This window comes from Pseudomonas sp. D3-27 (assembly GCF_051132165.1).
In the GTDB taxonomy this organism is placed as follows: Bacteria; Pseudomonadota; Gammaproteobacteria; order Pseudomonadales; family Pseudomonadaceae; genus Aquipseudomonas.
The window spans coordinates 1,534,235-1,589,237 of sequence record NZ_CP071667.1; the positions used below are offsets into that span (position 1 = coordinate 1,534,235).

59 protein-coding genes, 1 tRNA gene and 3 pseudogenes (1 of these 63 only partly in view) are annotated in these 55,003 nt (G+C 60.1%); 37 read left to right on the forward strand and 26 right to left on the reverse strand.

The features are described 5' to 3' along the window. The 3 genes in view from J3P92_RS07260 to J3P92_RS07270 are tightly spaced (at most 54 nt apart) and all read right to left on the reverse strand, a layout consistent with a single transcriptional unit that may run on beyond the window. Positions 1–950 carry the 5' portion of a tripartite tricarboxylate transporter permease gene (locus J3P92_RS07260; protein ID WP_420766717.1) on the reverse strand. Its footprint begins 565 nt before the window's first position, so the window shows 950 of its 1,515 coding nt (coding positions 1–950); its start codon is at positions 948–950; its stop codon lies off the left edge, out of view. Between the two features lies 1 nt (position 951). Next, a complete protein-coding gene (locus tag J3P92_RS07265; protein ID WP_434562810.1) occupies positions 952–1,413 on the reverse strand; it encodes a tripartite tricarboxylate transporter TctB family protein in 462 nt (153 codons plus the stop codon). A 54-nt stretch (positions 1,414–1,467) separates the two neighbouring features. Beyond that, positions 1,468–2,460 carry a Bug family tripartite tricarboxylate transporter substrate binding protein gene (locus J3P92_RS07270; protein ID WP_420766715.1) on the reverse strand — a complete coding sequence of 331 codons (993 nt, stop codon included), beginning with the start codon at positions 2,458–2,460 and terminating at the stop codon, positions 1,468–1,470. Positions 2,461–2,880: 420 nt separating this feature from the next. Between J3P92_RS07270 and J3P92_RS07275 the strand changes: the two genes are divergently transcribed. Next, positions 2,881–3,552, forward strand: coding sequence for a response regulator (locus J3P92_RS07275; protein ID WP_420766714.1), 672 nt, complete (start codon positions 2,881–2,883; stop codon positions 3,550–3,552). Further along, positions 3,545–4,930, forward strand: a complete 1,386-nt coding sequence (locus J3P92_RS07280) for a sensor histidine kinase (RefSeq protein ID WP_420766713.1) — start codon at positions 3,545–3,547, stop codon at positions 4,928–4,930. The genes J3P92_RS07275 and J3P92_RS07280 overlap by 8 nt, the downstream gene beginning before the upstream one ends. Positions 4,931–4,988: 58 nt before the next feature. Here J3P92_RS07280 and J3P92_RS07285 read toward each other — a convergent pair whose 3' ends face one another. Beyond that, entirely contained in the window at positions 4,989–5,810 is an 822-nt protein-coding gene (locus tag J3P92_RS07285) for an HDOD domain-containing protein (protein ID WP_434562814.1), read from the reverse strand. Positions 5,811–5,845: 35 nt separating this feature from the next. Continuing rightward, on the reverse strand, positions 5,846–6,787 hold the full coding sequence (locus tag J3P92_RS07290; RefSeq protein WP_434650204.1) for a YgfZ/GcvT domain-containing protein: 942 nt from the start codon (positions 6,785–6,787) through the stop codon (positions 5,846–5,848). Positions 6,788–6,936: 149 nt separating this feature from the next. Here J3P92_RS07290 and J3P92_RS07295 point away from each other — a divergent pair, with 149 nt between their 5' ends. Together J3P92_RS07295 and J3P92_RS07300 are read left to right on the forward strand one after the other, a co-directional pair. After that, the gene (locus tag J3P92_RS07295; protein WP_003184348.1) at positions 6,937–7,191 is read left to right on the forward strand and encodes a succinate dehydrogenase assembly factor 2; all 255 of its coding nucleotides are present in this window, start codon (positions 6,937–6,939) and stop codon (positions 7,189–7,191) included. Then, positions 7,175–7,627, forward strand: coding sequence for a protein YgfX (locus J3P92_RS07300; RefSeq protein ID WP_434610097.1), 453 nt, complete (start codon positions 7,175–7,177; stop codon positions 7,625–7,627). Before J3P92_RS07295 ends, J3P92_RS07300 begins: the two co-directional genes overlap by 17 nt. Here the strand turns inward: J3P92_RS07300 and nadB are convergent. Further along, complete coding sequence (nadB, locus tag J3P92_RS07305; RefSeq protein ID WP_434650206.1) at positions 7,596–9,212, reverse strand: L-aspartate oxidase; 1,617 nt, start codon at positions 9,210–9,212, stop codon at positions 7,596–7,598. The genes J3P92_RS07300 and nadB overlap by 32 nt on opposite strands. Positions 9,213–9,769: 557 nt before the next feature. Between nadB and rpoE the strand changes: the two genes are divergently transcribed. The 4 genes from rpoE (at position 9,770) to J3P92_RS07325 (ending at position 13,582) form a co-directional block, all read left to right on the forward strand. Next, positions 9,770–10,351, forward strand: a complete 582-nt coding sequence (gene rpoE / locus J3P92_RS07310; RefSeq protein WP_003172477.1) for an RNA polymerase sigma factor RpoE — start codon at positions 9,770–9,772, stop codon at positions 10,349–10,351. A 30-nt stretch (positions 10,352–10,381) separates the two neighbouring features. Next, complete coding sequence (locus J3P92_RS07315; RefSeq protein WP_039593313.1) at positions 10,382–10,969, forward strand: sigma-E factor negative regulatory protein; 588 nt, start codon at positions 10,382–10,384, stop codon at positions 10,967–10,969. Between the two features lie 8 nt (positions 10,970–10,977). Next, positions 10,978–11,925, forward strand: a complete 948-nt coding sequence (locus J3P92_RS07320; RefSeq protein ID WP_434650208.1) for a MucB/RseB C-terminal domain-containing protein — start codon at positions 10,978–10,980, stop codon at positions 11,923–11,925. A gap of 229 nt (positions 11,926–12,154) precedes the next feature. Then, positions 12,155–13,582, forward strand: a complete 1,428-nt coding sequence (locus J3P92_RS07325; RefSeq protein WP_420766707.1) for a DegQ family serine endoprotease — start codon at positions 12,155–12,157, stop codon at positions 13,580–13,582. Between the two features lie 69 nt (positions 13,583–13,651). On the opposite strand, the gene J3P92_RS07330 is transcribed toward J3P92_RS07325, so the two are convergent. Beyond that, on the reverse strand, positions 13,652–15,085 hold the full coding sequence (locus J3P92_RS07330; RefSeq protein ID WP_434562824.1) for a M48 family metalloprotease: 1,434 nt from the start codon (positions 15,083–15,085) through the stop codon (positions 13,652–13,654). Between the two features lie 98 nt (positions 15,086–15,183). Between J3P92_RS07330 and J3P92_RS07335 the strand changes: the two genes are divergently transcribed. Together J3P92_RS07335 and J3P92_RS07340 are read left to right on the forward strand one after the other, a co-directional pair. Continuing rightward, the gene (locus tag J3P92_RS07335; protein ID WP_434562826.1) at positions 15,184–15,423 is read left to right on the forward strand and encodes a sulfurtransferase TusA family protein; all 240 of its coding nucleotides are present in this window, start codon (positions 15,184–15,186) and stop codon (positions 15,421–15,423) included. A 29-nt stretch (positions 15,424–15,452) separates the two neighbouring features. Beyond that, positions 15,453–16,523: an AI-2E family transporter gene (locus J3P92_RS07340; RefSeq protein WP_420766704.1), complete on the forward strand. Its 1,071-nt coding sequence runs from the start codon at positions 15,453–15,455 to the stop codon at positions 16,521–16,523. 138 nt (positions 16,524–16,661) lie between these two features. Here the strand turns inward: J3P92_RS07340 and J3P92_RS07345 are convergent, their stop codons facing one another. Together J3P92_RS07345 and J3P92_RS07350 are read right to left on the reverse strand one after the other, a co-directional pair. Next, a complete protein-coding gene (locus J3P92_RS07345) occupies positions 16,662–17,135 on the reverse strand; it encodes a peroxiredoxin (protein WP_434650210.1) in 474 nt (157 codons plus the stop codon). A 10-nt stretch (positions 17,136–17,145) separates the two neighbouring features. Then, positions 17,146–17,706: a glycine cleavage system protein R gene (locus J3P92_RS07350; protein ID WP_003184325.1), complete on the reverse strand. Its 561-nt coding sequence runs from the start codon at positions 17,704–17,706 to the stop codon at positions 17,146–17,148. A 315-nt stretch (positions 17,707–18,021) separates the two neighbouring features. Here J3P92_RS07350 and dapA point away from each other — a divergent pair, with 315 nt between their 5' ends. The 6 genes from dapA to J3P92_RS07380 all read left to right on the forward strand — a co-directional run bounded on the left by dapA (position 18,022) and on the right by J3P92_RS07380 (position 22,947). Beyond that, entirely contained in the window at positions 18,022–18,900 is an 879-nt protein-coding gene (gene dapA / locus J3P92_RS07355) for a 4-hydroxy-tetrahydrodipicolinate synthase (protein WP_434650211.1), read from the forward strand. Between the two features lie 17 nt (positions 18,901–18,917). Then, positions 18,918–20,033 carry an outer membrane protein assembly factor BamC gene (gene bamC / locus J3P92_RS07360; protein WP_420766701.1) on the forward strand — a complete coding sequence of 372 codons (1,116 nt, stop codon included), beginning with the start codon at positions 18,918–18,920 and terminating at the stop codon, positions 20,031–20,033. A gap of 4 nt (positions 20,034–20,037) precedes the next feature. After that, positions 20,038–20,796, forward strand: a complete 759-nt coding sequence (locus tag J3P92_RS07365) for an MBL fold metallo-hydrolase (protein ID WP_420766700.1) — start codon at positions 20,038–20,040, stop codon at positions 20,794–20,796. 28 nt (positions 20,797–20,824) lie between these two features. After that, positions 20,825–21,538 carry a phosphoribosylaminoimidazolesuccinocarboxamide synthase gene (gene purC, locus J3P92_RS07370; protein ID WP_025212375.1) on the forward strand — a complete coding sequence of 238 codons (714 nt, stop codon included), beginning with the start codon at positions 20,825–20,827 and terminating at the stop codon, positions 21,536–21,538. An 83-nt stretch (positions 21,539–21,621) separates the two neighbouring features. Further along, a tRNA-Ser gene (locus tag J3P92_RS07375) sits at positions 21,622–21,711 on the forward strand. A 405-nt stretch (positions 21,712–22,116) separates the two neighbouring features. Continuing rightward, positions 22,117–22,947, forward strand: a complete 831-nt coding sequence (locus tag J3P92_RS07380; protein ID WP_434650212.1) for a DUF2971 domain-containing protein — start codon at positions 22,117–22,119, stop codon at positions 22,945–22,947. Between the two features lie 234 nt (positions 22,948–23,181). On the opposite strand, the gene J3P92_RS07385 is transcribed toward J3P92_RS07380, so the two are convergent. The 5 genes from J3P92_RS07385 to J3P92_RS07405 form a co-directional block, all read right to left on the reverse strand. Beyond that, a complete protein-coding gene (locus tag J3P92_RS07385; RefSeq protein ID WP_420766646.1) occupies positions 23,182–24,375 on the reverse strand; it encodes an IS4 family transposase in 1,194 nt (397 codons plus the stop codon). 83 nt (positions 24,376–24,458) lie between these two features. Then, positions 24,459–24,995 (reverse strand): hypothetical protein, encoded by a 537-nt coding sequence (locus J3P92_RS07390; RefSeq protein ID WP_434650214.1) that lies wholly within the window; start codon positions 24,993–24,995, stop codon positions 24,459–24,461. Between the two features lie 565 nt (positions 24,996–25,560). After that, entirely contained in the window at positions 25,561–25,977 is a 417-nt protein-coding gene (locus J3P92_RS07395; protein ID WP_434650216.1) for a type II toxin-antitoxin system YafO family toxin, read from the reverse strand. A 286-nt stretch (positions 25,978–26,263) separates the two neighbouring features. Beyond that, positions 26,264–26,530 (reverse strand): short-chain dehydrogenase, encoded by a 267-nt coding sequence (locus J3P92_RS07400; protein WP_249873708.1) that lies wholly within the window; start codon positions 26,528–26,530, stop codon positions 26,264–26,266. After that, positions 26,527–26,682, reverse strand: a complete 156-nt coding sequence (locus J3P92_RS07405) for a hypothetical protein (protein WP_434650218.1) — start codon at positions 26,680–26,682, stop codon at positions 26,527–26,529. Before J3P92_RS07405 ends, J3P92_RS07400 begins: the two co-directional genes overlap by 4 nt. A 412-nt stretch (positions 26,683–27,094) precedes the next feature. Here J3P92_RS07405 and J3P92_RS07410 point away from each other — a divergent pair. The 3 genes and pseudogenes from J3P92_RS07410 to J3P92_RS07420 all read left to right on the forward strand — a co-directional run. Further along, positions 27,095–27,742, forward strand: a pseudogene (locus J3P92_RS07410) (MCP four helix bundle domain-containing protein); the annotation flags it as partial. A gap of 306 nt (positions 27,743–28,048) precedes the next feature. Beyond that, positions 28,049–28,648: pseudogene (locus tag J3P92_RS07415) on the forward strand (methyl-accepting chemotaxis protein); the annotation flags it as partial. Between the two features lie 12 nt (positions 28,649–28,660). Further along, positions 28,661–29,407 (forward strand): phytanoyl-CoA dioxygenase family protein, encoded by a 747-nt coding sequence (locus tag J3P92_RS07420; RefSeq protein ID WP_434650220.1) that lies wholly within the window; start codon positions 28,661–28,663, stop codon positions 29,405–29,407. Between the two features lie 9 nt (positions 29,408–29,416). On the opposite strand, the gene J3P92_RS07425 is transcribed toward J3P92_RS07420, so the two are convergent. The 3 genes from J3P92_RS07425 to J3P92_RS07435 form a co-directional block, all read right to left on the reverse strand. Continuing rightward, positions 29,417–29,785, reverse strand: a complete 369-nt coding sequence (locus J3P92_RS07425; protein WP_434650222.1) for a cupin domain-containing protein — start codon at positions 29,783–29,785, stop codon at positions 29,417–29,419. A gap of 100 nt (positions 29,786–29,885) precedes the next feature. Further along, positions 29,886–30,692, reverse strand: coding sequence for an AraC family transcriptional regulator (locus J3P92_RS07430; RefSeq protein ID WP_420766698.1), 807 nt, complete (start codon positions 30,690–30,692; stop codon positions 29,886–29,888). 135 nt (positions 30,693–30,827) lie between these two features. After that, positions 30,828–31,019, reverse strand: a complete 192-nt coding sequence (locus J3P92_RS07435; protein WP_249873713.1) for a YegP family protein — start codon at positions 31,017–31,019, stop codon at positions 30,828–30,830. A 238-nt stretch (positions 31,020–31,257) separates the two neighbouring features. Here J3P92_RS07435 and J3P92_RS07440 point away from each other — a divergent pair. The 8 genes and pseudogenes from J3P92_RS07440 to J3P92_RS07475 form a co-directional block, all read left to right on the forward strand. Beyond that, positions 31,258–31,467 (forward strand): annotated as a pseudogene (locus J3P92_RS07440) (hypothetical protein); the annotation flags it as partial. Between the two features lie 72 nt (positions 31,468–31,539). Continuing rightward, entirely contained in the window at positions 31,540–31,905 is a 366-nt protein-coding gene (locus J3P92_RS07445) for a 5-carboxymethyl-2-hydroxymuconate Delta-isomerase (protein WP_420766696.1), read from the forward strand. A 372-nt stretch (positions 31,906–32,277) separates the two neighbouring features. Then, complete coding sequence (locus tag J3P92_RS07450; RefSeq protein ID WP_434650224.1) at positions 32,278–33,651, forward strand: glutamine synthetase family protein; 1,374 nt, start codon at positions 32,278–32,280, stop codon at positions 33,649–33,651. A 162-nt stretch (positions 33,652–33,813) separates the two neighbouring features. Next, entirely contained in the window at positions 33,814–35,463 is a 1,650-nt protein-coding gene (locus J3P92_RS07455; RefSeq protein ID WP_434610120.1) for a phosphoethanolamine transferase, read from the forward strand. A 64-nt stretch (positions 35,464–35,527) separates the two neighbouring features. Then, the gene (locus J3P92_RS07460) at positions 35,528–36,169 is read left to right on the forward strand and encodes a class I SAM-dependent methyltransferase (RefSeq protein WP_434610123.1); all 642 of its coding nucleotides are present in this window, start codon (positions 35,528–35,530) and stop codon (positions 36,167–36,169) included. A 121-nt stretch (positions 36,170–36,290) separates the two neighbouring features. After that, complete coding sequence (rnd, locus tag J3P92_RS07465; protein ID WP_420766692.1) at positions 36,291–37,424, forward strand: ribonuclease D; 1,134 nt, start codon at positions 36,291–36,293, stop codon at positions 37,422–37,424. After that, the gene (locus tag J3P92_RS07470; RefSeq protein WP_420766691.1) at positions 37,421–37,714 is read left to right on the forward strand and encodes a YcgL domain-containing protein; all 294 of its coding nucleotides are present in this window, start codon (positions 37,421–37,423) and stop codon (positions 37,712–37,714) included. Before rnd ends, J3P92_RS07470 begins: the two co-directional genes overlap by 4 nt. A gap of 122 nt (positions 37,715–37,836) precedes the next feature. Further along, the gene (locus tag J3P92_RS07475) at positions 37,837–38,769 is read left to right on the forward strand and encodes a D-2-hydroxyacid dehydrogenase (RefSeq protein WP_434650226.1); all 933 of its coding nucleotides are present in this window, start codon (positions 37,837–37,839) and stop codon (positions 38,767–38,769) included. Between the two features lie 121 nt (positions 38,770–38,890). On the opposite strand, the gene J3P92_RS07480 is transcribed toward J3P92_RS07475, so the two are convergent. Further along, complete coding sequence (locus J3P92_RS07480) at positions 38,891–39,484, reverse strand: nitroreductase family protein (RefSeq protein ID WP_434650228.1); 594 nt, start codon at positions 39,482–39,484, stop codon at positions 38,891–38,893. A gap of 159 nt (positions 39,485–39,643) precedes the next feature. Here J3P92_RS07480 and J3P92_RS07485 point away from each other — a divergent pair, with 159 nt between their 5' ends. Both J3P92_RS07485 and J3P92_RS07490 read left to right on the forward strand, forming a co-directional pair. Continuing rightward, entirely contained in the window at positions 39,644–40,093 is a 450-nt protein-coding gene (locus J3P92_RS07485; RefSeq protein WP_420766688.1) for a YcgN family cysteine cluster protein, read from the forward strand. 35 nt (positions 40,094–40,128) lie between these two features. Beyond that, on the forward strand, positions 40,129–41,358 hold the full coding sequence (locus J3P92_RS07490) for a hypothetical protein (RefSeq protein ID WP_434650230.1): 1,230 nt from the start codon (positions 40,129–40,131) through the stop codon (positions 41,356–41,358). Between the two features lie 121 nt (positions 41,359–41,479). Here J3P92_RS07490 and J3P92_RS07495 read toward each other — a convergent pair whose 3' ends face one another. From J3P92_RS07495 to J3P92_RS07510, 4 genes are all read right to left on the reverse strand, one after another. Further along, on the reverse strand, positions 41,480–41,857 hold the full coding sequence (locus tag J3P92_RS07495; protein WP_434562860.1) for a YgaP family membrane protein: 378 nt from the start codon (positions 41,855–41,857) through the stop codon (positions 41,480–41,482). A gap of 77 nt (positions 41,858–41,934) precedes the next feature. Then, complete coding sequence (locus J3P92_RS07500; RefSeq protein ID WP_420766685.1) at positions 41,935–42,405, reverse strand: RNA methyltransferase; 471 nt, start codon at positions 42,403–42,405, stop codon at positions 41,935–41,937. 202 nt (positions 42,406–42,607) lie between these two features. After that, complete coding sequence (locus tag J3P92_RS07505) at positions 42,608–42,982, reverse strand: YajD family HNH nuclease (RefSeq protein ID WP_003184246.1); 375 nt, start codon at positions 42,980–42,982, stop codon at positions 42,608–42,610. Between the two features lie 48 nt (positions 42,983–43,030). After that, entirely contained in the window at positions 43,031–43,717 is a 687-nt protein-coding gene (locus tag J3P92_RS07510) for a spermidine synthase (protein WP_039593339.1), read from the reverse strand. A gap of 76 nt (positions 43,718–43,793) precedes the next feature. Here J3P92_RS07510 and J3P92_RS07515 point away from each other — a divergent pair, with 76 nt between their 5' ends. Beyond that, entirely contained in the window at positions 43,794–44,078 is a 285-nt protein-coding gene (locus J3P92_RS07515; protein WP_434650232.1) for a hypothetical protein, read from the forward strand. A 46-nt stretch (positions 44,079–44,124) separates the two neighbouring features. Here J3P92_RS07515 and J3P92_RS07520 read toward each other — a convergent pair whose 3' ends face one another. Together J3P92_RS07520 and J3P92_RS07525 are read right to left on the reverse strand one after the other, a co-directional pair. Next, positions 44,125–44,598 carry a cyclic nucleotide-binding domain-containing protein gene (locus J3P92_RS07520; RefSeq protein WP_420766683.1) on the reverse strand — a complete coding sequence of 158 codons (474 nt, stop codon included), beginning with the start codon at positions 44,596–44,598 and terminating at the stop codon, positions 44,125–44,127. Positions 44,599–44,728: 130 nt separating this feature from the next. Further along, positions 44,729–46,783: a S9 family peptidase gene (locus tag J3P92_RS07525; RefSeq protein WP_434650234.1), complete on the reverse strand. Its 2,055-nt coding sequence runs from the start codon at positions 46,781–46,783 to the stop codon at positions 44,729–44,731. Between the two features lie 159 nt (positions 46,784–46,942). On the opposite strand from J3P92_RS07525, the gene J3P92_RS07530 reads away from it, so the two are divergent. From J3P92_RS07530 to J3P92_RS07560, 7 genes are all read left to right on the forward strand, one after another. Next, on the forward strand, positions 46,943–47,437 hold the full coding sequence (locus J3P92_RS07530; RefSeq protein WP_434610143.1) for an MFS transporter: 495 nt from the start codon (positions 46,943–46,945) through the stop codon (positions 47,435–47,437). 31 nt (positions 47,438–47,468) lie between these two features. Then, positions 47,469–48,245, forward strand: coding sequence for a class II glutamine amidotransferase (locus J3P92_RS07535; RefSeq protein WP_420766680.1), 777 nt, complete (start codon positions 47,469–47,471; stop codon positions 48,243–48,245). 12 nt (positions 48,246–48,257) lie between these two features. Next, positions 48,258–48,800, forward strand: a complete 543-nt coding sequence (locus tag J3P92_RS07540) for a DUF2937 family protein (protein ID WP_003184238.1) — start codon at positions 48,258–48,260, stop codon at positions 48,798–48,800. Between the two features lie 293 nt (positions 48,801–49,093). Beyond that, on the forward strand, positions 49,094–50,380 hold the full coding sequence (locus J3P92_RS07545) for an MFS transporter (protein ID WP_420766678.1): 1,287 nt from the start codon (positions 49,094–49,096) through the stop codon (positions 50,378–50,380). A gap of 62 nt (positions 50,381–50,442) precedes the next feature. After that, positions 50,443–51,195 (forward strand): 5-oxoprolinase subunit PxpA, encoded by a 753-nt coding sequence (locus J3P92_RS07550; RefSeq protein ID WP_434562868.1) that lies wholly within the window; start codon positions 50,443–50,445, stop codon positions 51,193–51,195. After that, on the forward strand, positions 51,192–51,896 hold the full coding sequence (gene pxpB / locus J3P92_RS07555; protein WP_434650235.1) for a 5-oxoprolinase subunit PxpB: 705 nt from the start codon (positions 51,192–51,194) through the stop codon (positions 51,894–51,896). Before J3P92_RS07550 ends, pxpB begins: the two co-directional genes overlap by 4 nt. After that, positions 51,893–52,813 (forward strand): biotin-dependent carboxyltransferase family protein, encoded by a 921-nt coding sequence (locus J3P92_RS07560; RefSeq protein WP_434610149.1) that lies wholly within the window; start codon positions 51,893–51,895, stop codon positions 52,811–52,813. Before pxpB ends, J3P92_RS07560 begins: the two co-directional genes overlap by 4 nt. Positions 52,814–52,932: 119 nt before the next feature. Here the strand turns inward: J3P92_RS07560 and J3P92_RS07565 are convergent, their stop codons facing one another. Next, positions 52,933–54,111, reverse strand: a complete 1,179-nt coding sequence (locus J3P92_RS07565; RefSeq protein ID WP_003198888.1) for a vWA domain-containing protein — start codon at positions 54,109–54,111, stop codon at positions 52,933–52,935. Positions 54,112–54,145: 34 nt separating this feature from the next. Next, positions 54,146–54,991, reverse strand: coding sequence for an AAA family ATPase (locus J3P92_RS07570; RefSeq protein ID WP_053143593.1), 846 nt, complete (start codon positions 54,989–54,991; stop codon positions 54,146–54,148). Between the last annotated feature and the right edge of the window lie 12 nt (positions 54,992–55,003).

The window sequence follows — 55,003 nt, forward strand, 5'->3', positions numbered from 1 at the left end:
AGGGCGCCGCAGGCTGCGCCACCGATGGCGGTTTCCGGCGCCGCGAGGCCACGCTTGTCGCCCTGGCCGAACGTACCGGTGGCACCGGCCATGCGTTTTTCAGTCATATAGGCTACGGCACTGGCCAGGGTCGCGCCGGCACCTGGCAATACGCCCATGATGAAACCGAGCACGCCACAGCGCATGTTCACCCAGAACACCGAGGCAGCTTCCTTGACGTTGAACATCATCCGCCCGGTGGCTTTCACGGCCTCCTGGCCGCGATGGGTTTTTTCCAGCAGCAACAGAATCTCGCTGATGGAGAACAGGCCCAGCACCAGCACGACGAACTGGATGCCATCGGTCAAGTGAATGTTGTCACCGGTGAAGCGGTAGACGCCGCTGTTGGCGTCGATGCCGACGCACGACAGGAACAGACCGATCAGCGCGGCGATGAACGTCTTGAGCGGTCGATCACCGGCCATGCCGCCCAGGCAGACGATGGCGAACACCATCAGTACGAAGTATTCCGCCGGTCCGAAGGCAATTGCCCATTTGGCCAGCAAGGGAGCAAACAGCACCATGCCGCAGGTGGCAATGAGCGCGCCGAGGAACGAACTCCACGCCGACAGTGACAAAGCGACCCCGGCCAGGCCTTGGCGAGCCATTGGGTAGCCGTCCAGCGTGGTCATTACAGTGGACGCTTCGCCCGGGATGTTGAGCAGAATCGAGCTGATACGCCCGCCGTATTCGCAGCCCAGGTAAACGGCCGCCAACAGGATCAACGCCGACTCCGGCGGCAGGCCCAGGGCGAAGGCGATCGGGATCAGCAGCGCCACGCCGTTGATCGGGCCCAGGCCCGGCAGCAGCCCTACGACGGTGCCGATCAAGGTGCCGCTCAACGCGGTGACTAGGTTGTAGGGAGTCAATGCAACGCCAAAACCCTGGCCGAGATAATTCAGGGTATCCATATCAATTCTCCAGGACGTCGAGCAGGCCCAGGGGCAGCGGCACGTCCATCAGCTTGTCGAACAACAGATAAAGACCAATGGCCATCAGGCTGATGATCACTACGCTCGGTACCCAGCGGCCGCCGTACAGGCGCGCCATCGGCACGCCAGTGACAATGCTGGCGAGGATGAAGCCCAGGGGTTCGAAAGTTCCGGCGAAGACCAACAGCAGCAAAACGCAGATGCCGATTTTCTGCAGGGTTTCACGGTCCAGTTGCGGGTCGTCTTCGCTGTGCACGACGGGGGTAGGACGAAACAGCATGTACAGCAGCGCCAGCCCCATCAGCCCGATTATCAGCAGGGGAAAGGCGCGCGGGCCGACCGGTTCATAGGAAAAGGCGGCCTGATAAGGCCAGGCCATCAGCGCCAGGCCGATACAGGCCAGCAGCAGCACCGCGGCAACAATACGTTGGATGACGAGCATGACTAACTCCTGGGCGGCGCCGGTTGTGCCGACGCCGCCGCGAGACAGGGGCGATTACTGGATCAGGCCGAACTCTTTGGCCAGCATCTTGTAGTCGGCCACTTGCTTCTTCACGTAGGTGTCCAGCTCCGGACCGGTCATGGCGAACGGGAACAGTTCGCGCTGGTCACGCAGCTTGGCGAACTCTTCGGAGGCCAGCAGTTTGTCGAAGGCGTTTTTCCACCAGGCGTATTCCTCATCGGTGACCTTCGGGCCCAGGTAGAAGCCACGTACCACCGGCCAGCGGATGTCGTAGCCTTGTTCCACGGCGGTCGGGATGTCTTTCATTTCCGGCTCGTCCAGGCGCTTATCGGAGAATACGGCCAGCAGACGCATGTCGCCGCTCAGGATGTGTGGCATGGAGTCGGAGATGTCCGTACTGCCCACCTGGATATGACCGCCGAGCAGAGCGGTAGCGATTTCGCCGCCGCCTTCAAGGGCCACGTAGCGCAGTTTGCGCGGGTCGATACCGGCAGCCTTGGCAATCAAAGCGGTCTGCATCCAGTCCTGGCTACCGACGGTGCCGCCAGAGCCGATCACCACCGAGCCAGGATCTTTCTTCAGAGCCTGTACCAGATCGTCGAGATTCTTGTAGGGCGAATCGCTTTTCACGGCGATGGCGCCATAGCTGGTGCCGACGGCAGCGAGCCAGCGCACATTGGTTTCATCGAAACGGCCGAACTTGCCTTGCGCCAGGTTCAGCAACGAGCCGCTGGACCAGGCCACCAGCGTGCCGGCGTCTGCCGGGCGCTGCGCAACCACTGCGTTGTAGGCCACCGCGCCGACACCGCCGGGCATGTAGGTGACGCGCATCGGCTTGGTCAGCAGCTTTTCATTGACCAGTGCGCTTTGCGCCAATTTGCAGGTCAGGTCGAAACCACCGCCGGGTGCGGCGGGGGCGATGCACTCAGGGCGCTTTGGCTCTTTGGACGAATCAGCGGCGAGCGTTTGCCCGGCGAGCATCAGGCATCCGACGGCAAGGGCTACTTTACGCAGTGCTAGGTTCATTTTTGTCTCCACAGGAGTTGTTGTTTTGTGTTTCAAATCAGGCTTCGCAGAACATGTACGGTGCAGACCCCTGAACGCGTTTCAAAGACGCAGCAGTTCGGTCTGCGCGGAGGCACAGGCAAGGGTAGTCTGGTTGGGGCAGCAAAGGCGGGTGGGCATTGAAGCCTGGAGCTGTATGGACAGCATGGTGAATACTCCGCTTATTGTTTTTATTCGGCGAAAACGCTTCGTGGCGTTTTTCGTTCGCGAGGTGTGTCGCGACCGGCAGTCGAAACTGTCCGTGGAGCGACTCTAACGACCCAACCTTTCGCTAACCTTTCAAAAGCTTTCAGGATGATTTTTGGCTTCACAGTGGCGGATGCGGCTGTAAACTCCGCGCCAAAGAATGGCGCCGGCCATCCCTGAATCGAGGAAAAACCCATGCGTGTTCTGCTCGTCGAAGACCATCTGCAGCTGGCCGAAAGTGTCGCCCAGGCGCTCAAGAGCACGGGTTTGACAGTGGACGTGCTGCACGATGGGGTGGCCGCTGACCTGGCCCTGAGCAGCGAGGAATACGCCGTGGCGATTCTAGATGTGGGGCTGCCGCGCATGGACGGTTTCGAAGTGCTGGCGCGCTTGCGGGCGCGGGGCAAGACCTTGCCGGTGCTGATGTTGACCGCGCGCAGCGACGTCAAGGACCGCGTCCACGGCCTGAACCTCGGCGCCGATGATTACCTGGCCAAGCCATTCGAACTGACCGAGCTGGAAGCCCGGGTCAAGGCGTTGCTGCGCCGTAGCGTACTCGGGGGCGAGCGCCAGCAGCGCTGCGGTGGGTTGGTCTACGACCTGGACACCCGCCGCTTTACCCTTGATGAGGAACTGATGACCTTGACCTCCCGCGAGCAGGCGGTCCTGGAGGCGTTGATAGCTCGACCGGGGCGGGTGATGAGCAAGGAACAACTGGCCGCCCAGGTGTTTGGCCTGGACGAAGAGGCCAGCCCCGACGCCATCGAGATCTACGTTCATCGGCTGCGTAAGAAACTCGATGGCCATGCGGTGGCGATCGTGACGTTCCGGGGCCTGGGCTATTTGCTGGAAACCCGTGATGCATAAGCCCGACAGCCTGCGCTGGCGGCTCCTTCGCAACCTTGCATCGCTGCTGGTGGTGCTGATGCTCGCCAGTGGGCTGAGTGCCTATTGGAATGGTCGCGAAGCGGCCGATACTGCCTATGACCGGACGTTGCTGGCTTCGGCCCGGACCATTGCCGCCGGGCTTTCCCAGCGAGACGGCACGCTGAGTGCGGACGTGCCGTACGTGGCCTTGGACACCTTCGCCTATGACAGCGCCGGGCGTATCTACTATCAGGTCAACGATATCCACCAGAAGCTCATCTCCGGATACGAAAATCTTCCTGGCCCGCCGCCGGGTACGCCGCGCACTGACGATTACCCCGCGCTGGCGCGCTTCTATAACGCCTCTTATCAGGGCCAGAATGTGCGCGTCGTAAGCCTGCTCAAGGCCGTGAGCGAGCCGGAGATGAACGGCATGGCGGAAATCCGCGTGGCGGAAACCGAAGAGGCGCGGGTCAGCATGGCGCGCAGCTTGATGGCCGATACCTTGCTGCGGTTGGGCATGCTGGCGGTGGGTGCGCTGCTTTTGGTGTGGTTCGCGGTCAGTGCCGCGCTGCGTCCCCTGGAACGCTTGCGCACGGCGGTGGAAGAGCGGCAGCCAGACGATCTGCGACCGCTGCCGCTGGTGGAAGTCCAGCATGAGTTATGGCCGCTGGTACGGGCACTCAATCACTTCACCGAGCGCCTGCGTGGCCAATTCGAGCGTCAGGCGCAATTCATTGCCGACGCCGCCCATGAGCTGCGAACGCCATTGGCCGCCCTCAAGGCTCGCCTGGAGCTGGGCCTGCGCGCCAGCGAACCGGCCACGTGGCGCCAAACCCTGGAGACCGCCGCCCAGGGCACCGACCGCTTGACCCACCTGGCCAACCAGTTGCTGTCATTGGCCCGGGTGGAAAATGGCGCCCGGGCGATTGCCGAGGGCGGCGCGCAATTGCTCGACCTGAGCCAGCTCGCCCGTGAGCTGGGCATGGCCATGGCACCCTTGGCCCATGCCCGTGGGGTCGCGTTGGCGCTGGAGGCCGATGAGCCCGTCTGGTTGCGGGGCGAACCGACGTTGCTGAACGAACTGTTGAGCAACCTGGTGGACAACGCCCTGGCCCACACCCCCTCGGGTGGCAACGTCATCCTGCGGGTGATCGCGCCGGCGATCCTGGAAGTCGAGGACGACGGCCCCGGCATTCCTGAGACTGAGCGCGAGCGAGTATTCGAGCGCTTCTATCGACGCAACCAGCAAGTGGCCGGTTCTGGCTTGGGATTGGCGATCGTCGGGGAAATCTGTCGCGCGCATCTGGCCCAGATCACCCTGCATGACGGGCAGGAGAGTGGGCTGAAGGTGCGGGTGAGTTTTATCCCCGGCTAAGCCAGGCAATGCAAAACCCGTGGAAAGGGAGCAAAGTCCCTCGCCACAACGGGCTTTGTCAGTAAAACATCGACCGCGCTTCTTCCAGATCCGCGCAGCGGTCGTGGTTGTCCAGGTCAATGCCCAGCTTCTTGATCGCGGGGACGCCAAATACGTCGATTCTGCTCAGCGGATGGTCGGAGTCCTTGTAGCAGTACAGTGCGGCGACTTGCACCAGGTCGACGTAATCGAGTTGTTCTGAATCCCGGGTGAAATCCAGATACAACCCCGGCAACTTCATCAATCGTTCCGGAAACTCCCAGACGCTGAGCAGCTTGTCCCCCAACACGGGATGAATCGTCTCGATGACGTGGTTGAGGCTGATTGGATCCGACAGCAATTCGTTGTTGTCTTCGGCGTACGTCAGGATCGGCAGCACGCCGATCTGATGGACCAATCCGCCCAGCGCGGCCTGGTCAGGCTTGAGGTGGGTATAGCTGCGACATAGCGCATAACTGACACCGGCGATCTCCAGGCTCTTGCGCCACACCTCACGCATCTTCTGTTCCACGACATCGGAGCGGGCATGGAATATCTGCTCCATGACCAGGCCAATCGCCAGGTTACTGCTGTAGTTGACGCCCAGCCGAGTGATGGCCGTGTGCAAGTCCGTCACTTCCTGCGTGGCGCGTAGCAGCGGGCTGTTGACCACTTTTATCAGGCGCGCCGAGAGTGCCGTGTCACGACCGATCACTTTGCTCAGGTTACTGACACTGATCTCCGGATCTTCCGCAGCCCGGCGAATCTGCATGGCCACTTCCGGTAGTGTGGGCAGGACCAGGTCGTCCTTATCGATGGCCGCCACCAAATCCCGCTGGACCTTATCCGCCAAATCGCTCATTTCGGTTCTCTAGGTGTTGCGACAAAATGTTGCGATCAACGCTGGATTTCGCGGTCGCGGTCCAGTTCGTAAGGCAAGTCCAGCAATTGTAGCGCGGGTCCTGCCAAAGCACCGAGGTGCAAATTGCCATCCTCGGCGGCTTCGGCCTGCAACACTCCCAGCAGTTCAATATTCTGCTCGGCCCGGGCAGCAATGACGACCTCGCCGATCGAGCTGCCATGCGTAGGGGAAAACAGCGGGGTGCCAGGCTCCGGCAACTCGGTGGCGTCCAGTTGCAGGCGATACAGGCGACGCTTGAGCTTGCCGAGGTACTGCATGCGCGCGACGATTTCCTGGCCGGTATAGCAGCCTTTCTTGAAGCTGACACCGCCAACGGCCTGCAGGTTGAGCATCTGAGGAATGAACAGTTCGCGTGTGGCCGCCATGACTTGGCCGATTCCCGCACGAACCTGGCCCAGCAGCCAGCGGTTCAAGTCGCCTTCGCCCAGTTGCGAGCCCAGGCGAGCGCGCAGCGTATCGGCCTGTTCGGCGCGGACCCAGAGTTCGGCGCGGCCCGGGGATACGCGGATGGCGATCAAGGATTCATGGCGTGCCATGCTATCGGTGTCGGCCGGCAGCTCCAGGCCCAGTTCGCTGAGGGCGGCGTCAGCGTTTTCCAGTCCGAAGCGAACCCAGGCCGGGCTTTCATCGGTGAGTTTGGATTTGGAAAACACCGCGTATTTTTTCAGGTCCGCCAGTTGCGGTTCGAGTAACTCGCTGGCCATCGCCATGAGTACGCCGTCGCCCTCGAGCAGGATCCGGAAGCTTGATTGCATCCGGCCTTTCTGTGTGCAGCGGGCGCCGAGGCTGGCCCGGCTGTCGCTCAGGTAATTGAGATTGCAGGTCAATTGGCCTTGCAGGAATTTACCGGCATCCACGCCGCGGACCGCGAGAATGCCTTCGTGGGACAGGGTGCAGAAAAAAGCGGAATCAGCCATGGGTCATCGCAGGGTAAAAAAGTCTGGTGGACATCATAAGGGGGCGCCCTTGAAATGGGTAGTTGCCAAAGGATCGTCGACGGCCGACAAAGCCGTGTGTTCCGCCACGGCCGGGCCTGTATACTTGCGCCCTATTTGAGGAGCGCTCCATGGTCGAAGATGTTGAACTGAATCGCCTCTACTGGCACAGCCGCCGCGGCATGCTTGAGCTTGACGTGTTGCTGGTGCCTTTCGTGAAGGAGGTCTACCCCCACCTCAATGAGGTTGACCGTGCATGCTACGTCCGCCTGCTGGAATGTGAGGACCAGGACATGTTCGGCTGGTTCATGGAACGCAGTGAGTCCGAAGATCCGGAGTTGCAGCGCATGGTCCGGATGATCCTGGACCGTGTCCAACCCAAGTAATCGCTTCGAATGCCGCTGGCGCGCCTCCGGGCAGTTGTTGGCGGCCTATCTGCTGGCGCAGCTGTTCGCCCTTGGCTCGTTGTTGCTATTGGCCGTTCCACCCGGGTTCGCAGCCGTCGGCATCATACTGTGCCTGGGCCATGGCGCCTGGGTACTGCCGCGACACCTGCTGCTGACCCATCGACAGGCGTTTCGCGGCTTGCGTCGCGATGCCGGTGGCTGGCAGCTATGGAGCTCCGACGGCGGCTGGCAATCGGTGCAGTTGCGGCCCGATAGCCTCGCATTGCCGATAATCGTCGTGTTGCGCTTTCGGCTCCAGGGCGAGCGGCGGGTCCGCTCGCTGTGTGTGCCCCGTGATGCGCTGGCGCCGGATGTGCACCGACGCCTGCGAGTGCGGCTCAGGTTCAGCCGGCGTAGGTGGGCGGCACCAGGATAGTATCCAATGGCTCGGGCAACAGGTCCGGGTAATCGAGGGTGTAATGCAGCCCTCGACTTTCCTTGCGTTCCATCGCCGAGCGAATCATCAATTCGGCCACTTGCGCTAGGTTGCGCAGTTCGATCAGGTCCCGGCTGACCTTGTAGTTACTGTAGAACTCATCGATCTCATCGAGCAGCAGTCGTACCCGATGCTGGGCCCGTTGCAAGCGTTTGTTGGTGCGCACGATCCCAACGTAGTCCCACATGAAGCGCCGCAGTTCGTCCCAGTTGTGGGCGATGATGACGTCTTCATCCGAGTCGGTGACCTGGCTGGCATCCCACGAGGGCAGGGCGGCAGGTATGTCGATGCGCGGCAATTGCTCAAGGATGTCGGCCGCTGCCGAGCGGGCGTAGACGAAACATTCCAGCAGCGAATTGCTGGCCATGCGATTGGCGCCGTGCAGCCCGGTAAAACTGGTTTCGCCAATGGCATACAGGCCGGGGACGTCGGTGCGACCGAACTGATCGACCATGACCCCGCCGCAGGTGTAATGCGCCGCCGGCACCACCGGGATAGGCTGCTTGGTGATGTCGATGGAAAATTCCAGGCAGCGTTCGTAGACCGTCGGGAAATGACTCTTGATGAACGCTTCGGGCTTGTGGCTGATATCCAGGTAAACGCAGTCGATGCCCAGGCGCTTCATCTCATGGTCGATGGCTCGGGCAACGATGTCCCGTGGGGCCAGTTCGGCGCGGGGATCGAAGCGCTGCATGAAGCGTTCCCCGTTGGGCAGCTTCAGGTGCGCGCCTTCGCCGCGCAGGGCCTCGGTCACCAAAAAACTCTTGGCGAGCGGGTGATATAAACAAGTCGGGTGGAACTGGTTGAACTCCAGGTTCGCCACCCGGCAACCGGAACGCCAGGCCATGGCAATGCCGTCACCGCAGGCGCCGTCCGGGTTGCTGGTGTAGAGGTAGACCTTGGCCGCGCCACCGGAGGCCAGGATCACGAAGCGCGCCCCGTAGGTGTCGACTTCGCCCGTGCCACGGTTGAGCACATAGGCGCCCAGGCAGCGATCACCGTTCAGACCCAGGCGTTTTTCGGTGATCAGATCGATCGCGACCCGTTGCTCCAGCAACTCGATGTTCGGCCGTCGCCTGGCCTGGGCCAGCAGCGTCTTGAAAATCGCCGCGCCGGTCGCATCGGCGGCATGGATGATCCGCCGATGGCTATGGCCGCCCTCGCGGGTCAGGTGAAATTCAAAGCCGCCATCTTCGGTGCCGGACTGCTCATCGCGGGTGAATGGCACGCCTTGGTCGATCAGCCATTGGATGGCCTCCCTGCTGTGCTCGACGGTAAAGCGCACCGCATCCTGATTGCACAGCCCGCCGCCAGCGTTGAGTGTGTCGTCGACGTGGGATTGGATCGTGTCGGCGTCATCCAGCACGGCTGCGACGCCGCCCTGGGCCCAGAACGTCGAGCCGTTGGCCAGGTCGCCCTTGCTCAGCACGGCGATGCGCAGATGCGCGGGCAAAGTCAACGCCAGGCTCAATCCGGCGGCACCGCTGCCGATTACCAGAACATCATGTTGGAACTGTTGGCTCATTCGAATGATTTCCGCTCAAAGCGACCCGTGAGGGGTTGGCGCCGGACATCCGTTTGACGGGTCGGGCAGCCTTGCAGCCCACTAGTATATAGAGGGGGGGATCGGCACAATAGCCGGGCAATCATGGCGATGTGAAACCAGCGTGACGGAAAAACAACACGCTTCGTCGGATCAGGGTTTTCTTGAAATGGCGACAACGCGACGTTTTCGCGGACAGAACGTTGTTTATCTCGTCACGGTTGCCAGATTTTCGTTTCGAAGAGCTGAAAATAGCGGGAACTTTTGCCAAGCGCCTACGTTCAATAGACGGTTGTCTGCAAAAGGGAACAGCGTCGGGTTGGTTAAGGACTTCGATTCAAGTCCTCGTCCGACAGGCCCGGCGACAGATTATTCGCGCAGCCGGGGAATCTCGTGCTGCGTTTTTCGTGCGTGCCGGATCAGAGCGCGCCGGAAACTTGCTTGGAAGGGGGAGAACTTTTGCGAAAAGCCCGAGTCTATGTTTGCAAGCCCGGTCGATTAGTAGTGCAACCCTCCTTCGAGCTTATCGAGGAGTGTTCATGCTAACCCAGGAAGAGGATCAGCAGCTGGTCGAACGCGTTCAGCGCGGCGACAAGCGAGCTTTCGATCTGCTAGTGCTGAAATACCAGCACAAAATTCTCGGGTTGATCGTGCGTTTCGTGCACGACACCCATGAAGCCCAGGATGTTGCCCAGGAAGCCTTCATCAAGGCCTACCGCGCACTTGGAAATTTCCGCGGGGATAGCGCGTTTTACACGTGGCTTTACCGCATCGCCATTAACACGGCGAAAAACTATCTGGTTTCACGCGGCCGCCGGCCGCCGGATAGTGATGTGAGTTCCGAAGATGCTGAGTTCTACGATGGCGATCATGGCCTCAAGGACCTCGAATCTCCGGAGCGTGCATTACTGCGGGATGAGATCGAAGGCACCGTTCATCGAACCATCCAGCAATTGCCTGAAGATTTGCGTACGGCTTTAACTTTACGTGAATTCGACGGTCTGAGTTACGAGGACATTGCGAGCGTCATGCAATGTCCGGTGGGTACCGTGCGCTCCCGGATCTTCCGCGCTCGGGAGGCCATCGATAAAGCCCTGCAACCGTTGTTGCAGGAAAACTGAGACAGCGGCGACAGCCAAGAGAGGAACGCCATGAGTCGTGAAGCCCTGCAGGAATCGCTGTCCGCAGTGATGGATAACGAAGCGGACGAATTGGAATTACGTCGGGTATTGAATGCCTTCGACGATGTTGAAACCCGTGAGACCTGGGCGCGCTATCAGATCGCCCGGGCTGTCATGCACAAGGACCTGCTGCTTCCGCGTCTGGATATCGCTGCGGCAGTGTCTGCTGCGCTGGCTGATGAAGCCGTACCGGCAAAAGCCTCCCGCGGTCCATGGCGTAGCCTGGGTCGCCTGGCTGTAGCTGCTTCGGTCACCGTAGCGGTACTGGCCGGTGTGCGGTTGTACAACCAGGACGAGATCGCTGGCGTTCAAATGGCGCAGCAATCTAACCAGCCAAGCCTGGCAACGCCACAGGTCAAAGGTCCTGCGGTGCTGGCCGGCTACAGCGAAGGTTCGGAAGCTGCTGGCCCGATGAACAATGGTGTCCTGCAAGGACAACCAGGCTGGCACGATCAGCGCCTGCCTAACTACCTGCGCCAGCATGCCCAACAGGCTGCATTGAAGGGCACTGAAAGCGCGCTGCCCTACGCTCGCGCGGCCAGTCTGGAAAACCGTTAAGGAGGACCATGCGCGCCATACCTCTTTTATCGCTTCTGCTCGGTGGCTGGTGGGTGATTCCAGCCCATGCCGGCGAGGCTCAAGACTGGCTAAATCGTCTGAGTCAAGCCGAGCAACAGCAAAGCTTCCAGGGCACTTTCGTTTACGAGCGTAACGGTAGTTTTTCTACCCATAACATCTGGCATCGCGTCCAGGATGGCAAAATCCGCGAGCGGTTGCTCCAGCTCGACGGTTCGGCACAGGAGGTCATGCGCATTGATGGACGTACTCAATGCGTCAGTGGCACCTTGATCGCCGGGCTGGGAAATACGCCAGATGGCACTGCACGTGCGCTCGATCCGCAAAAACTCAAGAATTGGTATGACCTTGCCGTGATCGGCAAGTCGCGTGTGGCTGGGCGACAAGCTGTCATTGTGGCCCTGACTCCGAAGGACCAGCATCGCTACGGGTTCGAGTTGCATCTGGACAAAGAAACCGGGCTGCCGCTCAAATCCCTGCTGCTCAACGACAAGGGACAGTTGCTCGAGCGCTTTCAATTCACCCGCCTGAACATCACCTCACCTTCGGACGCTGACCTGCAGGCCAGTGCCGAATGCACGGCTGTGGCGCAGGATCCGAACAAGGCGACGGCAGTGAAGACCGCATGGCGTTCGGACTGGCTTCCGCCGGGCTTTGAATTGACCAGCAGTGTTGCGCGAAATGACCCAGACACCAAAGTACAGGTCAGCAGCCTCATGTACGACGATGGCCTGGCTCGGTTCTCGGTGTTTCTGGAGCCGTTGAACGGCGCCACGGCTACCGATACCCGAACTCAGCTAGGTCCGACCGCCGCCGTATCCCGCCGTCTGACCACGCCGCAAGGTGAAATGATGGTCACGGTGGTAGGTGAGATACCTATCGGGACGGCGGAACGGATCGCGCTTTCCATGCGCTCCGACGTCGCGGCAGCCAAGTAGCCATTGCGCAAGTGGCTCGATTGCGCGGCAGGCCGTTAACGCCAAGGCTTGATCGAATTGCTGAAACTTCCTGTCAGCATTTTCATTTGCAAAAAATCGATTTTTTTTCTATTAGGTCAGAGCCGCTCGGCTCTGGCCTTGTCTGTTTGCGGAACGAAAATACCGGCGTATCGTTCTCCGGTGTTTCAGCTCCATATCGCTTAACCATGCTCGTCGTAACGGGAGCCGTATGTCGATACCACGCTTGAAAACCTATCTCTCCATATTCGCCACCGTGCTGGTCCTCGGTCAGGCCGTTCCCGCAGCGGCGGTCGAATTGCCGGACTTCACCCAACTGGTCGAACAGGCTTCACCCGCAGTCGTGAACATCAGTACGACGCAGAAGCTGCCTGAGCGCCGGGTGATGGACCCACAGATGCCGGACCTGGAAGGTCTGCCACCCATGCTGCGCGAGTTTTTCGAGCGCGGAATGCCGCAGCCCCGTTCACCGGGTGGTGGCCGCCAGCGGGAAGCGCAATCCCTGGGTTCGGGTTTCATTATTTCGCCCGATGGCTACATCCTCACCAATAACCATGTCATCGCGGATGCCGATGAGATCCTGGTCCGCCTGGCCGATCGCAGTGAGCTCAAGGCCAAACTGATCGGCACCGATCCACGGTCCGATGTGGCGCTACTCAAAATCGAAGGCAAGGATTTGCCAGTCCTCAAGCTTGGCAAATCCCAGAACCTGAAGGCCGGCCAATGGGTCGTGGCGATCGGTTCGCCGTTCGGCTTTGACCACACCGTGACCCAGGGCATTGTCAGCGCCATCGGCCGCAGCCTGCCGAACGAGAACTACGTGCCGTTCATCCAGACCGACGTGCCGATCAACCCCGGCAACTCCGGCGGCCCGTTGTTCAACCTTGACGGTGAAGTGGTGGGCATCAATTCCCAGATCTACACCCGCTCGGGCGGGTTCATGGGTGTGTCCTTCGCCATTCCAATCGACGTGGCCATGGACGTTTCCAATCAGTTGAAAAGCGAAGGAAAAGTCAGCCGTGGCTGGCTGGGCGTGGTCATCCAGGAAGTGAACAAGGACCTGGCCGAGTCGTTCGGGCTGGAAAAACCCGCCGGTGCCCTGGTGGCACAGATCCAGGAAGGTGGCCCGGCTGCCAAGGGCGGCTTGCAGGTTGGTGATGTGATTCTCAGCCTCAATGGCCAGCCGATCGTCATGTCCGCCGACTTGCCGCACCTGGTGGGTGCCCTGAAGGCCGGTGCCAAGGCCAGCCTCGAAGTGATTCGCGAAGGCAAGCGCAAGAACGTCGAGTTGACCGTTGGCGCTATCCCGGAAGAGGGCAAGGAGCTGGATTCGCTGCCCAAGTCCGGCGTAGAGCGCAGCAGTAATCGCTTGGGCGTCGCGGTGGTCGAACTGACCGACGAGCAGAAGCGCACTCTGGAACTGCAGGGCGGCGTGGTGATCAGGGAAGTACAGGACGGTCCTGCTGCACTGATCGGCCTGCAACCGGGCGACATCATTACGCACCTGAATAACCAGGCCATCGGGTCCGCCAAGGAGTTCACCGATATCGCCAAGGCCCTGCCGAAGAATCGCTCGGTGTCGATGCGAGTCCTGCGCCAGGGACGTGCGAGCTTCATCACGTTCAAACTGGCTGAATAAGCCCGTCCGCAGCTGAAAAAAAACCGCCTCGATGTATGTCGAGGCGGTTTTTTTATGCCTGGCTGAAGCTCAGCCCATCATGTCCTTGACCATTCGCTCCTGTTCCATAAGCTCACGCTGCCGTGCGTCGATGCGGGACGACAATGGAAAGTTGCCGCCGGCGCGGCGTTTGGCGAAGTCCAATTGTTGAATCGCCTGGCGATAGTCGCCGACCAACGCGAAGTATTCGGCGCGGGCCTGGTGCAAGCCGATGATGTTGCCCGACAGGCCGCGCGTCTCGGCAACCATGTACCAGACGTCCGGATCGTCCGGGCGACTCTTGAGCAGCGTCTCCAGGGCTTTTTCTGCGTCAGCGGGGCGGTTTTGCTTTAGCAGCAGGTCAACGCGCACTTGGTTGAGGGGATAGTTGCCAGGGTATTGAACCAGCATCCGGTCGACGCGGGATTGGGCGTCAGCCAGCTTGTTGTTGGTAATGTCCAGATCGACTTGGGCCAGGTTGTAGATGATTTCGTTGGGTGATTTGGCCAGCAGCGGCTTGAGGTTCTCCCGCGCTTCATTCAACTGGCCACCCTTGACCTGGGCGATGGCCAGGCCATAGCGGGCCACATCGTTTTTGGGGTTCTCGTCCAACAGTGCGCGAAAGCGCTTGGCGGCCAGGCCTGGGGTTTCCTCATAGGTCAGCTGGACGCGCGCACGAATCAGTTGATAACGCATGCTGTCCTCGATGCCCCCCGGCTTGGCCTGTTCGGCGCGGTTGCGGGTGTCGGCGATACGCGACTCGGTGACCGGGTGCGTCAACAGAAACTCCGGAGGCTTGGCGTCAAAGCGGTATTGGCGCATCAGACGCTCGAACATGGTCGGCATGGATCGAGGGTCGTACCCAGCTTTTTCCAGATTCTGGATGCCGATTCGGTCGGCTTCCTGTTCGTTCTGGCGTGAAAAGCGCCGTTGCTCCTGGATGGCGGCGGCCTGGGTCCCCGCGATGGCGGCAATCCCTGCATCGCCCCCGCCAGCGGCGGCGACCACGATGCCAGCCAGCAGCGCGGCCATCATCGGCACTTGCATGCGCTGTTGAGCTTCCACGCCACGGGCGAAGTGGCGCTGCGACAAGTGCGCCAGCTCGTGGGCCATGACCGACGCGTATTCGCCTTCGGTCTGTGCGTTGAGGAATAGCCCGCCGTTGACCCCGACGATTCCGCCCGGTGCGGCGAAGGCGTTGAGCTGCGGGCTGTTGATAAGGATGAATTCCAGGCGCCGGTCATTGACCTGGCTGGTCTCCACCAGCTTGTAGACGCTGGTTTCGACGTAGTCCTTGAGCTGGGGGTCGTTGAGCTGTGAAACCTGGCTGCGCAGCAGCGCCAGCCAGGCGCGGCCCAGTTGGTGCTCCTGTTCTGGCGAGACGATGGCAGAACTGGCGTCGCCAAGTGACGGCAGGTCGTCGGCGAAGCCCGGTGAGGCAAGCAGGCAGGCGAGCGTCAGCAGGGTGGGGCGCAGAAATGTCATGCACGAAGCCTTAGTCGACAAAGACCTTACTGTAGCCGGACAGCGGGTCCGGGACCAGATATTCTAGGCGGCTCGACGACCCGTTGCGGAGTGAAACAATGACCGATGCTGTAGCCCACGATGCCGAGCTGGACGCCAGTGGCCTGAATTGTCCGTTGCCGTTGCTCAAGGCCAAGCTGGAACTCAATCGTCTGACCAGTGGCGCCGTGCTCAAGGTAACCGCCACGGACGCTGGCTCCCAGCGCGATTTCCGCACCTTCGCCCGGTTGGCCGGTCATACGCTGCTGCGTGAAGAGGACGAAAACGGCACCTACCGTTACTGGTTGAAAAAAGCCTGAAGGCAGGCGACATCTCTTAGGGATTTTTAATGTTCAAAGTGTTACGCGACTGGATTCAGCGCTACTTTTCCGATGAAGAGGCGGTGGTCCTGGCAGTGCTCCTGTTCCTGGCTTTTACCGCCGTGCTCACGCTGGGCGGCATGTTGGCACCGGTGTTGGCGGGGATGGTGCTGGCGTACCTGATGCAAGGGCTGGTCATCACTTTGGAGCGCTTGCGACTGCCGGGTTCGGTCGCGGTAGGGTTGGTGTTCGCGCTGTTCATGGGCGTGCTGGTGGTCTTCCTGGTGGTGATCGTGCCCTTGCTGTGGCACCAGTTGGTGACGTTGTTCAACGAATTGCCGGGGATGCTCGTCAAATGGCAATCGCTGCTGTTGCTGCTACCGGAGCGTTATCCCCACCTGGTCTCGGACGAGCAGGTATTGCAGACGATCGAAGTGGTACGCGGCGAGATCGGCAAGTTCGGCCAGTGGGCGCTGACGTTTTCGCTGTCCAGCCTGCCGTTGCTCGTGAACATCATGATCTATCTGGTGCTGGTGCCGATCCTGGTGTTTTTCTTCCTCAAGGACCGGGAAATGATCGGACGCTGGGTCCGCGGTTACCTGCCGCGCGAACGGGCATTGATCACCCGGGTGGCGCAGGAGATGAATCGGCAGATCGCCAATTACATCCGCGGGAAAGTCATCGAGATTTTTATCTGTGGCGGCGTCACCTACATCGGCTTCGTCGCCCTGGGGCTCAATTACGCCGCCCTGTTGGCGCTGCTGGTGGGTATTTCAGTGGTGGTGCCCTACGTCGGCACCGTAGTGGTGACCGTGCCGGTGGCATTGATCGCACTGTTCCAGTGGGGCTGGAGCGATCAGTTCATCTATCTGATGGCCGTCTACGGAATCATCCAGACCCTGGACGGCAACGTGCTCGTACCGTTGCTGTTCTCCGAGGCGGTGAACCTGCATCCGGTGGCGATTATCTGCGCAGTGCTGTTGTTCGGCGGACTGTGGGGGTTCTGGGGAGTGTTCTTCGCGATTCCCCTGGCGACGCTGTTCAAGGCAGTGCTGGATGCGTGGCCGAGCAAGGAGCCAGTGGTGGCGCCGTTGTTATAAGAGGTGAGTTAGCCTAGCCGGTGAGGCTACCGGCCTCTTCGCGAGCAGGCTCGCTCCCACAGGGGATTTGCGGTGTTCCGTGAAATCCTGTGGGAGCGAGCTTGCTCGCGATGAGGCCGAAGCTGACAACGAAAAAACTCAGGCCTTGTTGAGCGCCTGAGCCGCCGCCAACACCGCATCCACATGCCCCGGCACCTTCACGCCACGCCATTCCTGGCGCAACACTCCCTGTTTATCGATCAGGAACGTGCTGCGATCAACGCCCAGGTATTCCTTGCCGTAAAGCTTCTTCAACTTGGTCACGTCGAACAACTGGCAAACCGCTTCGTCCTTGTCGCTGATCAGCTCGAAGGGGAATTCCTGCTTGCACTTGAAGTTCTCGTGGGACTTGAGGCTGTCCCGGGAGACGCCGAACACTTCGGTGTTGGCGGCCTGGAATTGCGCGTACTGATCGCGGAAACCCTGGCCTTCGGTGGTGCAGCCGGGCGTGCTGTCCTTGGGGTAGAAATAAATGACCACTTGCTTGCCCTTCAGGGCTGCGAGGCTGATGGTCTGCCCGCTGGTGGCGGGCGCCTGGAAATCGGTAACCGGCTGGTCGATGGCAACGGCCATGAACGCTTCCTTACATTGGGTTTTGTGGGCGCCACGGTTCGATCAATGCGTCGAGGTTCATCGCGTCCGCGAAATCCAGGAACTGATCACGCAGCCAGCTGATCTGGGTGCCGGCCGGCAGTGTCACGGTGAACGTGGCGTTGAGCATGGTGCCGCCGGTCTGCGGGGCCTGGTAGGTGTCGCAGGTCAGGTTCTCCAGTTCGACGTGGTGGTCCATGAAGAACTGGCACAGCTCGTTGATGATGTCCGGGCGGTAGGCCGAGCTCACGTAAGCCACATAAGGCAGGGCCTGGGGACGATTCTCCAAGGCGGCGCTGCGTACCACGTTGACGGTGAAGGCATGTTTCTTGGCCAGTACGGGCAGGCTGCCCTCGAGGCGGGCCAGCGCGTCCCAGCTGCCGGAAATTTCCAGCACGAGCGCGCTGCACTCGCCATGACGGGTCAGGCGTGACGTCACGACGGCGCAGCGATTTTCATGGCTGGCGCGGCACAGGACGTTAGTCAGCTCCATGGGGTTGGCGCCGAGGGCACTGATAACAAGGAATTGTTCGCGGACTGTGGGGGTGGACATGCAGCATTCCTAAAGCGATGAGCGGTCGGTACGTTTCAGCTCGATGTGGTGCCAGCCTTGGGAAATCGAACGGTTCAAGCCCTTCGCCTCGTGGATGCGTTGCGTTGCGGGGCAACACAAATACACCGGGACACACGCAGGATCGGGGCTTGTAACGACGAAAACGGAGGCTGGGGACCGGCGTATGAGCTTATCGCTACCGATCAAAGCCTGAAGGGTAGCGAAAACCATCGCCAAGGGGAATGGGAGTTCGCTTGTACAAGCATCTTGGCGCCAGTACCATTACGGCTCTCTTTTTCCGGCAGGAGCGGTTTCATGATTGCGGGCAGTATGGTGGCACTGGTCACACCCATGGATGCACAAGGGCGTCTTGACTGGGCCAGCCTCAGCAAACTCGTGGACTTCCACCTTGAAAACGGCACCCATGCCATTGTCGCCGTCGGCACCACCGGCGAGTCGGCTACCCTTGATGTCAACGAACATATCGAAGTCATCCGCGCCGTCGTCAAGCAGGTCAACGGCCGCATTCCGGTGATCGCCGGCACCGGAGCCAACTCGACCCGCGAAGCCGTCGAACTGACCCGCAACGCCAAGGAAGCCGGCGCCGATGCCTGCCTGCTGGTCGTTCCGTACTACAACAAGCCGACCCAGGAAGGCTTGTACCAGCATTTCAAGTACATTGCCGAAACGGTCGACATCCCGCAGATCCTCTATAACGTTCCCGGCCGCACCTCCTGCGATATGCAAGCCGAGACCGTGATTCGCCTGTCCACCGTGCCGAACATCATCGGCATCAAGGAAGCCACGGGCGACCTGGTACGGGCCAAGGCCATCCTCGATGGCGTCAGCAAGGATTTCATCGTGCTGTCTGGCGATGACCCGACAGCCGCCGAGCTGATCCTGCTGGGCGGCAAGGGCAATATTTCCGTGACCGCCAACGTCGCTCCGCGAGAAATGGCCGATCTGTGCGAGGCCGCGCTCAAGGGCGATGCCGAGACCGCACGTGCAATCAACGAAAAACTGATGCCGCTGCACAAGGACCTGTTCATCGAAGCCAACCCGATCCCGGTGAAGTTTGCCTTGGTCGAAATGGGCCTGATGCACGAAGGCATTCGCCTGCCGCTCACCTGGTTGAGCAACACCTGTCACGAACCGCTGCGGCAGGCCATGCGCCAGTCCGGCGTCCTGGTTTAATTGAGGAAGTACAACGCATGAAGCGAATGGCCGGACTTTCCGCACTTGCCTTGATTATCTCCAGCACCAGTGGCTGCGGGTGGATCTGGGGACCGGATGGTTACTTCCGCGACCGTGGTAGCGACTACCTCGAAGCGCAACAGACTGCACCGATGCAACTGCCACCGGACGTCAGCGTCGCCAAGCGTTTGGATCCGCTGCTGCCGATCCCGCGCAACGTCGCTGACGACAGCGTCAAGGGCGAATACGTAGTCCCGCGACCACAGCCGCTGTCGGCCGTGGCCGATGCCAGCGACTACACCCTGCAAAAGAGCGGTGACTCCAGCTGGGTCATGGGCCAGCACCCACCGGCCGAAGTCTGGCCGGTGGCGATCCAGTTCTTCCAGGACAACGGTTTCCGCCTGGACGAGCAGCGCCCACAGACGGGTGAATTCACCACCACCTGGCAGCGTTCCGATGAACTGTCCGCCGCCATGGCCAAGCGCCTGAGCGCCGCCGGTGTCTCGGCAGACAGCGAAACCCGCGTGCGCGTACGGATCGAGCCGGGCGTACAGCGCAACACCAGTGAGATCTACGTGGTCAGCGCCGAGCGTCCCGCCGGCAGCACCGCCGACGTGGCCTTCACCAATCGCTCGGTCAATACCGGCCTCGACGCCGCGCTGGTGGACGACATGCTTGCCAGCATGAGCCGCACCGCGGAGCAGGGCGGTTCGGTTTCGATGCTCGCGACCCGCGACTACGACACGCCAAGCCGCGTCAGCCTGAGCGAAGACGGCAGCGGCAACCCGGTGCTCAACGTCGGCTCCGACCTCGACCGTGCCTGGTCGAGCGTGGGTCGTGCGCTGGAGCAGGGCGAATGGCGCGTTGAAGACATCAACCGCAGCCTGGGCCTGTACTACATCAACCTGGCTGAAAAAGCCGAGAAGAAGGACGAGAAGCCTGGCTTCTTCAGCAACCTGTTCGGCAGCGCGCCGGACAAGGAAGAAATCGAAGCCCGCGCCGAGCGTTACCAGGTTCGCCTGAGCAAGGTCGGCGACAACGTCCAGGTCACCGTCGAGAAGAACATCAACACCGTGGCGCCGGCCGATGTAGCCCGCAAGGTGTTGGGCGTGATTCAGGACAACCTGGGCTGATCCGATGCGTTTTGCCGTTCTCGGCAGCGGTAGCCAGGGGAACGGCACGCTGATAGCCAGTGCTGGGACCTACGTTCTGGTCGATTGTGGTTTCTCCCTGCGGGAAACCGAGAAGCGCCTGTTGCGCCTGGGTGTGCACCCGGCGCAACTGAGCGCGATATTGGTGACCCACGAACATGCCGACCACGTGCATGGCGTGGGTTTGCTGTCTCGGCGCTACAATCTGCCGGTGTACCTGAGCCGTGGGACGTTCGAAGGCCTGCGCAAACCCATCGAGCCAGCTGGTTTCGTGGCCGGCGGCGAGCAACTGCGTGTCGGCGGCCTGGATATCAGCGTGGTCAGTGTGGCCCACGATGCCCGGGAGCCAACCCAGTATGTGTTCAGCGACGGCGAGCGGCGCTTTGGATTGCTCACCGACCTGGGATCGTATTGCGACAGGGTCATGGACAGCTACCGGGACCTCGATGCGTTGATGATCGAGTCCAACCACTGCCGGGACATGTTGGCGCGTGGGTACTATCCGTATTTTCTCAAGCAGCGGGTAGGCGGGGAGCACGGACATTTGAACAACCACCAGGCGGCATACCTGGTGGCCGAGTTGGGCTGGCAAGGCCTGCAACACCTGGTCCTGGCCCATTTGAGCAGCAAGAACAACCTGCCGCAGCTGGCCCGGCAATGTTTCGTCGACACCCTTGGGTGCGACCCGGACTGGCTGCAACTGGCCGATCAAGATTCAGGGCTCGACTGGCGACATATCGCCTAGCCCATCTACTTAGCAAGCGGAGCCCATCATGGAAAAACGTGAAGAACTCTACCGCGGCAAAGCGAAGTCGGTTTACAAGACCGACGACGCTGACCGCTTGATCCTGCTGTTTCGCAACGACACTTCGGCGTTCGACGGCAAGCGCATCGAACAACTCGACCGCAAGGGCATGGTGAACAACAAGTTCAACGCCTTCATCATGCAGAAGCTCGAAGCCGCCGGCGTGCCGACTCAGTTCGATAAGCTGCTGGGCGACAACGAGTGCCTGGTCAAGAAGCTGGACATGATCCCGGTCGAATGCGTCGTGCGTAACTACGCCGCTGGCAGCCTGGTCAAGCGCCTGGGCGTGGAGGAGGGCATGAAGCTCAACCCTTACACGTTCGAGCTGTTCCTGAAGGACGACGCCAAGGGCGACCCGTTCATCAACGAATCCCATGTCGTGGCCTTCGGTTGGGGCACCGCCGAGCAACTGGCTCGCATGAAGGAACTGTCCCTGAAGGTCAACGAAGTGCTGACCAAGCTGTTCGACGACGCGGGCCTGCTGCTGGTGGACTTCAAGCTTGAATTCGGTGTGTTCAGCGATGGCTCCATTGTCCTGGGCGACGAGTTCAGCCCGGATGGCTGCCGCCTGTGGGACAAGGACACCAAGAAGAAAATGGACAAGGACCGCTTCCGCCAAGGCCTCGGTGACGTCATCGAAGCCTACGAAGAAGTCGCCCAGCGCCTGGGTGTACCGCTGTAGTCGACGCAAGCGACTGATAGCACGGAAAAAATTTCGCCCGGGGGTTCGCTTCCGGCGAATGTGCTGGTATGATTCGCGCCACTGGAGAGATGCCGGAGTGGCCGAACGGGACGGATTCGAAATCCGTTGTACTGGCAACAGTACCTAGGGTTCAAATCCCTATCTCTCCGCCATTATTCAAAAAGCCTCGTAAGTCGTTGATTTACGGGGCTTTTTTGTGTTTGATGATTTTTGCGTTTGACCACTCATTTTGACCACTCACTTTTCCCCCAAATATCCAAAACCCCGGAAATCAAATCCCGTTTTCGGCTCGAAACCGTATGTTCACGGTGATGGAATCCGGTGGTGAATATCTTTGGAGATAGGTCAGGCATATCCAACCGTAACCTGAAATATCGCATACCGTCGGCCTACAGAATCTAGCAATCCCTGAAGGTTGGTGCGCGCATACCAATGAGAGCTCCTGTGAGCTCGTGACGCTGCGATTGGTTGCTCATTTGAATGGAGTCTCGGGCTGAGTCCGCAGTACCATCCTTGGCTATCACCATCGAATCGTCTACGCCGCCAAGGATGAAAACGTGATAATCAATGTCACCGACCACAATAAGTACCTTTACCACTACACAAGTGCCGCGACCGCCATAAACTGCATCCTCAAGTTTCGTACTCTCCGGTTTGGCGAGTACAGACGGACTAATGACCCCAAGGAAAGTAAAAACTGGTTGTTCGATTTCGTATCGTTCGAGCAGAAGGTTGACCGCATAGATTACGACCGCAATGTCATGTCAGCTTGGCTTTCAGACGAGTTGAAGCGCAACACGCGCCTAATCTGCTTCTCACGTGATACCGGGCCGTTGACCGGCAATCACCTCACGGAAATTTTCAATCGGGGTTTTTGTAAACCTCGAATGTGGGCGCAATACGCTGAAAACCACACCGGCGTTTGTTTGGTGTTCAACCGCGAGAGTCTAGAGAAAGAAATTACTACTCAGCTTGCTGCACACACCTCATTACTCCGAGGTGTGGTGCAGTACAAAGATTGTGGGATCGCCCGTGACCTTTTTGAAGAGCTGACCTTCAGCATCAATACAGACGATCTTGAAAAGCATGGCAGAGATAGGTATCCGGCGATCCATTTAAGAAAGCATTATCAGCAGCTTTTCTTCGAAAAAATGAGCGATTGGGAAGCGGAGAATGAATATCGCTGGGTGGCGTTTACAAAGTCGACGGAGCCGCTGGATGTAAAATACGGAAGTGCTTTGGTGGGTATGATGTTTGGTGAGGACACTAGTGAGGAGAACAAAAGGGAAATGTCCTTGCTCACCAGCGGAGCGGGAGTCGACATGCGAGGGTTAAAATGGAAGAACCACAGCCCTTGGTATGACTTCGAGCGGCAAGGCTACCGTTGACTTGAGGTTAGCGTGTGAAGTTGTGTAATACCCCCACTGATCAGGGAATATCTCATGCCCACCGACCACGGAGTTTCCCATGCCAACTGTCTTCGATGAAATCATTCGCTATAAAGCCCGTAAGCTGGCCCAGGTGCACATTAAGGGGAAAAAGGGGACAGACCACGATTATGCGGCAGGGCGATTACAAGTGAGCTCAAAATCGTGGTCTGTCCCTGAGGGATCCCCACAAATCTACGCCAGGCTCTGCGCCTGATAATGCACCTCGTCACGCAGGGCCTGCTCGAGCTTTTCTAAATGCTCTCGTCCGCCAAAGTCCGTACAGCAACGCCAATACTCCAGTCCCAAGCGCCACAACGAAAGCACCCGTCTATCTTTTAGGCTGTTGCTTTGATAACGCTGTTCCAATTTGCTTTCACGGGCCTGTAGCCCTGTCAGGAAGATGAGGTAGTTGGCCAGAGCCGCAATCAACAGCAGCGCCTCAATGCGCCGAGGGCAATGACTTCTATGCAGGTTCAGCCCCAACCCCAAGTGCTCACTTTTTACATCCCGGAAGCCTTCTTCGATCTGCATGCGCCTTTTATAAATCGCGACGATTTTCGCCGGATTCCACTCACTGTGCTCCAGATTGCTCGCCAGCAACCAAGGTTCACGTTCACGCCTGGCGGACTGTCGACTGAGCTTGCTTTTGGCGATTGAGCCTGTGACGCGTTGATGCTTTCGTCCTTTGGCTGAGTGCCGGACACAATACAAGTCGATGAAATGGGGAGCGCTACGGGTCATCTCGACATGGCCCAACGATCTGGGTGATGAAGTGGCCAGAGCATATAGGCTTTTCACGGGTTGCCAGTCAGCGCCACCAGTGCGATAAAGCTCACGATTTCGTATGCGAGCTACGTAATACCAGCCCTGTGCTGCCACCGCCTTCATCCATGGACGCCGAAAACCCGCGTCAGTTACCAAGATGGGAATACAGCCGTCAGGCAGTAGTTCAGCCAGTGTGTTGAGCAATCGTTTTTGGTATCTCGGGCAACTCTCACGCTCATGCACACTTTCATAAATGGGAAATGAGCGTCCGGCCAACGGAATCGCTGCTCTCAACAAGAACGCGTCTCCTGGGGCGTCAATTCGAGACCAGTCGACCAAAATCAATGGATGTTTTAGCGAGCCCAGCAACGCTCGTAACATCACCCAGTAGAACAGTGGGCGCTCTGCTCTGAGGTGCTGATTACCCAGCAATCGATCTACTCGCTTGATGGCATGTTTGGGGTAAGCCCGGCCTGGCATCGACCGCCCTAGTCCTGTCAGCGTCAGACGACGGCCTTGCAGCAATGAACTAACACAACTCATCAACGTAGTCAGACGACGGGAATGGACAGAGGGAAGTGCTTGAGCGAGCGCTCTGTGTAAAAATCGGATGGCCTGCATGGGTTCGGGATCTTGTTTTTGCGTGGTGCAAACCAAGTTGCCGACTCATGCAGGTCTCTTCAATATTCCAACTTCTTGATTTTCTATAAGAAAATTTGGGGATCCCTCAGGGTCTGTCCCCCGTTCCTCGCGGTATCTCGACGATGTCTGTCAGCCAGTTGCTGGGCAACGTCTAAGGCAGACTTCAGGACGTTTGCAGCTTCTGTGAAAACTTTTGGGTCATTTGACCCCTCGTAGATGATTCCGCCCTCTGTGACGTCCTGCACAACGCTATCGACGTATTGATAGAAGCTGACAACCAACTGAGCATCCTCTGGTGAGAGGTATCCCAGCTTCCCGAGGTTCGCGACATAAACTCTGCAATAGTGCTCAGGAATTCGTACCTGCAATGACGCTTCTGGACGCTGGTCTTCTGGTATTGTAATTAACTGGTTCCCAAATTCGATTAGGCCGGAAAGGTAATCTCGCTCGACGGCGATCTTCCTCAACGCCAGCACCTCTGCAACGATCGCCACACGCACGCTTGTACGTTCCTGCCAGCGTTGCCAGAGCCAGCCACCGGCAGCTACTAAAGCGGTGAGAAGTAAGCCGGCGGTGCTGATGATTTCACTGGTCTGCATTGCATTTTTCCTTCGTGCTGGAAGCTGGTGGCTGTGAATGGCGGCTAGCCGCAAGGAGGGACGGGACAGACCCTGAGGGATCCCACAAATCTACTCCGATACCCGTGCCTGATGATGCACATCGTCGCGCAGGGCCTGCTCGAGTTTTCCTAAATGCTCTCGTTCACCAAAGTCCGTGCAGCAACGCCAAGACTCCAACCCAAGCACCACAACGAAAGCACTCGCCTATTTTTAAGGCTGTTGCTTTGATAACGCTGTTCCAATTTGCTTTCACGGGCCTGTAGCCCGTCAGGAAGATTAGGCAGTTGGCCAGAGCCGCAATCAACCGCAGCGCCTCAATGCGACTAGGGGCAATGACTTCTGTGCAGGTGTAACCCCAACCCCAAATGCTCACTTTTACATCCCGGGAGCCTTCTTCCTGGCGGAGAGCCTGTCTCTCGTAACCTATTGCAGCGAATTCAAACTATTCGCAATCAGGCAGACGCCACTCGTCGTCGCGAGCGCCATCATATCGAAACAGGTCTTCGAAGCGGCGAGCACGAATGTTTGCTTAGAGCTAGATGTGTCAGTCATCTAGCTCAGGAAAAGTGATTTTTCCTACAATCCAAGGTTCCACAATGTCGCTATGAATCGTACGTAAAAACGATCCCCACTCTTTACGGCTGTGAGCGTCTGGTCCAATGATCGTCAGCAGTAGGTACGTATCTTTGAAGTCATCATAGGCATAAATAAGCCAGAAGTCGTTGTCAGGGTCTTCCGTTAAGGCTGTGCGATAGTACTGGCGGTCGATTTGGGCCCAGCGAGCTTGTGTTTCTGCAGTGCTCGCCAAATGGATGTGACACATATCACTCAGATCGAGCAGTTCATCTCTGCCAAAGATAGCCGGAAGCTCGCCGCACACTTTGTAATTGTAAAAGTGTGCGGCAATATTTTTCCAGTTCTGTGTTTCTTCAAAAAGTGCGGAAATTTTAACGGCTGGCATCCAGGCCTACTTTGTAATAGGAAGCTTGCCAGTGATTACAAATTTATCGAACACTTTCTGACCATCACGTGCAGCTTGTCGAACGTCAAGAAATGTCAGCTCTTCGTGAGTGACTTTTCTACGCGCTTTCTCGACTTTTTTTGTGGTAGCCATCGGAGCCTCCGAGGTGTGTGTATTCATGCTGATCAGCTTATGTGATTAATCGAGTCCGGGCAAACCGGAGGGGTTCAGTGTCATCGAACCATGCTTGTTTCGACGAAATGGGCCCCGTGAGAGGCCCTTTGAGCTAGGCCGGCTCTGCGTCCAAGCGTCGGGCGATGACATCAAGCACGTCACAACCATCTCTCAAGGAGATGCAGCACAGCTGCGCAAAGTCCTGGAGGACCACTGAGTCACTTGGAATATCCCCTCGCATGGCGAGGTTCTCTAAAAGCTGGGTGACTGCGCGGATTCTATAGCCCGCCGTGTCAAGCAGGATGTGCAAAGGCGCAGTGGTATCGACGAATAGGGGCTGATCGTCGGCATTGCTGGTAAGAGCCATGTATCTATTCATTTTTTAAATTCCATTTGATTGAAGACCTTCTTAATCGTCGCCAAACGAATAAGGTGGTAGCTGTGCGCGGGTTGGCGAACCGGACAAATAGAAAAACCGGCAGATCCGAAGATCTCCCACGCACAGCTACCGGAAAGCAGCATATTGCGCACGGTAGCGTTCCGCAATCCGTGAGAGGTTCCTGCATATTTGTCATGGGTCGCCAAACCCAAGCCGCTCTGATGAACGACGCGCTTGAACTATAGATCCCTTCCGTAGAAATCCTCAATCAGATGATGAGTCAGAAACTTCTCTAAATTATGTGGGTGGGAAATGTAGGAAATATTCCCGCTGCAATTGCCTCCCCGCTTTTTTTTACCCCCTCCGCATCCCGCATAACCACAGCCCTTCACACCCAAACCTTTGTGACAATCAGACTAATGGTCTATAGCTCAACACAAGGCTGCCGATAGGCAGGTAATCCCCCGTGTAAGGAGTGACACCATGCTGCGGTTCTTCGCCGACTTGGGCTTTCGTTGGAAAATCACTCTGCCGATTGCGTTCCTGGCTGTGTTGCTGTTGCTGATGGGGTGGACGGGGATGCGCGGCATCGGCCAGGTGACCGAATCCAGTACGCAATTGACCAAGCGATATCTGCCGGCCATCAGCCTGTTGCTCAATGCCGATCGTGATCTTTATCAGGCTTTCGTGGCCGAGCGCAGTTTGCTGGACGGTCATGCAAGCGAGCACCTGCAAGCGCTGGGTGCCAGTCACAGCGAAAATGCGAAGCAGGCTTATGACCGTGTGCAGCAATATGCCGCGATGCAGCCCGGTGCCGAGTCGCAGGCGTTGGTCAGTCAGTTCAATGACAGTTTCGGCAAATGGATGCAGGTTTCGCGACGGGTCCTCGAGCTGTCGGTAGGCGATCCGCAGGGCGCTAGCGCGCTGAGCTTTGGTGACAGTGAGCGCTTGTTCGAAACCATGCGCGATTCCATCGACAAGCTGGGTGAGCTGGAAGATGCTGCGTCGCATCGTGAAGGCGACGCAGCGATTGAAAACGGCGAGACAGTCGGGGTGCAACAGGGTGTGATTCTGTTGGTCGGTTTGCTCGGTTGCATCTTGGTGCTGGTTGCCCTGCCGCTGGTGGTGTTGAGCCCGATGCGCCGGCTGCTGCATCGTGTCGAGCAAATTGCCGAGGGCGGCGGCGATCTCAAGGGACGCCTGGAGGTGCGTTCGTCCGATGAGCTGGGACAACTCGGCAGCGCCTTCAACCGTTTCCTCGACAAGCTGCAACCGCTGATTGCCGAAGTAGGGCGGGTGACCGGCGAGGTCGATTCCGCCGCGCGGGCCATGGCCGATATGGCCGCGACGAACGATCGGTTGATCAGCAGCGAGCATGCCGCGCTCGATCAGGTCAGTACCGCCGCCACCCAAATGAGCGCGGCGGTGCATGAAGTGGCGCACAACGCGGTAAGTGCTTCGGATGCAGCGCAACAGGCGAGCAGTCAATCTCGCGATGGCGCCGAGGTGGTCAGCAGCACCATCGAGTCGATCCGCCAGTTGGCCCAGGAAGTGGAGAGCGCCTCGGGTACGATCGAGGCACTGGCCCAGGAGACCTCCAGTATCGGTGCCGTGCTCGAGGTGATCCGTGGCATCGCTGAGCAGACCAACCTGTTGGCGCTGAATGCTGCCATCGAAGCCGCTCGGGCCGGTGAGCAGGGCCGTGGTTTTGCTGTGGTGGCCGACGAGGTGAGGGCGCTCGCGGCCCGCACCCAGGACTCCACCAAGGACATCCAGGTTCGCATCGAGCGCTTGCAGAGCGGCGTCGCCAAGGCGGTACAAGCCATGCATGTGGGCAGCAGCAAGGCCCGGGACAGCGTGGAGCGTGCGGCAGGTGTCGATCAGGTGCTCAGCGGTACCGGCGGTTCGATCCAGCGGATCAACGACATGGCCGCGCAGATCGCCAATGCCTGTGAGGAACAAAGCAGCGTCACCGAGGAAATAGCCCGCAATATTTCCGATATCCGCGATCTCTCCAACGAAGCGGCCGCCAATTCTGCCCAAAGCATGCATGCCAGCCAGCAGTTGTCGAATCTGTCGAGGAATCTCGCAGAGCTGACCGGCCGCTTCCGCACCTGAGGAGGTCGTGTCGTGGCGACTGACGACCTTCTACGTGCCTTGCATCAGGACGGCTTTGTCCTGATGCCCGGTGTGTTGGACGCCGGGCAGGTCGCCGACCTGCGTCGCGCTATCGACTTGCTGAAGCCTCAGCACTGGGATTACAGCGGCGTCATCGATCATTACAAATGCGTTTTCAACAGGGATCCGTTCTGGTTGCCATACCTGGACGTGAGCGCAGTTATCGAGCTTGCCGAGGCCGCCTTGGGAGATGATTGCCATATCATCGGGCAGACAGCCTGGCGCTGCCATCCCGGTTTTATCGGCGCGCCTCTGCATCTGGATTACCTGCCCATGGAGCTGCCGCCCGCCCTGTTGGCCGACCCCGGTTTCGAACTGCCGATGCAGGTGTTCACCGCACAGTTTTACCTTGATGACATCGATGCTGACCTGAGCCCGACACGGGTAATACCCGGCAGCCACAAGGCGGGCCGGGCGCCTACGGCGGGCGAAACGCAGTGGCAGGGACGTTCGGCGCAGCCAGTGTTGTGCCGGGCGGGCGATGTTCTGGTACTGCGCAGTGAGTTGTTGCACGCCGGCAGCGACAACCGGACCGCCGACCGCACGCGGTACATGCTCCAAGTGCATTACGGTCGGCGGATGGTTGCGCAGAAGTTCTCGCCTTATCTTCAGTGGCAGTTCAACCCCGCAGTACTGGCCGCCGCGACGCCTCGTCAGCGACGGCTGCTTGGCGATCACCAGGAAGCGGAATACGACTGAGCTGCCCGGTCAGATCCAGACGTCATTGACTGCGGTTCGCGTATTGATTTGCTCCCCCGTGTTGATGACGCCCCGCGGTTCGATCAACAACAACTTCACTTCCCGCTCGGCACTGGGTTTGTGCTCGACGCCTTTCTTGACCACATACATCTCGCCCGGGCCAATCATGACGGCGCCGTCGCGAAAGTCGATGCACAATTCACCTTCCAGCACGATAAAGGTTTCGTCGGTATCGGCATGGGTGTGCCAGATAAAATCGCCCTCGAGACGAGCAATCTTGAACTGGTAGTCGTTCATCTCGGCGACAACCTTGGGCGCCCACTGCTCATGGAACAGCGCGTATTTCTGCTCGAAGTTAATGGGGGAGTAATGATTCATCGCGGTACGCTCCTCAATTGAAAGTGAGTGCTACGTTAGGGGCTGGATCGTCGCGGGTATTGGATGATCGTGCAGCTTTCCGCTGGAGGGGCGCAGGGCTTCAGCGCAGCATTTTCAGCCAGCGTGCCGGTGAAAGACCAAAGGCCTGGGTATGGAGCCGCGTCATGTGGCTCTGGTCGAAAAAGCCACAGGCCAGCGCCGCTTCACTCAAGGGCATGCCGTGCAATACCAGGCGACGAGCTTCGCTCAATCGACGTTGGGTGATGTAGCGATAGGGGCTGGTGCCGTACAAGGCGCGAAAGTCCCGCGACAGGCTCCATCGGTCCCGGCCACTGGCCTGCACGAGGTCATCGAGGGTAATGGGTTGGTCAAGGGCATCATGAATGAACAGCCGCGCGCGTTCCGCAGCAGGGTAGTCAAGCAGCCTGCGGCCTCGTCGGCTCCCTGACGCGACGGCGAGCGCCTGGGCCAGGTCGTAGATGGCATCCTCTTCCTCCAGTGGATCGAGACGATGCTCGAGGCTGGCCAATAACCGGCGGGTCGCTATGTTGAGTCGTGGATCGTTCGAAAGTCCGCCTTCGATGAAGGGCAGTGACCTGCCGCCCAACACTTGTTGGATCAACGCGGGCTCAATGTAGGACATCCGGTAACGAAAGCCATCGATCGTTCCGGCCTCCCCATCATGCACCTCGTCCGGGTGCAGGACGATGGTTCCGCCGGGCTGGCTATGGCGCTTGCTGTGCCGGTAATTGAAGCTCTGGACGCCGGAAAGCGTGAAGCCGATGGCATAGGTGTCATGCCGATGGGTGTTATACCCATGACCGCTGAAATAGGCCTCGATGCGTTCCAGTTTCCTCGATTCAGGCGCACGCATCAGCCAGTCGCGACGGTGACTGAATTGACTCATGAGCTCCGACCTCTCGCTGTTGTCTGCACACGATACCCGCCTGCCAGCTCGCGTCGCAGCAAAAAACTCAATTCAAGTTCGGGTAAAGCTGCTCTGGTGCAGAGCAGCTTGCGCATCCGCCGCCCATAGACGGCTTCAGATTTCCTTTACGGGCGTCTCGCCGTGGGCACTTTTGATCAATCCGATAACGTGCAGGCAGTCGGCCTTGTTCACATAGGACTCGCCGCTGGCGATGGTTTCGTGATTGCCGGCCCTCAGGCGCCAGCGCCACTGGCCTCGTCCGGTACTTGGGGTTCCTCGGGTCTGTCGGTAGATTTCAAAATACATCGGTTCGCTCCCTGCGATTTATTCATTCAAGACATGTTCTGGACATGTCGTCGCAAGCCTAGCCAAGCTGCACGTTTTCGCTATGGGGAAAACGTTTCCAATGATGATGGGATATTTCAGCGAATTTCAGCGCTGCTCAAACTGATAACCAGGAGCGAAAGGATGAACCGCAACGAATTGCGCAAGGCCGACATCAACCTCATGGTCGTCTTTGAAACGTTGATGCTGGAGCGTAACCGCCAGCCTGCCGGACTACACCGCCACGGCCATGGCCGCTTCCGGTCACTTGTTCAGCGAGCCATTTCCCTTCAAGACGCCGACGCTGGACCTGTCCATGGTCTGGCTGAGCCATGTCGACAACGATCCGGCGGAGCGCTGGTTGAGGTCCCGGCTGGAGGCCTTCATGAGCGAGCGCATGGGAGCGATGGGCGAAACAAAACCTGCCTGAAAGCACAAAGTCGAGGTATGGTTGCGCCAACCCATTCCAGCAATCACTTTTTTTCGAATCGGAGTCGAACGCATGCCTCACTTGCACATGGAGTACACCGCCAACCTGACCGAGCTGAACGCTGATGTCGCGCTGTTGCGCTTGAACAATGCGCTGGTAGCCTCGGGGCAGTTCGCTGCCGAGTTCGACATCAAGAGCCGGGCCGTGAAGCTCGAGACGTTCCGCGTAGGAACCGGCATGGGGGAGCGGGCTTTCGTGCATGTGAAACTGGCCTTGCTGAGCGGCCGTTCACCGGAAATCAAAAAACAGCTGGCAGACAGCCTGCTGGTGGTAATTCAGGACCTGGGCCCTTGGCCCGCCGGCGTTAGCGTGCAGTTGTGCGTGGAACTGCTGGATATCGACCGTGGCCCGTACGCCAAGGCTGCCATCGGTTTTTAATGTCTGTTCGAGCGGTGCGATTGTTTAGCGCGAGTCGATCCAGACTCCGCTAAATGATGGTTTAACGGTCAATGGCGTCGTGTGACGCTTGAACCGAACATTTCCTGTGATATCCCTATGGACGGTTGGCCCGCAGGCCCTGCATACCCACCACTCACCGCTGAGGGGGCGGCTGGCGGTCGCATACCTGCCATCGCACCTTCATCCTGCGCGCTGCCCTGTGAACTGGCGTTCTGGGCGCTCTGGCATTGCCGCCATGCGCGTCCCCCAGACCTTCGTATTTCCTGTTGATCCTTGAACTGTGCTCGTCGCTGGCGAGTACAGCCTGACGGCGCCTGGTCGTCCGTCCGACATGAATATACGAGTGTGTCCATGAATCTTTCTTTTGCATCCGAGCAACAGGCCCAGGCGTTCCTGGCGCAAAACCCGGATATCGAGCTGTTCGAATTGTTTATCGTCGACAACAACGGCGTGCCCCGGGGCAAGTGGCTGCATCGGGACGAATTGCTCGCGGTCTATCAAAGTGGCCGGCCACTGCCCAGCACGATTCTGGGGCTGACCGTCAATGGCGACGACGTGGAGAATTCCGGCCTGGTCTGGGACGTGGGTGACATTGATTGCCGGGCCTATCCCATCAGCGGCAGCTTGCAACGCATGCCCTGGCGGCAGATTCCCACCGCCGCGGTGCAAGTGGCCATGCATCCCCAGGAGGGCATGCCGGCGGCCATCGCCGATCCCCGCCATCTGCTCGGCCGGGTCATCGACGAATTGCAGGCGGACGGCTATTACCCGGTGATGGCGGCGGAGCTGGAGTTCTACCTGTTGGATGGGCAGCGCGACAGCGAGGGCCGGCCCCAACCGGCGCGGGACGCCGACGGCAGCAGGCCGCGCCATACCCAGGTCTATGGCTTGCGTGAACTGGAGCAGATCGAGCCCTTTCTCGCCGATCTCTATGCGGCCTGCAAACTGCAGGGCATTGCGGCCCGGACAGCCATTTCCGAATACGCTCCGGGGCAGGTGGAAATCACCCTCGAACACCGTGCCGATGCCTTGCAAGCCATGGATGAAGCGGTGCGCTACAAACGGCTGGTCAAGGGCGTGGCCCATAAACATGGGATGGCGGCGTGTTTCATGGCCAAGCCATTTGAGCATCTGGCGGGATCTGGCCTGCACATGCACGTCAGCCTCGCGGACCAGGATGGCAACAACCTGTTTGCCAGCGAAGCCGCCGATGGCACGCCGTTACTGCGTCAAGCGGTGGGCGGTATGCTCGAAACGTTGCTCGACTCGCTGTTGATGTTCTGTCCGAACGCCAATTCCTACCGTCGGTTTCAAAGCAACAGCTACGCGCCGCTGGGGGCGACGTGGGGCGTGGACAATCGCACCGTTAGCTTGCGGGTGCCCGGCGGCCCGGCGTCCTCGCGGCACATCGAGCATCGTATCTGTGGCGCCGATGCCAACCCCTACCTGGCTGCGGCGGCAATATTGGCTGGCATCCATCGGGGCATCCGCGGACAGTCTGATCCTGGTGCGCCTGTCGAAGGCAACGGCTATGCCCAGGCCACCCAATTATTGCCCACCGACTGGCTCACGACTTTACGCGCCCTGGAGGCGTCCACTTGGGCGCGGGACGCTTTTGGGGAGGCGTTCCTCGGTGTCTACCTGGCGGTCAAACGTGCGGAGTATCGCCAGTTCATGGGTGAGGTCGGCGAGCAGGATTGGCGTTGGTACCTGAACCAGGCCTGAGGGCGTTCAGGAAGATTTAAATAATTATTTAACGGCAACTTTTTCACGAAAAATTGATGGTGGGCTACCTAAAGTTTGTGCTGCCGTAGGGAATGAATTTTCACATTTTCCTTGCGGCGCTTTTCTTTCTTAGAGCAACTTTTCAGGAAGTTTCCACCCATCATGCTGACTATCAAAGCGGTGCGCCCCGAGTGGGTGACGCTGGCCGCCAGCGCCTTTTTGTTAGTGGGTTTCAATCTGATCCTCTGGCAGCATCTGCTCACCATAACCGCATCCGATGGGCACGGTGCGCTGCTGTGCCTGGCGTTTGGCGTGATGGTGTTCTGCGCGTTCAACCTGGTGCTCACGCTGCTGGCGTTCCGGCCGCTGCTAAAGCCGTTGTTGATGGCGCTGTTTATGATCAGCGCTGGCGTGGCATATTTCATGGCCGAGTACGGCGTGTTGATCGATGCCGGGATGTTGCGCAACTTCGCCGAAACCAATGCCACGGAAGTTCGCGACCTGTTGTCGTTCAAGTTGTTTGCCTATTTATTCTCGTTGGGTGTCCTGCCAGCCTGGTTGTTATTCAAGACACCGATAAAATATCGTCGCTGGCCCAAGGAGTTGTTAAGTAAGTTTGTGGTCTCCGTGGTCACGATTGCCGTGCTCGGCGGGGTGGCGTTGGTCAACTACCAGGGCTTGGCGTCGTTGTTTCGCAATCATCACGAGTTGCACTTGATGGTCGTGCCGAGCAACTACATCGGTGCGTCGATCGGCTATTTGCGCGAGCAGGTCGCATCGGCCAAGCAACCGTTCATCACGTTGGGCGAGGATGCGAGTCGCAACCCGGCCTGGCAAACCCATCCACGAAAATCCCTCACTGTGCTGGTCGTGGGCGAGAGCGCCCGTGCCGAGAACTTCGGCATTCTTGGGTATAACCGTGATACCACGCCGCAACTGGACAAAGAGGCCGGCCTGATCGCCTTCACCGACGTGCATTCCTGTGGCACCGAAACCGCCGTGTCAGTGCCTTGCATGTTTTCCAACATGGGGCGCAAGAACTACGACGCGAGCAAGGCCAAGAACGAAGAGGGGTTGCTCGACGTGCTCAAGCACGCCGGGCTGGACGTGATCTGGCGCGACAATCAGTCCGGCTGCAAAGGCACCTGTGATCGGGTCACGGTGCAGGACGTGAGTAATCTCAAGGACCCGGCCCTGTGCGCCAACAGTGAATGCCGTGATGAAATCCTGCTTCAGGGCTTGCAGCACTTCATCGACAGCCTCGACAAGGACACCGTGCTGGTACTGCATCAGATGGGCAGCCATGGGCCGGAATACTTCAAGCGCTACCCCAAGGAATACGAGCATTTCACCCCGGTGTGTGAAAGCAACGCGTTGAACAACTGCAGCCGCGAAAGCATCGTCAACGGCTACGACAACACGCTGGTGTACACCGACCACGTGTTGTCGACGCTGATCGATCTGTTGCGGGCCAACCAGGACAAAGTCGACACGGCCATGCTGTACCTGTCGGACCATGGCGAATCCTTGGGCGAGTACAACCTGTTCCTCCATGGCACGCCCTACATGCTAGCGCCGGAACAACAGAAACATGTGGCAATGCTGGCATGGTTCTCCGATAGTTATCAGAAGTCCTTTGCTGTCGACACCCATTGCTTGCAACTGAGTCGGGACAAGCCCCTGAGCCAGGACAACTTGTTTCATTCGATGATTGGGCTGTTGGAAGTCAACAGCAAGGTCTACAACCCGGACCTCGATCTGTTTGCCAATTGCCGGGGAGCGGTGATCGATGGCGTGCTTGCCCGGGAATGATTCCTACACCTTTTTTTCACCTGGCGTTGTTTAAGCTGTTGTCGAATCTTCCATGAGCGTAAGTATGTCCGGGCAACCCCCATCCACCGTCGAGCTTGAATTCGCCAGGCAGCATGACCAAGAGCATGCACAAATCTGTCGCCAGCCGGTGCCCCGCCGTTTACGCCTGACCTTCTGGCGTGACGAGCAATTGGTGCGCAACGCCATGAAAGTGGCCGGTGAGCCTGGGCTGGTGTTGGATGTCGCGTGTGGAGCCGGGCGGTTCTGGCCGGTGTTGGCCGAACATGCCAACCGGGTCATCCTGGCGGCGGACCCTTCGCCGGACACCCTCGATCACGCACGCAGCCACCACGGTGGTGCGTTGCTCAAGCGGGTCAAGACCTTCCCCAGTTCGGCGTTTACCCTTGGGCTGTCAGCCAACGCCGTGGACTGCATTTTCTGCCTGCAACTGTTTCAGCACATCAAGGCCAGCGAACATCGCCAGGCCTTGTTGCGCGAGTTTCATCGGGTCAGCCGCGATACGGTGGTCGTGTCGGTCCGGATCGAAGGGCGTCTCAAGCTCGGCCAGCCTGGGCGGCGAATCCTGGCTGGCAAGAACGACGTCGAAGGGGAGTTTGTCGAAGCCGGTTTCAGTGTGCTGTGGTATCAGGATTTCCTTCCGGGTTTCGCCTTGAGACGGGTTTATGTATTACGCAAGGCCAGTTAAGTTCTGATGTAGGACTATTCTTGCGATTGCGTAGGCGATTTCTCTCAAGCTCTTGCTCCGTAGATGCTCGCAATCGCCGACGGCGATATATACTGCGCGCCATTCTTCAAGGGAGAGCCGTGTGGCCATCGATATTCACTGGATTCGCGACAACGATAGCCTCGGTCGGTTTTGCGCCGAATGGCAACAGTTGCCGTTCGTCGCCCTCGACACCGAATTCATGCGGGTGGACACCTTCTATCCCATCGCCGGCTTGCTGCAGATTGGCGATGGTAAAAGTGCGTACCTGATCGACCCCTTGAGCATCGACAATTGGCAGCCCTTGGCCGCGCTGCTGGAAAATCCGGCTGTGCTCAAGGTGCTTCATGCCTGCAGCGAAGACCTGGAAGTCCTGCTACGCCTGACGGGCAGCCTGCCCGCGCCGCTGTTCGACACCCAACTGGCCGCCGCCTACCTGAACCTGGGTTTTTCCATGGGTTACTCGCGGTTGGTGCAGGAGGTGCTGGGCATCGAGTTGCCCAAGGGCGAGACGCGCTCCGACTGGCTGCAGCGACCCTTGTCCGAGACGCAGATCAGCTACGCCGCGGAGGACGCGGTGCATCTGGCGGAAGTCTTTGTAGAGCTGCGTCCCAAGCTTTGCGACGACAAATACGCCTGGGTGCTGGAAGACGGCGCCGAACTGGTCGCCAACCTGCGTCGCGAAGTGGACCCCTACGAGGTTTACCGCGAGGCTAAGCTGGCCTGGAAACTGTCCCGCGCGCAGTTGGCCGTGCTGCGCGAACTGTGTGCCTGGCGCGAGCGCGAGGCGAGGGCTCGTGATTTGCCGCGCAACCGGATCATTCGCGAGCACTCGTTGTGGCCCCTGGCCCGCACGCAGCCGGATAACCTCGCTGCGCTGGCAAAAATCGAAGACATGCATCCGCGTACCGTGCGTCAGGACGGTGAGTTCCTGCTGGACCTGATCAAGCGCGCGGGCAGCGTGCCGCCCGAACAGTGGCCGCCCGCCGTGGCTGAACCCTTGCCCATCGAGGCCTCGGCGCTGCTCAAGCGTCTCAAGGCACTGGGACAGGCCGAAGCCGAGCGCCTGGGCATCGCCCCGGAATTGATGCTGCGCAAGAAAACCCTCGAAGCCCTGATCAAGAGTGGCTTTCCCGAGGGCCCTTACCAACTGCCCGATTCGCTGCGTGGCTGGCGCCGCGAGTTGATGGGCCAGGCATTGCTCGACAGCCTGGCCACCGCCGGAGAACAGCCTTGAAACGAATCTGCTCCATCTACCGAAGCTCGAAGAAAAACGAGATGTACCTGTACGTGCTCAAGAGCGACGCGTTGGCCCGTGTGCCGGAACCGTTGATGGCGGCATTCGGCAAGGCCATCCACGCATTCGACCTGGTATTGAGCCCGGAGCGCCAGTTGTCCCGGGAGGACATCGGCAAGGTGCTGGAGAACCTCGACACCCAGGGTTATCACCTGCAAATGCCACCGGCCGAAGATGAGTACATCGAGCATCTGCCTGAAGAGTTGCTGCGACGCAACGATCCGGTCTGACGATGCCCGGGCGCCTGTCCAGGCGCCTGTTGAAAACGAAAAATGATTATTGGCGATTGGCCGCAAGGGTGGAGCGATACTCTGTCAGCGGTCGTCTGCACTGTTTTTGAAAGGTTTGATTCATGCGCGTTCTGATTGCCGAACACGACCACGCGGTCTATGCCCAGCTCCTGCGTCAGGCTGCACCCGATATCGAAGTGCTGACCAGCGGCGATTCCGCCGAGCTGTCGCGGCTTGCCACCGACTGCCCGGTCTGGCTCGGCCAGCCTGATCTATTGGCGACGCTGTTGCGTCAGGGCCATCGACCCCGTTGGTTGCAATCGACGTGGGCGGGCATCACGCCGCTGCTGGCCGAGGGCCTGACCCGCGAGTACCGCCTGACCCGCGCAGTGGGCATCTTTGGCCAAGTGATGGCTGAATATGTATTGACCTACATGCTGGGGCATGAGCGCGAGGTGCTGGCTCGGCTGGTCAGCCAGGTGGAGCGCAAGTGGGACAACCGCCAGGGGCAAAGCCTGGCGGGGCGCAAGGTGCTGATCGTCGGAACCGGCGATATCGGCCAGCGCGTGGCGCAATTCCTGGTGCCGTTTGGCGTGCAGTTGTACGGCATCGCCAGTGAAGCCCGTGAGTTGGCGCCGTTTATCGAAGTCGGTGCGCTGGCGGATTTGCCGCGGTTGGTGGGCGAGATGGATTATGTGATCAACCTGCTGCCGAACACGCCGGATACCCATGACATCTACGACGCCGCGCTGTTCAAGCAATTCAAGCCCACCGGTTTGTTTATCAATGTCGGCCGTGGCGTGGCCGTGGTTGATGCCGACCTGGTGCAAGCCTTGAAGGACGGGCACCTGGCCGGGGCGGTGATCGATGTGTGTCGCCAGGAGCCGTTGCCGCAGCGCCATCCGTTCTGGACGGCTTGGGGCTTGCTGTTGACGGGACACAGCTCGGCACCGACCTCGCCGTCCATGATGGTGCAGCTGTTCCTGGAGAACCTGCGCGCTTACCAGGCTGGCGAAGCGCTGCGTGGGGAAGTGGATTTCAGTCGGGGCTATTGAGCAAGCCCCGATCAAACTGTGGGAGCGAGCTTGCTCGCGATAGCGGTGTGTCAGTTGCCATCAAAAGTGACTGGCCTGACGCCATCACGAGCAAGCTCGCTCCCACTGTTGCTTGTAACGCTCAGAGAGTGAAATCCCCCTCGGCCACCAGTTCGCACAACGGCCGGCGCGGGCTTGGGACTTCGCGGGCCTGGAGGTAGTCGGCCAAGGTGGATTTATCCCCCAGCTTGCCGATCGCCACGGCGGCATGCAGGGCGTAGCCGTCCGGGATCTTCAATTCCTTGCGGGTCAGCTCCTGGTCGAAGCCGGCCATGCCATGGGTATGCCAGCCGCTTAGGCTCGCTTGCAGCGCCAGATGGCCCCACGCCGCTCCGGTGTCGAAGGTGTGGCATTGCGCCGGGGTTTCTTCGGTGGCGCCGGGCACCGCGAACGTGGTTTTCGAGGCAATGATCACCAGCGCCGAGGCGTGCTGGGCCCAGCCACGGTTGAACTCGTTGAGCAGGCCCAGGTAACGCTCCCAGTTCGGCGTGTCGCGACGGGCATAAAGGAAGCGCCACGGCTGTGAGTTGTAGGCCGAAGGCGCCCAGCGCGCAGCTTCGAAGAAACTCAGCAAGGTTTCTTTCGCAATATGTTCGCCGGTGAAAGCGCGGGGGGACCAGCGTTCGATGAATTGGGGATGGATCGCGTAGTCGGCAATGCGGGAGTTGGCGCTCATGGGGTCACCTTGGCTAGGTCAGGGAATCTGATGACGCAACCTACGTCCCGGTGTGTGGCCTGACAAGTCCCTTCTACCGACAGTCGCCAATGCTTGGCCTCACGAGGCCTCGGCACTAGACTGTCGGCCTTTTCACCACGTGATGTTGATGCTCGAGCCATGGCCGCCAAAGTCGAACCGTTCTGGATACGCAAAACCCTCGATCAGCTCGATCCGCAGGAGTGGGAATCGTTGTGCGATGGCTGTGGCCTGTGCTGCCTGCAAAAGCTCGAGGACGAAGACGACAACGCCGTCTATTACACGCGCATCGCCTGCAAACTGCTGGACCTGAAGACCTGCCAGTGCACCGACTACCCCAACCGCCGCGACTTCGTTCCCGATTGCATCCAGCTTACGCCGGGCAAGGCCGACGAGTTCAAATGGCTGCCGCCGACCTGCGGTTATCGCCTGGTCAGCGAGGGCAAGGATTTGCCGCTGTGGCACCACTTGGTCTGTGGCGACCGGGATGCCGTGCATCACGAGCGCATTTCCCAGTCGGGGCGCATGCTGGCCGAAGGCAGCGTGGCTGAAGAAGATTGGGAAGATCATCTGATTTTCCGCGCTGGTTGAATCAAAAGACATCGCATCGCATCACGGGAGCGCCCATGGCTTCAGAATTTAGACAGACACTGGCGGCGGGGCTGCTGGCTGTGTGCGGGCCGCTGTGGGCGGCGCAGAAAGTCGATCTGGATTATCACGTGCATTTGTTGCCGCAGAGCGACCAGGCTGAAGTGCGCCTGACCCTCGCGCGGGGCTCGGCGGTGCGCAGCCTGGATTTTGACCTCGGCGATGATGGCCGCTACAGCGATTTCAAGGCGGACGGCCAATGGCAGCTCACATCCGGCAAGGCGTCGCGAGGCGTCTGGCGTCCCGCTGCTGACAAGGCGAGCCTGACTTACCGCGTACGCATCAGCGAGTCGCGCAAGAACGGCTCTTTCGAAACCCGCATGACCCCTGGCTGGGCGCTGCTGCGCGGCGACGCCCTGGTGCCGCCGGCGAAGCTGGACCAGCAGGACGGCGTTGAGCTGGTGTCGCGCCTGGCGTTCGAGTTGCCGGGCGGCTGGCAAAGCATCGAGACGGCCTGGCCGCGTATCGGCAAGCAACGCTTTCGTATCGATAATCCATCTCGCCTCTTTGATCGCCCCACCGGTTGGATGCTTGCCGGCAAGCTCGGCAGTCGCCGCACGCGCCTGGGCGAGACCGACGTGACGGTGACTTCGCCCAAGGGCCAGGGCATGCGCAGGATGGACGTACTGACACTGCTGACGTTTGTCTGGCCGCAGGTTCAGGCGGTGGTGCCGCGTCATCCCGGCAAGTTGCTGATTGTCGGCGCTGGCGATCCGTTGTGGCGTGGCGCCCAGGCCGGCCGCGAATCGATTTATCTGCATAGCCGCCCACCGTTGGTCAGCGAGCGAGGCAGCAGCCCGTTGTTGCGCGAGTTGATGCAGGTGCTGGCGCGTATCAACGATCATGATCGCAGCGACTGGATCAGCGAAGGGTTCAATGAATACTACGCCATCGAATTGCTGCGCCGAGCCGGAGGCATGAGCGATGAGCGTTATCAGGCCCTGAACGATCGGCTCGCCCGGGACAGCAAGGGCGTCACCACGCTGCGCGGCGAGCAGATGAGCCCCGCGATGGTGTCCAAGGCGGTGCTGTTGTTACAGGAGCTGGACCGGGAGATTCGCCTGAAGACTCGCAACAAGCGCTCGCTCGATGATGTGCTGCAGGCGGCGATGCGCCTGGAAACGGTCGACACCGAGGAATTTGTGCAGCTCAGCGAGAGCATTCTGGGTGGTGGTTCAACTGTTCTGGATACCCGGTTACTTCAGTAATACCGCTATCGTCGGAACGCCGCCCGGAGCAAGCTCGCTCCCACAGGGTTCTTGTGAACACCACAAATCCAATGTGGGAGCGAGCTTGCTCGCGATGAGGGCATCAGCGGCACTGCAAGAATCAGAGCCCAGCCCTAGGCGAACTCAACGAATCATTCCCCGTCACCGTGGCCGTACCTGTCGCCGCCTCGGCATTGGCCTTCATGCGGCTCAGTTCGTCGCCGGCCTGTTCGATGCGGGCGCGGGCGTCATGCAGATGCTGACGATTTCTTTCCAGCATGCTCTTGGCCGAACAATGCCCGGTGATGCCGCGCGCCAGGGCCATGCCACCGATTGCCAGTTGCGCCAGGCCGATCACCCCGCCGCGACGCAGACCCTTGCCCATCATCAGCACCCCGCCGGCCAATGAACCAATGCGCTCCCAGCCGTGAACGTTCTGTGGGCTGTGGGATTGGAAGGGGGTGGTTTCAACCGGCCCGAACGGATTGTTATCGCTCATGATCTGTCTCCAGTGTGGGAATTTGTATAAAGCTGACTGCCAGAGCGAATCCGTCGTTCCATGGAATTTCCCGCCGGTCAGCGGAATTGCGGTCCCGAGCGCGTGTTGTTGCCTTTGGCCATCCGGTCGTACAGCACGACGTTGACCGTGGCCGCCAGGTTCATGCAGCCATGAGTGGGGATGTAGATCACGTCTTCGCACCAGTCGCGGATGTCTTTGTCCAGCGAGCCGTCTTCCGGGCCGAAGATATACAAGGCGCGGTCCGGATGGGTGTATTCGGGCAACGGACGGGCGCCTTCCACCAGTTCGACGGCCACCGGCACGCAGCCCAGGGGCAGGATCTTTTTCAAGTCGTCGATGCCGATCAGCGGGATGTCGTAGTGGACTTTCTTGGTGTCGGTGACAAAGTCGGCCGCGCGTTCATAGCGTTTGCCGGTGTAGAACACCGACGCCACGCCGTAGCAGCCGGCGGCGCGCATGACCGAACCGACGTTTTCCGGTGACTTGGGGTTGAACAGACCGATGCAGCTGTAGCGTTTGTTGGCCACGGACGGGGTGCCTTTGGGAAAAGGCGCGATTATACGGGGAATGGGGGAGGGTGGTCAGGTTCGAGATGTGTGGTGTTCGTTCGATCGTCATCGCGAGCAGGCTCGCTCCCACATTGGATTTTTTGGCGTTCAAAAAATTGTGGGAGCGAGCCTGCTCGCGATGGCGGCCTTGCAGCCTGTAAAGATTCTTCGGTGATGCCAATCACTCGTCTTTTTTCATCAACCCCGCCAACGCGGCGAAGGGGTTGTGGGTCGCCTTGGCGATCTTCGGCGTACTCAGGGAGCCGTCGCCGAAATACTGCTGGTCGGTGTAGCGCGAGTGCTCGTTGTCGTGGCAATACAAGCACAGCAGTTCCCAGTTGGAACCGTCCTGCGGGTTGTTGTCGTGGTTGTGGTCGCGGTGGTGAACAGTCAGTTCGCTCAGGCGCTTGCCGGAAAATTCACGGGCGCAGCGGCCGCAGACGTGGGGGTACATTTTCAGGGCTTTGTCGCGGTAGCCCATCTCCCGGTCGCGCTGGGCGTCGGCGAGGATACGGTCCAGCTTGGCAGTGTTGGACGGCGGGGTGGACGAACTCATGGGTTCACCTTTGTAGAAAAGACTGATGACGGTTGGATAGAGTTTAGCTCAGCCCTTGAGCTTCTCGGCAATCCAGATGGTGTGGCGGGTGCCTTTGTTGCCATGGGCGAACACCTGTACCTCTTCAGCCTTGAAACCGGCCTTCTTCAGCTTGTCGGAAAACTGCCGGTCGGCGCTGGCCGACCATACGGCCAGTACGCCCTTGGGCCGCAGGGCCTTGGCGCAGGCGGCCAGGCCCCCGGCCGAATACAACCAGCTGTTGGCTTTCTGGGTCAGGCCTTCGGGGCCGTTGTCGACATCCAGCATGATCGCGTCGAACCCCTGAGGTTCGGCTTGCAACACCTTGGCAACGTCCTCCAGGCGGATCACCGTGCGTGGGTCCGACAGCGGTCGCCCGGCTTTTTCGCCCAAGGGGCCACGATTCCACTCCACCACGCCTGGCACCAGTTCAGCCACCACCACTTCAGCGCTCTTGCCCAAATGCTTGAGGGCCGAGGCGAGGGTAAAGCCCATGCCAAGCCCGCCGATCAGCACGCGCGAGCCGGGGCGACCGGCGACCTTGCGGCAGGGGATCTCGGCCAAGGCGTCTTCGGAACCGTGCATGCGGGTGTTCATCAGTTGCCCGCCGTCGCCGCCCTGGATCTTGATGACGAAATCCTCGCCATACTCGAACAGGCACAAGGCGCCGCCGTTGTCGGGGATAGGCGTGGTGTCGAGCAGAACAAAACGTTTCATGGAAATCTCATGGAGAAGAAGCAGACCGGCCCGGCAGGGGCTAGCCTGAAAGCAGACAATAGCCACGGAGCCATTGATGAAGTGCATCATTCTAACGGCCATTGCGCTGGTGGCGCTCTCGATAAGTTGCGCCCAGGCCCAGCAACCGACGATTCCGGTCGCGCCGCCGAGCATTCCCGGCTCTCCCGGCACCGCCACGCCCATGCCGTATCCGCCGGTTACGCCAAGCGGTGTCCCAAAGGTGGCGCCAGGAAACGGCCCGCCCCTGTTGCCGCCCATCGAAATGCCCAGGCCGCCCAAAGACCAGCCGATACCGGGTATGGAGCCGAAGCCGGAGAAGGCCAAGTCGCCGGGGGGGTAGATTGCGAATACGACGCCATCCCATAGGTCTGTGTTTCAGCTAGGGGCTAGACCTGCTGCGACAGCAGCTGTCCATCCGCCATGCGCAGACGCTTGGAGAGGGAGACGGCGAGGGCGCGGATGATCTTGGCGGCGACCTTCGGTGCGTCGTTGAGCATTTTTTCCAATGAGTCCTTCCCCAGGTTCAGCAATTGGCAGTGAGTGGCCGCGATGCAGCTGGCCGAGCGCCGTTCGCCGTCGAGCACGGCCATTTCGCCGAACGCCCTGCCGCTGCGCAGTGTGGCAATGGTCACGGGTTGGCCGTCGGGGCCGGTTTTCTGCACGGCCACCTGCCCTGTATGAAGGATGCACATGAAACTGCCGGCATCGCCCTCGCGAAAAATCGCCTCGCCCTCGGCGACGGTGCTGATGCTGAAGTAACCCGATGCGGCGGCGAAGTCGACGGGCAGCAGTTGGTCGAACAGACCGCAGTCCATCAGCCAATCGCGGATTTGGTTGTTCAGTAAGGTCGGTTCTGACATGTCGTCACGGTCTTTTTCTTGTGCTCGTTGCGGTTTTGGAGTGCTTGGGTATCAGCCAATTCCCACAGAGGATTGTGTCAAATCCGGGCCCAGCGCATGGAGCTAAGACCCGGCCTTCACACAGAGTTCCTCAGGCCACTCCCAAAACCTTCAACACAAACGCATATTCGAGCGCTACGTCGCGCAATCCCTGGTAGCGACCGCTCATGCCGCCATGGCCGGCGCCCAGTTCGGTCTTGAGCAGCAGCAGGTTGTCGTCGGTCTTGGTGGCCCGCAGCTTCGCGACCCACTTGGCCGCTTCCCAGTACTGCACGCGGCTGTCGTTGTAGCCAGCGATCACCAGCATCGCCGGATATTCCTGGGCGCGGACGTTTTCGTACGGGGCGTAGGCCCTGATCCGATCATAGACCTGCGGCTCCTCGGGATTGCCCCATTCGTCGTATTCGGTCACCGTCAATGGCAACTCGGGATCAAGCATGGTGTTTAGAACATCGACAAACGGCACTTCGGCGATCGCGACCTTGAACAGCTCCGGGCGCTGGTTGAGCACCGCGCCGATCAATAGCCCACCGGCGCTGCCGCCGCTGATCGCCAACTGGCCGGCGGTGGTGAAGCCATTGGCGATCAGGTGTTCGGCGCAGGCGATGAAGTCGCTGAAGGTGTTGTGCTTGTGCTCTTGCTTGCCGGCGCGATACCAGGCTTCGCCCAGTTCACCGCCACCGCGCACATGGGCGATGGCAAACGCCACGCCGCGGTCCAGCAGGCTCAACCGTGAATGGGAAAACCACGGGTCGAGGCTTTCGCCATAGGCGCCGTAGCCATACAGATACAGCGGCACTGGCCGACCCAGGGCCTCGCGCTTGACCACCAGGCTGATGGGCACTTGCGTGCCGTCCGGTGCCGTGGCCCAAAGCCGTTGGCTGACATAGGCGTCGGCATCGAACGGACCCAGTACCGGGGTTTGCTTGAGCACGACCTGGTTGCCGCTGGCCAGGTCCAACTGGCGGATCTGGGCCGGGCGATTCAGTGCCTCGTAGCGCAGGCGGATGCGCTCACTGACGAATTCCAGGCTGTTCTGTACGTGCAGGCTGTAGGCCGCGTCTGGAAGTTGCACCCGATATGTCGGCGATCCCTGTGGGTGAACTTCGATGATCGGCAGGCCGCCTTCGCGCAAGCTCAAGGTCATGGCCATGGCGTTCAGGCTCAGGCCGTCGATCATCACCGTGTCGCTGTGGGGGATCAGCTTCTGCCAGTCGGCCTCGGTCGGCGCCTCGCCCGTGTCGACGGCCTCGTACAGCGCGAAGTTGATGCCGTCACGGTTGCTGCGGATAAACCAGGTCCAACGATCATCGAGCAAGCCGTGGTCGACGTCGTACTCATGGTTTTCCACCCGTGGCGCCACGCAGGTAAACGGCTGTTGCGGCTGCGCCGCGTCGAGCACCCAGACTTCACTCGTGGTCTTGCTGCTCAAGGACAGGATTAACTGTTTTTCCGAGCTGGAGCGGTAGCAATGCAGGAAAAACCGCCCGTCCGGCTCATGGAAGACCTCTTCGGCGGCGGTGCCGTCCAAACGATAACGAAACAGCTTATGCGGGCGATGGGTGTCGTCCAGTTCGCCAAAGAACAGCGTCAGGCTGTCGTTGGCCCAGGTCATGCTGCCATCACAGTTTTCGAAGGACAGTTCGCTGACCCTGTCGTTGGACAATTCCTTCACGAACAGCGTGTAGATCTCATCACCCGTGGTATCCAGGCTGTAGGCCAAGCGTTGGTGATCGGGGCTGATGCTGAACGCACCCAGGGCAAAGAATCCGCCGCCGGCCAGGGCGTTCGGGTCCAGCAACAGCTGTTCATGGCTTTCATCCACGGTCAGGCTGTCGTCGGCCGGACGCGGGCAGCGGTAGTGGCGCGGGTATTCGTCGCCCGCCGTGGTTCGGGTGTAATACAGGTAGGGACCCCAGGGCGAGGGCAGGGACAGGTCGGTTTCGAGGATCCGTCCCTTGATTTCCTGGAACAGCGTCTCGCGCAGTTCGGCCTGGTCGGCAAGCAGGGCCTCCTGGTAGCTGTTTTCAGCCTTTAGGTAATCGAGCACGGCGTCGGTGTCGCGGTCTTGCAGCCAGGCATACGGGTCGATACCAGGGGCCTTGCGGGCAATCGGGGCATCGGTAACGTGGGCAGATCGGGGCATGGAAAAACTCTCGAGCGTGATACGAAAAGGGACAAGTGCCTGGCGGGGTCAGTTCTGCCGCCGGACCGAAAAACTCTCCATGCCGGGCATCCGCTGGATGCCGGGGCAGCCTGACGAGCGAAAAGCCGTTACTATAAGCGCCTCTTTGCCTGCCTTGCCATGGACACCATGACCGAGAACGACTATCTGATTGCCTGGGGCCTGTACGCCTTTGCCGCCGTGGGCTGCCTCCTGGTTTGGATGCGCATGACCCGCTTCATGTGGCGCTGGTTGCGCGAGCCGCTGCGGCTGCTGATGGCGGTGTTGCTGTTCAGCCCCACCATCGTCGACCCGGTGAAGGAAAAGGTCGCGCCGGCCTTGGCCATCGTCGCCCTGGACGTGTTGTTCAAGGTTGGCAACAACGTATGGCGCGCAGCGTCCGACCTGCTTATGTACGGCATGATCGCGTTCGGCCTTTATCTGATTTTCGTGCTGATCCGCTTCCCCATCGAACGCGCTGCCAACGCTCGCAGGGAACGGGCCGCCGCCGCTAAAGCCGCCGCCGCTGCCGAGCCTGACGACGAGCCGCCGTTCGGCGTGGCCGGTGACGACCGTTACGGTCGCCCACCCGTGCCGAGCAACCCCCAGCGTTCGCGTATCGAACCGCGCCTGTAATCGGGCCGCCCATTCAAACGAGGGTTCGAGCATGTGTGAGTTATTGGGCATGAGCGCGAATGTGCCGACCGACATCGTGTTCAGCTTCACTGGGCTGATGCAGCGCGGCGGCAAGACCGGGCCGCACCGCGACGGCTGGGGCATCGCCTTTTATGAGGGCCGTGGCCTGCGCCTGTTCCAGGACCCGGCCGCGAGCAGCGAGTCTGAAGTGGCGAACCTGGTGCAGCGTTATCCGATCAAGAGCGAAGTGGTGATCGGGCATATCCGCCAGGCCAACGTCGGCAAGGTCTGCCTGTCCAATACGCACCCGTTCGTGCGGGAGTTATGGGGACGCAACTGGTGTTTCGCCCACAACGGCCAGCTCGCTGATTTCCAGCCGGGCGCAAGCTTCTACCGTCCGGTGGGTGATACCGACAGCGAAGCGGCGTTCTGCGACCTGCTTAACCGCGTGCGCCAGGCGTTTCCCGAGCCAGTGGACGTGGAACAGTTGCTGCCGTCGTTGATCGAGGCCTGCACCGAATACCGCAGCAAAGGCGTGTTCAACTGCTTGCTCAGCGATGGCGACTGGCTGTTCTGCTATTGCTCGACCAAACTGGCGCAGATAACCCGTCGCGCGCCGTTCGGCCCGGCGCGGCTCAAGGACGTGGACGTGATTGTCGATTTCCAGGCGGAAACCACCCCCAACGACGTGGTCACGGTGATCGCTACCGAACCCTTGACCGAAAACGAAACCTGGACCCGCTACGAGCCGGGCCAATGGAGCCTGTGGCGGCGCGGCGAATGCGTCAGCCACGGCCGGACCGAATAAGGACGTCACGTTATGTTGCTCAGTTATCTACGGCTGGTGTTGTTCGCGGTGGGCCTGTTGGTGGGGGTCCAGGTTCCGGGGTTCATCAATGACTACGCCAAGCGGGTCGAGGCTCACCTGATCGAGGCGCAGACTGGCCTGCAAGGTTTCCAGGGCACCGCCAATCAATTCTTCAAAGGCGACATGCAGGCCCTCGTGGCCCATTACCGCGCCAGCGAAGACCCGATCTTTCGCAGCGATGCCGACAGCCTGAACACCTTGCTCGTGCGCCAGCAGGCCCTGGACAAGCAATTCCAGGCGATGCAAGGCCCGTGGTACATCCGCCTGCTGCAAGTGGCGCTGGCCGCCGATCCGGACATCCGCAAGGAAACCTGGAACGGCTACAGCTACCAGATCCTGCTGACCCCCGAGGCGATGATCTGGGGCATCAGCGGCGCGATGTTGCTGTCGTTCGGCCTGGAATGCCTGTTCCGCCTGATCGACTGGGTGGTGCTGGGTGGCAAGCGCCTGCGCCAGAGCCGGCCGATCGAAGAGCGTGACCTGCGCGGGCTCTAGTGGCGAGGGGATTTATCCCCGCTGGGCTGCAAAGCAGCCCCCATTGCAGTCAATTAGATAATCCTGTTTGGCCTTGTTGGGGGCCGCTTCGCGACCCAGCGGGGATAAATCCCCTCGCCACAACGGTGTCCTCCAAGTTTTCCGGCAATCTTGCCCACCCAATCAAATTTTTCTTATGACCCGGCCAAGGTTTTATTCGTTGGACGGGATCGGCTGCGCGCTCAAGAATCGGGGCAACGGTCTCCGCGCCAGCATCGTCGAGACTCACAACAATAAAACCGTGGAGAACCACCATGAGTGCACCCGACACGCTCGGCGTCCCCCAACCCCAGGCCCGGTCCGGCCCGTTCGATTGGTATCGCAACATCAACCAGCAGGAACGGCGCACCTTCTGGAGCTGCAAGATCGGTTACGCCCTGGACGGCATGGACACGCAAATGCTCAGTTTCGTGGTGCCGACCCTGATCGCGATGTGGGGCATCACCACCGGGCAGGCAGGCCTGATCCACACCAGCACCTTGATCGCCTCCGCCATTGGCGGCTGGGTGGCGGGCATTCTCTCTGACCGCATCGGCCGGGTCCGTACCCTGCAACTGACGGTGCTGTGGTTCGCATTCTTCACTTTTCTGTGCGGCTTTGCCCAGAACTACGAACAACTGTTGATCGCCCGCACGCTGATGGGCTTCGGTTTCGGCGGCGAGTGGACCGCCGGCGCGGTGTTGATGGGCGAAGTCATTCGCGCCAAGGACCGCGGTAAAGCGGTGGGCATGGTGCAATCGGGCTGGGCGCTGGGTTGGGGCATGACGGCGATCCTGTATGCGCTGCTGTTTTCGGTGCTGCCGCCGGAAGACGCCTGGCGCGCATTGTTCATTCTCGGCATCGTGCCCGCCGTGTTCGTGATTTTCGTCCGCCGGTTGGTCAAGGATCCGGAAGTCTACAACCAGACCAAGGCCCGCCTGACGCCGGAAAACCCAGCGAAGTTCTACGAGATTTTCGCCCCCGGCATTCTCTTCACCACGATACGCGCCTCGTTGCTGACCACCGGCGCGCTGGGTGGTTACTACGCGATCACGTCCTGGCTGCCGACTTTTCTCAAGAACGAACGTGGCCTGAGCGTCCTGGGCACCGGTGGCTACTTGGCCATGGTGATCGTCGGCTCCTACGTGGGTTACGTCATCAGTGCGTACCTGTCGGACATCCTGGGACGAAAGAAGAATTTCGTCCTGTATGCCGTAGGCTCGTTCACCATCGTCTTGCTGTACACCCAGGTGCCGGTGAGCAATAACGTGATGCTCTGGCTGGGCTTTCCCCTGGGCTTTTTCGCATCGGGTATGTTCAGTGGCATGGGCTCGTTCCTCACCGAGCTGTTTCCCACGCGCATCCGGGGTTCTGGCCAGGGTTTCTGCTACAACATCGGCAGGGCGGTGGCGGCACTGTTTCCGCTGCTGATCGGTATCTTGAGCCAGAAGGTGCCGTTGAGTGTTGGCATTGGTGCGTTTGCCGCAGTGTCCTACGGCGTGGTGATCCTGGCGGCCCTGAGCCTGCCGGAAACCCAAGGCAAGCAGCTGGAAGCCGAGTAACTGATACCCTGAGGGACGAGGTCCCACAGGCTTAAAAGAAAGAACCTACAGGAGCGTTCACCGTGAACCGCCTGCTATTGAATTGCGACATAGGCGAAAGTTTCGGCAGCTGGACGATGGGTCTGGATGCCGAGGTGATGCCCTTCATCGATTGCGCCAACATCGCCTGCGGTTTCCATGCCGGCGACCCGAGCATCATGCGCAAGACCGTCGGCCTTGCCCTGAGCCACGGCGTGCGCATAGGCGCCCACCCGGCCTATCAGGACCTGGCGGGCTTCGGCCGGCGTTCCATGGCTTATGGCGCCCAGGAACTGCAGGACTTGCTGCATTATCAGATCGGCGCGCTGGACGGCATTTGCCGGGCCCAGGGCGGGCAGGTCAGCTACGTCAAGCCCCACGGCGCGATGTACAACGACATGATGGCCAACCCGGCGCAACTGCGCGCCGTCATCCAGGCCGTTGCCGCTTATGATCGCGGGTTGCCGTTGATGCTCATGGCGACCCGGGACAACAGCGCCGCCCAGGCCCTGGGCGATGAGTATGGCCTGACGCTGTGGTTCGAAGCCTTCGCCGATCGTGCTTATGACAGTGCCGGCCGCCTGGTTTCGCGGCAAACGCCGGGCGCGGTGCATCACGACCCCGAGGTCATTATCGCGCAGGCCCTGACAATTGCTCGCGGCGATCCGTTGACGGCCAGCGATGGCAGCGCCCTGAACCTGCACGCCACTACGTTGTGCGTACATGGCGACAACGCCAGTTCGGTAGCCGCTGTGCAACGCATCCGTGAAGCCCTGGACCGGCAGAGCGCGCCATGAAACCACGCTTGGAAGTGGTGGCGGTGGACTGCCTGATGGTGCGCCTGTTCGACGAAATCGCAGAGGCCAACATGCCTTGGATGCTGGCCGCCAGCGAGCGCCTGCGAGCGGTGTTTGCCGAGCGTTTGATCGACCTGGTGCCGTCCTATACCACGTTGATGGTCCATTACGATTTGCTCGTCCTGAACCCGGTCCAGGCCCGCGAATTGATCGACGAGGCATTGCATAACCTTTCACCGGACGCCCGATCCGCCGGTCAATGCCACGTGCTGCCGGTGTGGTACGACGCTACCGTCGGGCCGGAGTTGGGCCTGCTGGCGAGTCGCAGTGGGCTGACGGTGGAGCAGGTGATCCGGCGCCACAGCGAGCGCGAATACCAGGTATTTGCCCTGGGCTTCGCACCGGGGTTCGCCTTCATGGGGCTGGTGGACGAAGCACTGGCCGCCCCGCGCCTCGACACGCCGCGCAAACGGGTCGCGGCGGGCAGTGTCGGCATTGCCGAACGGCAGACCGCAGCGTATCCGGCGGTGTCGCCCGGCGGCTGGAACCTGATCGGGCGCACCCCGGCCAAGCTGTTTGATCGTGAGCGCGACGGCTACAGCCTGATGCAGCCGGGGGACACGGTGCGTTTCGCTGCCGTGGACCACGCCGAATTCATCGCCCTGGGTGGCGACGACACACCGTTGGGGGCCCAGGCATGAGTCGGTTGTTGATCGAGGCCAGCACGCCGCTGTGCCTGTTGCAGGACACCGGCCGCTTCGGCGTGAGGCACTTGGGCGTGACCCAGGGCGGCGCGGCGGATTGGTTGTCGATGGCGTGGGCCAACTGGATGCTCGGCAATGATCTCGACGCGGCGGTGGTGGAGGTTACCCTCGGCGGCTTCACCGTGGTGGCTGAAGAGGATTGTGTGCTGGCCCTGGCCGGAGCGGACCTGGGTGCGCGGATAGACGGCCAGGGCGTGGCGTCGTGGCGCTTTTTCAGCTTGCGCAAGGGCCAGGTGCTGGCGCTGACCCAGCCCGTGCTCGGTGCCCGGGCCTACCTGGCGGCGCCTGGCGGGTTCGATGCACCGCAAGTCCTGGGCAGCCGTTCGACCGTCGTGCGCGAAGAACTCGGTGGCCTGGATGGGCGAGGGCGGGCCCTGGATCGTGGGGCGCGCTTGAGCTATTCAGGCTCGGCGACGCCTCGGCCCATGCCGCATACGCGGATTCCGGATTTCCAGCAGGTACAGCCGCTGGATCTGATCCTGGGTGCGCAGAATGGCGAGTTCAGCGGACGGAGCCTGTTCGATGCGTTCAACAGCCCGTGGACGCTGGACAGTCGCGCCGACCGCATGGGCATGCGTTTGCTGGGGACTGCGCTGGAGTATCAGGGGCCGGCGATGATCTCGGAGGGCATTCCCCTCGGTGCCGTGCAGGTACCGCCGGACGGCCAGCCGATCGTGTTGCTCAATGATCGGCAAACCATCGGGGGTTACCCACGCCTGGGGGCCTTGACGCCGCTGTCCCTGGCGCGGCTGGCGCAATGCCTGCCGGGAACTCAGGTGCGGTTGCGTCCGGTGGTGCAGGCGGTTGCGCATCGGCAGCAGGTGGAGTGTATGCGGGCGCTGTTAAACCGCTAAAAGCATCGTCGGATCGCCGCCCGGAGCAGGCTCGCTCCCACACTGGATCTTCGTCGTATACAAGACCCCTGTGGGAGCGAGCCTGCTCGCGATGAGGCCCTGAAAGGCACCAAAGAACTTTACTTGGAAAGAAACCGCATCCCTTCCTCCAGCCCCCGCAAGGTCAGCGGATACATCCGGTCTTCCACCAGCTCGCGCACGATGTTGGTCGAGGCGGTATAACCCCAGGTGTCTTTGGGGTAGGGATTGATCCAGATGAGCTTCTTGTACTTCTCCATGAAGCGCTGCATCCACACGTAACCGGCTTCTTCGTTCCAGTGCTCGACGCTGCCGCCGGCCTGAGTGATTTCATAGGGCGCCATGGCGGCGTCGCCGATGAAGATCACTTTGTAGTCGGCGCCATACTTGTGCAACAAATCCTGAGTCGACGTGCGCTCCGAGGTACGGCGCAGGTTGTTCTTCCATACCGATTCATACACAAAGTTATGGAAGTAGAAGTATTCCAGGTGCTTGAACTCGGTCTTGCAGGCCGAGAACAACTCTTCGCAGATCTTCACGTGGGCGTCCATCGAACCGCCGATATCGAACAGCAACAGGAGCTTGACGGTGTTGCGTCGCTCCGGGCGCATCTGGATATTCAGCAGGCCGGCATCCCGGGCGGTGTGGTCGATGGTGCCGTCGATGTCCAGCTCTTCCGCCGCGCCCTGACGGGCAAACTTGCGCAGGCGGCGCAGGGCGATCTTGATGTTGCGGGTGCCCAGTTCGACCTGGTCGTCGAGGTTCTTGTATTCGCGCTGGTCCCAGACCTTGACGGCCTTGCCCTGGCGCTTGCCGGCGTCGCCGACGCGAATGCCTTCGGGGTTGAAGCCGCCGGAACCGAACGGGCTGGTGCCGCCAGTGCCGATCCACTTGTTGCCGCCGGCATGGCGTTCCTTTTGTTCTTCCAGGCGCTTCTTGAATTCTTCGATCAGCTTGTCCAGGCCGCCCAGGGATTGGATCTGCGCCCGTTCCTCGTCGGTCAACGAGCGCTCGAATTCCTTGCGCAGCCAGTCTTCGGGAATCAGCGCCTGGAGGTGATCGTCGAGTTTCTCCAGGCCATTGAAATACGCGGCGAACGCCCGGTCGAACTTGTCGAAATGCCGCTCGTCCTTCACCAGGATGGCCCGGGACAGGTAATAGAACTCATCCATGTCGGCAAAAATCACCCGCTGTTTCAGCGCGTTGATCAGGTCCAGCAGTTCTCGCACCGACACGGGCACCTTGGCGGCGCGCATCTCATTGAACAGGTTAAGCAGCATGGCAATCGCCCTCGCTCTTGTTGGACGAAGAGGATCAGCGAGTGCCGCGACGGCTCATGAACGCCAGGCGCTCAAGCAATTGCACGTCCTGTTCGTTCTTGACCAAGGCGCCGGCCAGCGGCGGAATGGCCTTGGTCGGATCACGCTCGCGCAGCACCGCTTCGCCGATGTTGTCGGCCATCAGCAGCTTGAGCCAATCCACCAACTCGGAGGTGGAAGGCTTTTTCTTCAGGCCCGGGACTTTGCGCACATCGAAAAACACGTCCAGCGCTTCGCTGACCAGGTCCTTCTTGATATCCGGGTAATGCACGTCGACGATTTTCTGCAGGGTGGCGCGGTCGGGAAATGCGATGTAGTGGAAGAAGCAGCGACGCAGGAAGGCGTCCGGCAGTTCCTTTTCGTTGTTGGAGGTAATGATGATGATCGGGCGCTGCTTGGCCTTGATGGTTTCGTCGGTCTCGTAGACGTAGAACTCCATCTTGTCGAGCTCTTGCAGCAGGTCGTTGGGGAACTCGATGTCGGCCTTGTCGATCTCGTCGATCAGCAGGATCACCCGTTCTTCGGACTCGAAGGCTTCCCAGAGCTTGCCCTTCTTCAAGTAATTGCGCACGTCGTGGACCTTGTCCACGCCCAACTGCGAGTCCCGCAGGCGGCTGACCGCATCGTACTCGTACAGGCCCTGGTGGGCCTTGGTGGTGGACTTGATGTGCCAGGTGATCAGGCGCGCGCCGAAGGACTCCGCCAGTTGTTCGGCGAGCATGGTCTTGCCAGTGCCCGGTTCGCCCTTGACCAACAGCGGCCGCTCCAGGGTGATGGCGGCGTTGACGGCCAGTTTCAGGTCATCGGTGGCCACGTAGGCGCTGGTGCCTTCGAACTTCATCTGCAATTCCTC

Coding starts and splice junctions, on each gene's coding strand:
- J3P92_RS07265 (WP_434562810.1), bottom strand. CDS start 1,413: ATGCTCGTCATCCAACGTATTGTTGCCGCGGTGCTGCTGCTGGCCTGT.
- J3P92_RS07270 (WP_420766715.1), bottom strand. CDS start 2,460: ATGAACCTAGCACTGCGTAAAGTAGCCCTTGCCGTCGGATGCCTGATG.
- J3P92_RS07275 (WP_420766714.1), top strand. CDS start 2,881: ATGCGTGTTCTGCTCGTCGAAGACCATCTGCAGCTGGCCGAAAGTGTC.
- J3P92_RS07280 (WP_420766713.1), top strand. CDS start 3,545: ATGCATAAGCCCGACAGCCTGCGCTGGCGGCTCCTTCGCAACCTTGCA.
- J3P92_RS07285 (WP_434562814.1), bottom strand. CDS start 5,810: ATGAGCGATTTGGCGGATAAGGTCCAGCGGGATTTGGTGGCGGCCATC.
- J3P92_RS07290 (WP_434650204.1), bottom strand. CDS start 6,787: ATGGCTGATTCCGCTTTTTTCTGCACCCTGTCCCACGAAGGCATTCTC.
- J3P92_RS07295 (WP_003184348.1), top strand. CDS start 6,937: ATGGTCGAAGATGTTGAACTGAATCGCCTCTACTGGCACAGCCGCCGC.
- nadB (WP_434650206.1), bottom strand. CDS start 9,212: ATGAGCCAACAGTTCCAACATGATGTTCTGGTAATCGGCAGCGGTGCC.
- rpoE (WP_003172477.1), top strand. CDS start 9,770: ATGCTAACCCAGGAAGAGGATCAGCAGCTGGTCGAACGCGTTCAGCGC.
- J3P92_RS07315 (WP_039593313.1), top strand. CDS start 10,382: ATGAGTCGTGAAGCCCTGCAGGAATCGCTGTCCGCAGTGATGGATAAC.
- J3P92_RS07320 (WP_434650208.1), top strand. CDS start 10,978: ATGCGCGCCATACCTCTTTTATCGCTTCTGCTCGGTGGCTGGTGGGTG.
- J3P92_RS07325 (WP_420766707.1), top strand. CDS start 12,155: ATGTCGATACCACGCTTGAAAACCTATCTCTCCATATTCGCCACCGTG.
- J3P92_RS07330 (WP_434562824.1), bottom strand. CDS start 15,085: ATGACATTTCTGCGCCCCACCCTGCTGACGCTCGCCTGCCTGCTTGCC.
- J3P92_RS07335 (WP_434562826.1), top strand. CDS start 15,184: ATGACCGATGCTGTAGCCCACGATGCCGAGCTGGACGCCAGTGGCCTG.
- J3P92_RS07340 (WP_420766704.1), top strand. CDS start 15,453: ATGTTCAAAGTGTTACGCGACTGGATTCAGCGCTACTTTTCCGATGAA.
- J3P92_RS07345 (WP_434650210.1), bottom strand. CDS start 17,135: ATGGCCGTTGCCATCGACCAGCCGGTTACCGATTTCCAGGCGCCCGCC.
- J3P92_RS07350 (WP_003184325.1), bottom strand. CDS start 17,706: ATGTCCACCCCCACAGTCCGCGAACAATTCCTTGTTATCAGTGCCCTC.
- dapA (WP_434650211.1), top strand. CDS start 18,022: ATGATTGCGGGCAGTATGGTGGCACTGGTCACACCCATGGATGCACAA.
- bamC (WP_420766701.1), top strand. CDS start 18,918: ATGAAGCGAATGGCCGGACTTTCCGCACTTGCCTTGATTATCTCCAGC.
- J3P92_RS07365 (WP_420766700.1), top strand. CDS start 20,038: ATGCGTTTTGCCGTTCTCGGCAGCGGTAGCCAGGGGAACGGCACGCTG.
- purC (WP_025212375.1), top strand. CDS start 20,825: ATGGAAAAACGTGAAGAACTCTACCGCGGCAAAGCGAAGTCGGTTTAC.
- J3P92_RS07385 (WP_420766646.1), bottom strand. CDS start 24,375: ATGCAGGCCATCCGATTTTTACACAGAGCGCTCGCTCAAGCACTTCCC.
- J3P92_RS07390 (WP_434650214.1), bottom strand. CDS start 24,995: ATGCAGACCAGTGAAATCATCAGCACCGCCGGCTTACTTCTCACCGCT.
- J3P92_RS07395 (WP_434650216.1), bottom strand. CDS start 25,977: ATGCCAGCCGTTAAAATTTCCGCACTTTTTGAAGAAACACAGAACTGG.
- J3P92_RS07400 (WP_249873708.1), bottom strand. CDS start 26,530: ATGAATAGATACATGGCTCTTACCAGCAATGCCGACGATCAGCCCCTA.
- J3P92_RS07425 (WP_434650222.1), bottom strand. CDS start 29,785: ATGAATCATTACTCCCCCATTAACTTCGAGCAGAAATACGCGCTGTTC.
- J3P92_RS07430 (WP_420766698.1), bottom strand. CDS start 30,692: ATGAGTCAATTCAGTCACCGTCGCGACTGGCTGATGCGTGCGCCTGAA.
- J3P92_RS07435 (WP_249873713.1), bottom strand. CDS start 31,019: ATGTATTTTGAAATCTACCGACAGACCCGAGGAACCCCAAGTACCGGA.
- J3P92_RS07445 (WP_420766696.1), top strand. CDS start 31,540: ATGCCTCACTTGCACATGGAGTACACCGCCAACCTGACCGAGCTGAAC.
- J3P92_RS07450 (WP_434650224.1), top strand. CDS start 32,278: ATGAATCTTTCTTTTGCATCCGAGCAACAGGCCCAGGCGTTCCTGGCG.
- J3P92_RS07455 (WP_434610120.1), top strand. CDS start 33,814: ATGCTGACTATCAAAGCGGTGCGCCCCGAGTGGGTGACGCTGGCCGCC.
- J3P92_RS07460 (WP_434610123.1), top strand. CDS start 35,528: ATGTCCGGGCAACCCCCATCCACCGTCGAGCTTGAATTCGCCAGGCAG.
- J3P92_RS07475 (WP_434650226.1), top strand. CDS start 37,837: ATGCGCGTTCTGATTGCCGAACACGACCACGCGGTCTATGCCCAGCTC.
- J3P92_RS07480 (WP_434650228.1), bottom strand. CDS start 39,484: ATGAGCGCCAACTCCCGCATTGCCGACTACGCGATCCATCCCCAATTC.
- J3P92_RS07485 (WP_420766688.1), top strand. CDS start 39,644: ATGGCCGCCAAAGTCGAACCGTTCTGGATACGCAAAACCCTCGATCAG.
- J3P92_RS07490 (WP_434650230.1), top strand. CDS start 40,129: ATGGCTTCAGAATTTAGACAGACACTGGCGGCGGGGCTGCTGGCTGTG.
- J3P92_RS07495 (WP_434562860.1), bottom strand. CDS start 41,857: ATGAGCGATAACAATCCGTTCGGGCCGGTTGAAACCACCCCCTTCCAA.
- J3P92_RS07505 (WP_003184246.1), bottom strand. CDS start 42,982: ATGAGTTCGTCCACCCCGCCGTCCAACACTGCCAAGCTGGACCGTATC.
- J3P92_RS07510 (WP_039593339.1), bottom strand. CDS start 43,717: ATGAAACGTTTTGTTCTGCTCGACACCACGCCTATCCCCGACAACGGC.
- J3P92_RS07515 (WP_434650232.1), top strand. CDS start 43,794: ATGAAGTGCATCATTCTAACGGCCATTGCGCTGGTGGCGCTCTCGATA.
- J3P92_RS07520 (WP_420766683.1), bottom strand. CDS start 44,598: ATGTCAGAACCGACCTTACTGAACAACCAAATCCGCGATTGGCTGATG.
- J3P92_RS07525 (WP_434650234.1), bottom strand. CDS start 46,783: ATGCCCCGATCTGCCCACGTTACCGATGCCCCGATTGCCCGCAAGGCC.
- J3P92_RS07530 (WP_434610143.1), top strand. CDS start 46,943: ATGGACACCATGACCGAGAACGACTATCTGATTGCCTGGGGCCTGTAC.
- J3P92_RS07535 (WP_420766680.1), top strand. CDS start 47,469: ATGTGTGAGTTATTGGGCATGAGCGCGAATGTGCCGACCGACATCGTG.
- J3P92_RS07540 (WP_003184238.1), top strand. CDS start 48,258: ATGTTGCTCAGTTATCTACGGCTGGTGTTGTTCGCGGTGGGCCTGTTG.
- J3P92_RS07545 (WP_420766678.1), top strand. CDS start 49,094: ATGAGTGCACCCGACACGCTCGGCGTCCCCCAACCCCAGGCCCGGTCC.
- pxpB (WP_434650235.1), top strand. CDS start 51,192: ATGAAACCACGCTTGGAAGTGGTGGCGGTGGACTGCCTGATGGTGCGC.
- J3P92_RS07560 (WP_434610149.1), top strand. CDS start 51,893: ATGAGTCGGTTGTTGATCGAGGCCAGCACGCCGCTGTGCCTGTTGCAG.
- J3P92_RS07565 (WP_003198888.1), bottom strand. CDS start 54,111: ATGCTGCTTAACCTGTTCAATGAGATGCGCGCCGCCAAGGTGCCCGTG.
- J3P92_RS07570 (WP_053143593.1), bottom strand. CDS start 54,991: ATGAAGTTCGAAGGCACCAGCGCCTACGTGGCCACCGATGACCTGAAA.